Here is a 57,110-nt window from a genome sequence, read left to right as displayed (position 1 = left end):
ATCCGTCGTAGACGTTGCCCGAGCGCCAGTCGAGGTCGAAGCCGCCCGGGACGACGTGGTCCGTCTCCAACGTCAGTGTGGAGACGCCGTCCTTGGCCTCGGCGGACGACACCCCCGTGACCTCGTCGCCGGCCAGCGACGCGGGCGCTGGTGGTGGGCGGAGGAACAGGCCGTCGACTTTCGTCATGCTCAGATCGGTCGTGTAGGCCTCGATCTGGGCCAGGCTCGTGCGCATCTCGACGAGCTTCTGGTCCAGCGGGCCGCGGGCAACGGTCTCCTGTGCCTTGAGCACGACGTCGTAGTAGGCCCGGGCGGGGTCGAAGACCAGCGAGTCCAGCGCGGGAATCTCCTCAGCGCCCGATGCTCCGGGATTGACGAAGACGCGCCATTGGTCGTGCCTGGCGAAGGTCTGGTCACCGCCCAGCTCATCAGGGTTCGCCGTCTCGTCCTGCTGGGCGACGGACAGCTCCGCGTTCGCCCGGACCGTCAGATTCAGGACCTGGCGGTCGAACGGCTGTGTGGCATCGAGCAGGACACCGACGTATCCCGTCGAGCCGAAGACGTGGAAGGAGCCCTGGATCCCTTCGGTGCTCACGGCCTCGCTGTTGAGCGAGGTGTCCGAACCGAGCAGGAACGCCTGGTAGTCGGCCGCGTTGTACGAGATCTGCGCACGCTTGTCGAAATGCATCATCACCAAGGCCTTGTCACGGTTCGTGTTGGTGTAGACCCCGTCGACGTCACCGCCGAGATCTGTCTTCGAGGTGACGAAGCCCTGGGTGTACAGGGCCGTCTGCGACAACGCATCGCGTCCCGTGGTGAAGGACGCGACCCCCGACCCTGCGAGCACGGCCGCGCCGGTGACCGCGAAGATGCCGACGAACACTCCGAAACGTTCGATCGCGTGATGCGCGTCGAGCTTGAACTTCCTGCTCAGGGCCAGCGCCTTGTCCTGGATGCTCATGTCCCCACCTGCCGCTCGTGCGCTCGTTCGTGCTCGGGCGATGCCTCCGAGCCGGGATGAGGGCGGCCGAGATCGGGGTGATGCCTCCTGCACCCATCGGTCGCCTTGGTCACGTCAGGCTTGATGGGCCTTATGTCGGACCACTACCTGTCCTGGCCTGCCCGCCGTAGAGGTCGTCCCGAACCGCGGCACCGTCCGCGACGGTCTGAACGATGATCGTGCCGCCGCCAAGGTCCTCGATGGTCTGCTGGCCACCGGAGCCGACTGTCTCGATGAACTGCCATCCGCCGGTCCCCAGGGCGCCTCCGCACAGGATGAGCAGGGCGACGGTGCCCCAGCTCGACTGTTGACCGGCAGTCTGCGGGCTGGCGATGAGCTTCCTGATCAGGAGCACCCCGCCCCAGACCAAGCCGACGGCCCCCAGGAGCATGAGCACAAGACCACCCCAGAGCTGGATCTGGGCCCTGGCGTTCTCGAGAAAGCTGGTGAGGTCCCAGGCGGCGCTCGGTAGCGGGGCTGGTATGAGAACTGCTGCCTCGTGGATCTTCGTCATCGATCTTCACCTCTCGGATCGCTCGTGACGTGACGCCGAGCCACAAGACAACGAGCACGAACGGATGCTGAGAGGGCGCGAATACCTATCGCTGAGACGGACCGGCACGCACCCTGGCCAGGAGCCTCGAAGACCGGACGGGCCGACGATCCGCCGGCCGGACCCGAGTCTCCTCGCATGCGTGCACGTCTCCGGCAATTAACATACACCATGCGAATGATCTATGACATAGGTGAATGGTTCCTCTGTTGCGTCGGCCATGGGCGGGGGCAAGGTGTCGCAGCCAACATCGGATCTGTGGAATACGCAGTGCTACCTGTGTAACCTGCTGTTCCAGCACTGCTGTGGCAGGGTCGGCTCCGACCCGTACGAGACCACGTGCCAGCTCACCTGACCAGGAGCAACGACCCTAATGAACTCACTGCCCGGAGATCTGTTCGCCCGCGCACTGCGTCAGACCCGCCTGCGCCTCGGCATCAGCCAAGCGGAGCTGGCCAGGCGCATGGGCGAGAGGCTCGGCATGAACGTCGACAACTCGGCCATCACTCGGATCGAGCAGCAGACCCGCGCGGTCCGGCTCGACGAGGCGGTCGCCGCCGCCGCTGCCCTTGGCGTGCCCCTGATCGCGCTCGTGAGTGAAGACGCGACGCAGGAGAACGCGTCCGCGCTCCGCGAGCGCATCGCTGAGCTCGCGGCGGCCGAGCAACGGTGGGACCAGCAGGGTCAAGACGTCGTTCGACTGTCTCGGGAGGTCCAGCTGCTGACCGCCGAGCAGATGCAACTGGACGACCACAGCGCCCGAATCGCCCCGGCTGCTGACGGTGACTACGAGCTCGATCCAGAGCACAAGGCTGCTATCGACGCCCGGGTCAAAGACCCAGGCGCATGACGCTGTTGCGGGCCGCCGGGTTGAACTCTCGGTCGTAGACGTTCACCGTCTCCGCCTTCTGCCACCGGCCGGCCCGCATGATCTCCTCTGTGCTCGCACCGTTGCGCCTTGCCTGCGTGACGTGACCGGCGCGCAGACTGTGGAAGCCGTAGGCCGACGGGTCCATCCCGGCCTCTGCCATGCGTCTGCGCAGCATCGTATGCAGGGCGTCGCCGCTGACGCCGACCTCATGGATCCGCGCGTCCTTCCGGTTGCGGTACGTGGCGCGCAGCAGGGGAGCGGGCAGCGCCAGGTCCGACCCGTCGATGAGCGGGTCACTCCCATGGGCTCCGCACACGTGCGTGTCGAGCTGGTGCCCGTAGAGCTGCCGCATGGCGAGCTGGCGGCGCGTCCGCGGCTCGGCGGGCGCCGAAGTACGCAGCAGCGCGACCCATCGGTGCACCGCACAGGGTGCACAGGTCCTCGGCGTCCGGCCGAACGGCAGGACGACGACGTCGGGAAGTGTGTTGTCCTGGTCCGCCTTGGAGCGACCCACACGAAGGTGGATACCGTCGACCGGGTGGAGCTCAAGACTGCTCAGCCGCAGAGCGGCGGCCTCGCTGCGCCGCAGCGCACCAGCGAAACCGAGCCACAGCGCAGCCGCGTCCCGCGTCGCCGAGACACCCGCGGGGTAGACGTCGTGCGGCATCGCGTCGATGACCCGCGTTACGTCGTCAAGCATCAGTGGCCGCTTGCGGACAGGCCTTGTGGCCCGCAGCTTCGCCAAACCCCTGACGAGATCGCCCACCGCCCGGTGGCCGGTCGGATCGAGGTAGCCGTCGCGTAGGTGCCGGTCCGCCACACCAGCCAGATGTTGACGGATCGTGGACAGCGCAAAGCGGGGGCGACCCCAGTCGTCGACCTGGGTCGACATCCAGGCCACATACCACCGCACGACCTGCGGGTGCACGGGCAGCGGTTCGAAGCCGTAGGCTTCGCAGAAGCCGGCGAATGATCGCCACGCCTTCTCGTAGGCCCGCCGCGTGTTCGCCGACAGGGTGTGGGTCTCGAGATTCCGGGAGACTGCTTCGAGCTCGTGCAGCTCCTCGTCGATGTCGGAGTCGACGACCTCCGGCGGCGCATCGGCGGCCGCGAGATGCGCCCTACGTCCCAGTCCGTTCACCATCGTCACCGCTCTAGTGTCGTTTACGTCCCCGCTGAAACCGGTGGGCAAACGAGGTCGGATTCTTGGAGCTCCACGTGCCGACGGAGTGATGGTGATCGACCTGCCATCTCATCTACGGGGGAGCGATCGTCATACCCTGCAGCGGCCAGGTGCCCAGCCCTGACGTGACCGCCGACGACAAGCGCTCACCGTTGGCTGGGTGGCACGCCATCGATCGGAAGGCCTGGCGCTGCCCGGCGCACGTCCGGTGCTTCACCCGGTCAGGAGTCGAGTTTGACGGGTGGTGATAGCCCGCGGCCTGCGCTGGCCACTACGGTCATCACCATGGCAAAGTGCGAAGCGTGTATGGCGCTCGAGGACAGCAATCGACGAGGTTCCGGACATGCTGACCTCGTCAAAGTCGGCGACCTTCGCGAGATGACGAACGGACCGTCGCGCGCGGATGAGCAGGACTATGAGTGCAGTGCGTGCGGTTCGAGGTGGATGCACGAGACCGGCAACGCAGGCTTCGGCTGGATCGACCAGTAACCCTCATGGCAGCCGTTCCCACGGGCGGATTTGAGTTCGACGAGATCATCTACGTCGTCCTCGGCGGCGTGATCCTGGCCGCTGTCCTCGCGGTGATCAAGTGGATCATCAAACCCCTGGCGGCCGCCTGCCGTACCGGCCTCGCAGGCTCCAAGTCCCAGTTCAAGGCGGACGCGGCAGACGAGGCTGCGGCACGCCTCGTCGTCCTGCGTGAACAAGTGCGAGCAGTCGCAGAGGAGCAGGGCCTGAGGGTGGCTGATCATGCGACCGGCCACAACCCGACGATCGTCACCTATACCGATGGCAGCGTGTCCGCACACTTCTCTGGACGAGCCGCTTACATGCGGGCAGTAACCAATCGGACGGTGGATCCACAGCGATCATCCCCCAGCAAACCTCCGCGGCCTATCGCCGAGTGGGACGAACAAACCCTTCAGGACTGGCTAGACGAGCACACGGCACGATGAGCCGTCCACCGGTAGACGAGGCCTGGCCGCCACAGATCCGTATCGACCTGAAAGGTGCCTGATGAGGTGGAGCCCCACGCACCTGCCTGAGATGCGCCAGGATCTCGTTCGCCAGTTTCGCCAGCCGGGGCACCCGGACGAGACCTCTGACGCCGCCGCCTATTGGCGATCAAACGCGCGGCGTGCTGAGGACGCGTCCCTGTGGTGGGTCAGCGCCGACATGGGCCGCGTCGCCCTGGACGCATCGACAGACATGCCCGAGTGGACCCCTGCCAGCGTCCTGCCGGCCGCGACCGGGCTCATCGCGTTCGCCGACCCCATGCCCGACGTCATCGTCTACGGGCTTCCTCGCTCGCTGTGGCGCACCGATCCAGACGGACAGCCGACCCAGCCGACTGTGCCGCTGTCCGCCGTGTTGTGGACGCTCGACGAAGGCCTGCTGCAACTGGTCAAGGTCGCCCGATCCGAGCACATGAACGAGCGGATACCGGCCACTGGCCTCCCGTCTCGAACGGTCCTGGAGCCGGTAGGCGCGGTGACGGGGATCCCGTCGGCTGATCCTGTGAGCCCTGATGTGTGGCAGCACAGCGGGAACGGCGCCCTGGTCGCGATGCTCGGGGCTGCGTGGACGCTTATGCAGCAATCGACGGTCGCTAGCACGCGCCGGGTACAGCCGGGCAGCAAAGCCGCACGACGCCGGGCGGGCGCGGACCCGGGCGTGACGGTGATTGACCTGCGCCGCATGAAGCACGTCGACACGGCACCTGGCATCAGCGGGCGTACGTACCGTCACCGGTGGATCGTGCGCGGCCACTGGCGCCAACAAGCTCACGGACCTCGCCAGGCACTGCGTCGACCGATCTGGGTTCCGTCCTACACCAAGGGGCCCGCGGGAGCTCCGCTGAAGACGAGCGATTACGTGCACGTCTGGCGTCGATAGCGATTGCGGCAAGCCGGTGCGCCAGACCGGCCATCCAGCATGCCAAAGCGGCCGCCCCTGGGTCACGGCCGAGCACGGATCGGCCCGTTACGTATGGGTGGCGTTGATCTTGCGTGCCAGCGCTTCGAAGTTGTTCAGCGTCGTCTGTGAGAGTTTCTCGACCTTCGTCGGGTCCCGAAGTAACACCTCGGCGGGGCGCCAGTGGTCGAACTTGCCGTCGAGCGCCTCCAGCCGCAGGAGTAGGCGGTCAGGATGATCTGGCAAGTCGCTGACCTTGTGCTTCTTGTTGAACGCGGCGTTGTACAGCACGAGGTAGTCGCCCGCGGTGAACAGATCCTCGATGTCGCTGTGCTTCTGGTCGAGGACCGCACCGACGAAGATGACCCGTCCGCCGTCGATCTTGTTTGCCTTGATCGCGGCCTCGACCTTCCCGCCGCCCTCGGTGCCCGAGTCGAGCAAAACGGTGACGGAGACCTTGCGCCCTAGAAGAGAGACGAACGCTGGAACGTTCGAGGCTCCTCCCGCGGGGAGGACGCGCCAGCGATCGTCGAGTCCGTCGCGCCCTTGGTCGTGGAGGTAGCGACTGATCACGTCGAGGTAGGCGAGATCCGAGGGGCCCTCGACCAGCAGGTTCCGTTCCCCGATGAACAGGTTCTGCGACAGGTCGTAGCCGAGCGCAGCCTGTAGGGGGAACGCGCTGTCCTCCCCGACCTCCAGCGCGTCAGACGAGGTGATCGAACCAACCTCCTCGCCGCGGTCCTCCACGACGCGCACACGCTCGATCTGCTCGACCATGAAGGGGGAGTGCGTCGTGTAGATGACCTGGCCCGATGGGGCGAGGCGGTCGTTGATGAAGCGCAGGAAATCCCGCTGAGCCTTCGCATGGAGAGTGAGCGCAGGCTCGTCGAGCAGGATCACAACGTCGTCATCTCGTTCCTCAAACTCGCTGAACGCGGCGAGGAACGAGAAGAACCACTGATAGCCCGATGAGCGCAGTGAGAAGTTGTTGGTGAAGTCATGCTTGCGATCTTCTACGCGGAAGTTGAGGTAGCGCGCCACGGTCGTCTCACCCTGCGGCAGCGTCACGGTCTCCGCTTCGATCTCGACCTTGATCCTGAGTTCAGGGTTGGTGCTCCAGTACTTAGCCATCTCGCGAGAGAGGTCGCTGGAGACGGCTTCGAGCTCGGCGGTGCGTGACTCGAACTCAGCGTCGGTCACCGAATCGACATCGGTCTCAGCCAGGCGCAAGAGCGCACGGGCAGTCTGCTTGGACGACGCGCCGGGTTCCTCGTCCTCCTGGGTGCGTAGCGCCGCGACGTCGACCCGGCCCTCAAGGTTCTGATAGGCAGCGAAGCGAAAGAACTGTGGCAGCCGCGTGCGGATGATCGTGCGCGCAATCGCTCCGAGGTCGTTCTTGGCGTCGACGAGGGTCTTGATTCTCTCCAGCGCGGCGGCATCTGCCGCGGCCCTCTCGACTTCGGAGTCTTCGTCGTCCGCGGAGTCACTCAGTTCAACGTCGTCGCTCACAGCGGGCGTAGGCACGGGGGTAAGGGCTTCCCTGAGCGCGGCGACAGTGCCATGCGTCTTCAACAGCCCGTCCGCCTCGGGGTGGTCTTGGAGGACGTTCCGCATGAAGCGATCAACGTCGACCGGGACATCGATCCAGAGCTCATCGTCGTACTGCCGGCCAGCTGTCACGGTCTTCGGTGCAGCGACGCCCTCGCCCAGCGCATTGCTCAGCGCTGCCAGGTCGTGCTTGTCCAGTTCGAAGGTCGCCTCGATCGGCGATACCTCTGAGAGATCTTCATTCCTGCCGTCGCGCTTCCAGCGCCACCGCGGGTAGTCGTCACGCTCGACGAACGTGTCGCCGTACACCGGGTTCAGCCGGTAGAGCGCGTCGAGCATCGCCGACTTACCCGACTCGTTCATCCCGACGAGGGTCGTCACGTCGTCCTCGACCTTCACATCAGTCGAGTCGAGCACGTTCCTGTACCGGCGAACCCGGAACGACGTCAGCTTCATCGAGCATCCTCCCCGAATGGTGGGCACTGCGAGGCGAGCGTACTGGGAGCCACCGACACTGCCGGGTAGGTCCCGTCGTAAGCCTGGGGACTTCACCTCATGGGGGGCGCACACGCGGGCTGGGTTCCTGGTAAGGGCTCTTATCACGGCATGAAGATGCGTGCCCGTCGCGTGACAGGCTGGGGAGATGACCAGCACGCTGCCCGATCTCTGGCTCGACTGGTGCGCCGTCACCGGGACGCCGGTCGGCCGCCGCGACCAGGCGACACTGGACCAGTTCTCCCGCCAGGCCAGCCCGTCGCACGCGCTGCTGGGCACGTTGCGGCCCAGGGAGACTGAGGAGCATGTGGCGTCCGCATGGCCGGCGGAACTACGCGCCGACTCCACCTCTCTCGAGCGCCTCGTGCGACACGGCTCCGCCCGCATCGAGAACCCAGCTACCCACTGGGTGACGCGACTGAGACTGCGCCGGCTGCTGTTCGCCGCCACACTGCTCGCCCCGGTGGGCCACGGAGGCCTTGGACTCACCCGGACCGAAGCGCTCGGCCTCACCCCGCGGGGGCTGCAAGACCTTCGGCCGCAGATTCGGCAAACACCAGACGAACCTGCGTGTCCGGCATGCGCCGTGTGGTCCTGGCTCGATGTCCTCGGCACGAACGGCACTTGGACACACCGATCCGTGCGCGCTCTGGCCCATCAGCGCGACGAACCTGCCGGGTCGACACACCGCCATCAGCGCAATGACCCGAGCCCAGGCTGGGCCGACTGGCCCGATCATCCGGGTCTTCTGCCATGCATCGATCAGTGGGGTTACATCAGCCGCCACGCCTCGATGCACCCGTCATCGCTCTCGGCCGTCGTTCGGACCGTGACGACCATGGTCGAAAGTTCGCCCCCGGCCTACGTGCCAGCTACGCCAGTGCGGCGTTCACCCACGCGCTACGTCACCCCGGAAGAGGAGGCCGCGATCCTTGCCCGAGCTGACGAGCTCAACGCACGGATCACCAGGATCCTCAACGAGTACGGATAGAGTCGCACCCATGGGATTCGACTGGGAGAGCATCCTCGACACCAGCGGCACCGGCGTGGCCGAGGCCTACGATGATGTGGTTTCGCAGCACATCGACCGCGACGACTCCTATGCGGGCTACAGCGGGCCGGTCCCGGTTGGTATGGAGCAAGAAGGGGCCGTGGACCGGTAGGCGGAGTGTCGGGGACAGGCGCGTCCACAACGTCGGACGGCGAGCTTCAATACCGAACCGTCTCGTGTGTCAGGTAACGCTGAGAAGCCGTCCGATCTCGATCTTGCCCGCCTCGGGGACGCGCGGCCAGTCTGCGACCATCCTGGCGGCCAGGGCCTGGAGGTCCCGTCTGGCCATCGCGCCCGTCCTTGGTGGGTGGGCTGGCTCCGCCAATAGAGGCAAATCCGATTCACGAATCTTCAGCTCATCCTCGACACGAACGGCGGGAATCTCGCCACCGGCGACGCGCTCACGCATCGCGTTCGGGTGGCCGTAGTTTGCGTCCTGCGGTTCATGAACGCCGTACGGCCGCTCGAGCGATGAAACAACCGACATCGTCGACCTCACAGGTGTCGATGAGCTGTCTCGTTCTTCCCGCGTTTTCCGCGGCGAGCCCCGTTCGAGTCCGTCCCTCGTCCCGCAGGCCACGGTGGGCAAAAGCGGTCTGGCGTCTGCCTGGATCGGTGGCATCCCGGATGCAACCTTGTCCTCCACGATAGCCGGGAGTGGCTGCGATTCCAACAGGCAAGAGCGGTGCAGTTGCGATTAGCACAATGCTAGAGGTCGCCGCTGTGGCGTCGGCCGTGCTAGCCGGTCTGGAGTCGATTGCCTGGCCTGGGAGGCGTGTTCGGTGGTCGGCTGAGGGCGTGCTCTGGTTAGTTGATGAGTTGATGGCTGGCTTGCTTCCCACGGCCCTGGAGGGGCCCGGCTCTGCATGGTGAGGCTCCCGGGCCTCGGCTGGCTCGACCATCATTCGCAGCGAGTGCCTCACTCAGTGTGGCCGCGGCGTTATAGGTTTGTAACCGTCGAAACTCGGTGGAGTTCCGCTTCAACGTCTAGCCGTCTGGACACCGACTGAAACTAAGGATGCCTCCATCTGAAGCCTAGGAAGCGCCAAGTTCAGGGGGATGGGTATGGATTTGGATCTTAAGCGGCTGATATATCTAGGATACTGGAAGATATATCAGCTGTCGAACATTAGAGATTTCAAAAAGATCAGTTTCAAGGTTTCCGCGAACTTCGGTACCTCGATCCCAGGTTATTCTTCTGGTGTGGGGTTTGAGAAGGTCAAGGATCTCCCCTTGCAAGGTGGCGTCAACAAGCTTCAGCTACGGGATCTGGCGAAGAAAAAAATACGCGAGATCAGTAGCACTGCGCACGTATTCGATAGCTCGCTCGAATCATGCGAAGGGAATTGGTGTAGCTGGTCGGGTGTATCAGCGCACGCTATTCGAGGGCACGACGACTATCGGGTATCGACGCAAGTGGTCGCTCCAAAAATTGCACTGTGGGTCTCTCAGTCGCCTAATCAGGACGGGACTTTCACGCTCCTGGTTCTTCACGGGACCGCCGACGGAAATTTGCAAGGGCTGGACCTGGACGGGCTGCCTGAGGATCGATCCGGGTCTGGTACGGACATGATCTTTGAGTACCTTTGGTCGCAGAATAGAGGACTCGCGTTGGAAGATTTCCCGAGTCCTTCCTACAGTCCTGCGCGAGTCGCGGAAGTGTGTGTCTGGATGATCGGGTCAGAGCGGGAGTGGCGCAGAACAAATATCGAATCCCTGTTCCGAGTCCATTACGACGAGTTTGTACCACCTGAGGGCCGCCAGATCTCTCCTTTGGCGGAGTGGAGTGAGGGGCCTCCACCAGTGGTTTCTCGCATTGTCATCGGCAGTCCGATCGTTGTCCAGAGTCCTGAAGTCGATCCGCTGCGAACTTCAGGTCGTATGAAGAGGTTTTGGCTGCGGGTTACCCGCTCAGTGAACCCTTCCAAGTAGCGACCCTGCGGATCAGGCCGAGCTGCCGCGCTTGGCGTGCAGGGGAATCGGTGCCGCGGTGCTGGCGATGACCTTGGCCAGGATCATGTGATCCGCCGTTATCGCCGGGGGCGTGGAGATGCTCGGCAGCACGGACTCCTTCCTGCATGCCCACGTCTGGGCGCGGCAAATGGAGTCCGTTTCCAAGACGTTCCCCACCAGCGGGGAGCAGCACGCCGGCCCGATTCCCCCCAAGGCGCCCCGCCGAACGGAGAACCACCAGGTCAGGCCCACATGACACGCTTCAACGTCTAGCTGAGTTCGGATCGCCTGTCACAACACTACCGTATTCGGTATAGTTGTGACATGGCTGTCGAAGTCAAGTACCGCGACATCGTTCGCGAGATAGCGCTCGATCACTACGGGTATGTGTCCACGCGGGATGCGGTTGAGGCAGGCGTTCCTGCCGTTGAGCTCCCTAAGCTGGCTGCCCGAGGCGGATTAGAGAATGTCGCGTACGGGCTGTACCGCGTGCCCGACGTTCCTCCTACCCGGTATGACCAGTTCGCCGAGGCGCTCCTACGGGCTGGCGAGGGTGCGTACCTGCACGGCGAGTCGGTGCTGGCCTTGTTCGGGCTCGCCGACGTGAACCCTCGACAGATCAAGGTGGCCATTCGTCGGCGCGCGCGCCCGAAGCTGCCGGCATTCATCGAACTGACGCAGGTGAGAGGCGATGTGCGTACGACGTTCTACGAGGGTCTTGAGTCTCAATCCGTTGCGGATGCCCTCCTTGAGTGTCGTGGACGCATCGAAACCGAGCGTCTACTGGATGCCACCAGGCAGGCGCGAGCGGAAGGGCTACTTACGACCGCCGAGTGGCAGAGGCTGAGGAAAGGAATTCGGTCGTGATGTACACCGGCACGCCGTCGAGCGTGCGCTCCTTGGAGCAGCGCATCCGCAACCTCGAAGGTGACGACGGATTGGCTCAGCGTCGCAGGGTCAGCATGGCGCTAGTCGTCGTCGGCCAGATGCTCCCCGAGGGAGTGGTCGAGGGCGGCAGCGCAATGGCGCTGCGTTACGGGCGCGGGACGCGGTTCACCAAAGATCTTGATGCCGCACGAGTTCAGACGCTCGCCAGATTTCGCAGTGACTTCGAGAAGTCTCTGGCGGACGGCTGGGTCGGATTCACCGGCCGACTGGTCGAGAAAGCCGCACCCCGACCGCCGGCCGTACCGACTGCGTACGTCATGCAGCCCTTCGAGGTGAAGCTCGACTATCGAGGCAGGCCATGGTGCACCGTAAAGTTCGAACTTGGGCACAACGAGATCGGCGACGCGGACGAGCCCGAGTTCCAGCTCGCCGACGACTTGGCCAGGCTCTTTACTGAGGTCGGCCTCGAAGCGCCGAAGCCGGTGCCGGTGATGCGCGCAGACCACCAGGTCGCACAGAAGCTCCACGCCGTTTCCAGTGAGGGCAGCGAACGTGCTCGCGATCTCGCCGATCTCCAACTTCTCGACAAGGGTGAGGATCTCGACCTTGGACAGGTTGGCGCGACGTGCGTTCGGCTCTTTGACTACCGGCGGCAACAGGCGTGGCCGCCGCAAATCGTCGCGGGTAACCGTTGGGACACCCTCTACGTCGAAGCAGCAGAAGGCCTGGACGTCTTGCCTTCCGTCGAAGAGGCCGCCGCTTGGGCTAACGACTTCGTGCAACGCATCGCAGCAGCCAGCTGGGTGGTGGCCGAGGACAACGACCAACCGCCAGTCGGCGCTGAGGTCACTCCCTGACTGAATGTCGTGGAGTTCAGGTTCAACGTCTGAGCATCACCCCGGTTTCGGTCTGGTCCTCTGACCAGGCCGGATGCCGGTTGACCTGCGGTAACGCTTATGAGCCCTAGGGGCAGTGGTGGACAGGAATGGCCTCCAGGGGCCACCCATTCCCCCATGGTTCCCCCACGGGATCCGGGGTGTTTCCGCAGGTGAGTGCTCGCGTCTGAGGGTGTGCCAGGTGTGTCGTTCCCCCACAGGGAGCGGGTGGGACACCTGACGGGTGGAGAGGACCACCCATGGCAGCCACACCAGGCAAGCGAGTCTTTGGAGAGCTGGAGAAGCGCAGGAGCGCCACGACCGGCAAGGTGACCGGCTGGCGTGCGCGCTATACCGGCCCGGATCTGGAGCGGCACCCGAAGACGTTCGGCGACAAGATGGCCGCCGAGTCGTGGCTCAACGCCGAGCGCATCCTGATCGACCGAGGCGAGTGGAAGCCGCCGAAGGTGCGCGAGCTGGAGGCGCGCCTGGCTGAGCAGCGGTCCGTGACGCTCCGCGAGTGGGCGTACCGGTCGATCGAGGGCAAGACCCTGCGACCGGGCACCTTGTACCGCTACAAGACCGCGCTGGAGAAGCGGATCCTGCCCGTGCTGGGCGACATCCCCTTGAAGGACCTCACCCGCCTGGACGTAGCCACCTGGTACACGAAGCTGCGCGTCGTGCTGGCCGAGGAAGCACGCGGCAGGACGTGGCACGGCCAGGAGAAGCCCGACGGGCGCGGCGCCGCCTACTCTGCCTACCAGGTCCTCTCATCGATCCTGAACGACGCCGTGGACCACGAGCTGTTGAATGCCTCGCCGGCGAAGGTCAAGGGTGCGCTGCGGTACAAAGCCGTGCACGAACCGATCGTCGTCACGACCGACCAGATGTGGCGGATGACGGAACTGATGCCGGACTACCTCCAGGCCATCGTGCCGCTGGCCGTGACCACGGGTCTGCGCAACGGGGAGCTGCGTGCGCTCAAGCGCAGGCACCTGGACCTTGCCGATCCGTCACGTGCGACGGTCACCGTGCGTGGCACGGCGGCCGATCATCGGGAGCGCGGCAAGTTCACGGAGATCGGTGAGCCGAAGACGGATGCGTCCTACCGAGAGATCGCGATCCCGCCCTTCGTGGTCCCCATGCTCCGGGAGCACCTGAAGAAGTTCTCCGAACCTGGAGCGGACGGGATCGTCTTCCGGGCGGCGCGCGGGGGAGTGATGCACCGCCAGATCATCCAGCGCAAGTGGACTGTCGTCCGAAAGGCCGTCGGGCTAGACGAACTGCACTTCCACGATCTGCGGCACACCGCGCTGACGTGGGCTGCCCGCTCCGGCGCGACACTGGCAGAGCTGATGGCGATCGCCGGGCACAGCAACCCGACCGTCGTGCTGCACTACCAGCACCTCGGGGACGAGGAACGGCGGCACACGATCGCCGAGAAGCTCGGGGCCGCGTTCAAGGACGATCTGGCCGAACGCCGGGCACTGCGGACCCCGCAATCCGACACCAAGAACGGGACGCAGGCTTCGGGCTGACTGTGACGCACGGGGCCCAGGGCGGTTGCGCGCGGAGCATGGTGCACACCTGTGAGGCCAGAGGGTTCGCCGCACACCGGAGGTTCGACATGGCAACGCATCGTTCAGCGCGAGAAAGCAGCACGGTCCCGGCTCCACAGACGCCACGACAGGCTGGTCCGAGCGCAACACGGCTTGTCTCGCTCCGTGACGCCGCTGAAGTGTTCGGCGTTTCCGTCAAGACGATCCGTCGTCGGATTGCCGACGGAACAGTGACCGGCTACCGGATCGGCACGCTGATCCGTGTGGACCTGGACGAGCTCCGGGCGGCGCTGGTGGTGAAGATCCGCTCGGCACACTGATGCGTGCGCGATTGGCGCCGGAGCGTTTGCGCAGGTCGTACGGTCCCGCCAAATTGGCGGGACCGTACTTGTCCGGTTTGTTTCTCGGCAGTCGGTCGGGGGCGAAGGGGCCTAGGGCATCTGCCCAGGTCATATGGTTCTGCCAATTTGGCAGAACCATTGTTGTCCGGTTTGTTCTCCAGGCCCGGAACGGGCCAGTGGCACGTCGATGGTTCGGTAGAACCCCAGGCCACGCGGTGGTGCCAAATTGGCACCACCGCGGATGTCCGGATTAGCCCCCGAGGCCGGCGACCGCCCAGCTGTGACCGCGGCATGCGAGAGCGAACCCGCACGTGGCGCGGTGGTGGCAATTTGCCACCACCGCGCATGTCCGAGTTAGCCCGCACACGTCTGCACGTGCCTGCCCCATCCTTGCGAGTGTTCACGCCAGCTGTACCTCTCGAGGTACTCGTTGACGTCCCCCGTGCGGACATTTCGGGTGTGTTCCTGATGGGGGACATGGCGGCGAGCAGGGTGAACGCATGTCCCCCAACTCCCTGGGCATGACCCCGCAGCTTGGCCAGCGGACTCCAGCCGCCGGCCCCAGCGTGCTGTCTGCGCGCGGATAAACATCCATACGTCGAGGATGATGACGGAGCGCGCGCTCTGCGCACACCAAGTCGCCCGCACACCAAGGTGTGCGCACGTATCAGTGCAGGTCAGCTGCGCGCACCAACTCGCAGCGGCTACTGGTGCGGCACGGGTGCGTCGTGACCGCGTCCGTGGTGCGCTGCTGACGGGGGGCGGGCGGTGTCGGTGAGGTGGACCGGCACCCCGCGTCCCCACTAGCGCGAGACACGTCACGCAGCACGGTCAACACACACGAGCCACACACGGCTGACGGGCACGACGCACAGCAGCGCAGTTGACACGATGTTGCGACTGCGCAGCCGGAGCAGCCGAGTGGTTGACGGACAGCGGGTCCCGCGGACCGCCCAAGATCGGGTCACGCCTCTCGCAGATCGGGGGAGCAGGCTAGGCCGGAGTAGGCGTTGAGTCATCCCTCTCGGGGTGTCCGACTCTTCACGACCCGCAACAACTAGAGCAGGTACCTGGGGGTGGTTGGCTGTTGCCTGTGCAGCGGAGCCGCATTTCCCGAACGGAGTCACACCAGCCGAGCGACGTAGTCGGTCGCGGTCAAGGCGAGCGAGACGAAAGATAGCGTAGTAGCGGCAAAAGACCTATTAAGCCAGTTCGCCCTCCGGACCATCAGGGGCGCCATTATGGCCGCCTGGGTCAAGCGCGCCCTTATCTCCCACTCAGCGGTGGCTGTGCTTGCCCGACCGACAAATACATCTGCAGGCATGGCCGCGATGTGTCCGTAGTACCATAGTCGCTCCGATGGCCAGGGGCTAGCACTAGGCGCAACGCGGGGCCCCTTCCTATGCAACGACATCAGCGAGATAGTTGCGAAAATCAGAGACATGAGAATTGCGACGACGCTCGAAACCAGCAACAGCCAGGTGAGCGTTGAAAACACCTCCGCTACGCGCCTCAGATCGCCTGGTTCCGAGAGGACCCTGGATCCTACTACGCCGACTATGAGTCCATCCAAAGTAAGAACAACTTGAGCGCGCGTATAGAGATCCCGATTGGATTCGAGGATTTCGGCGTGGAGGTTCCGTGCATAATCGAGTGCCTCTAGACTGTTCGCCGTACTAACTGAAGGCCTAATCGAAGTACTTGACGGCGTTCTTAAAGATCCATTCATCAACCTGCGCATCCAGGACATTTAACCCAACACTCCCCTCGTCGATAACCTGCGTGGCGGCTCCGTATAGGAGCGCTCGCGTTCCTTGGACCATGTGCGCGGGCAGCGAACAACTCCGTCCATCGAAGTTGACGGGGAACCCTGCATTGACGAACTTAATCTCACGTGAAGCGCCGACGAGAAACCTTATACTCGCGTGAATGCCCTCCTGCATCGTGGCGTCGCGATCAATTATCTGCAAGTCTCCGGCTTCATAGTGATCGGCGAGTTCGACGAATCCCTCACGGTCCAACTCTAGAGCCGCCGAGGATCCGCTCGCTAAGATTGCGCCGTCCGCGAGCACGTGCCTATCCTCCACCCGCAGAGCAGTGCGCCCCGTGCACCCCATTACGAGATCGAATTCATGCCCCGAGCTCAAGCTGTCGAGAACCGTCCAGCTTCCCCGAGCGTCTGAATGAGCACGCTGGCGTGCCATATCCCACTTCTCAACGACGAAGATCTCGGCATTCGGAAGAGCATGTCGAAGGCTCTTGGCAGTTGCCTCCCCGATCACTCCATACCCAAGAACGGCCACGCGCTTCTTCGAAAGCGCGTACCGACTCACGGCAGCCGCAACTGCCACACCGATGCAGGGGCCTTCCACGTGCATCTTGGTACGTGTTCGGGCCACACTTACCGCCGGGATGCCGAGTCGAACCAGATCCGATTGTCGCGCGGCGAGATACCGGTGTCCTCGCGTGGTCTGTTCTACAAGGGCTATCCGTCGATTCCCCAGCGGTGGTATGGCTCCAATGCGCTCAAGCGCCAGAAGGCATCGAAAGAAGTATGCACCGTCATCGATCACTAGCAGTGGTCGTGTTCCCTGCTTTTGCCATATCCGCGACAACATGACGCTGACTCTGAGCAACTGTGCCTCAGAATAGTGCGCTAATGGGTCCGTAAACAACGGCAATAGATGGTCATCTGGCCATCGTTGGCGAAAATATTTCTGTGCCTCGCTGCTCGTGGAGTACGGAATGTCAATGTGCCATGACGTTTCGGCGCTCATCCCGTCGTGGCTCAGGGCATCGACCAAAGGAACAAAAGTCCCAAGGTGGTGCTGAATCAGCAGTACCTCCCAATCAGCGAAGTTGCCGCGACGCTTCGTGGCACGGAAATCGTCTAACAATGGGAGTCGCGCCGGACTTTCTATGGGGCGCTCCCAGTCCCAGGAGGTGGCACCGTTGACAACCTGTTCGTTTGCATAAACGGGTTTTCCCTCGCAGATGGGATTCTCGGACGACTCGGACGTTCCCAGTCAAACGAAAACTGCCGGTGTCGATCTTTTCAGTGCCGAAAGGCGACGTCCATTGGTCCGAATGGAGCACTTACACGCTGGGCTTTGTCGGACTCCCCGGCGGGTCGAGAAGGAATCTTTGCAAGCCCGCCCGTTGTTCGTTCGTCATCGCGATCGAGCCTGAGCGTGTTTGCCCCGCATCGATCCCCGTCTTCAGTACAAGAACTTCATCGCGCCAGGCCCCTCCAACTGCGCGAAACACCCAGCTTTCCAGCTCACGAAGCATGAGGAGGCGCTGTTGAGGATTCCTCTCACGGATGATGGCTTCGGACCGCTGCACTTGTAGAGGTTCTGAAACGGAAAGCTGCCGTAAGGCATCCCGAAGGCCGGACCAACGTTTCCCGACCACAGCAGTCCACGCGAACAAGATGGCCGAAATGGCCTGGCCCGTGATCAAATGAAGGCCAAGCGGCGAACTGGCGGACTCTACGTCGCCTATCGTTCTTGAGACCGAGTAGCGGAGGGCGTCGATCTCGGATGCCTCAGGCGAGCGTTCCCTCCGGTACGCGAGGGAGATTGCACCCACTATCTGATCCAGCTCAGCGGAGGTGGTGTCCAGCACCTGGATCTGCGCGAACATTCCGTCCCACGGCCGCTCCTCGTTCGCCAGAAGTCTTTGCAACACCGCCTCTAGTGCTGACAGTGGAAGGATATTGAGATCCACGCGTTCACTGTGGAATCGTCGTGGCGAGTAGAGGGTTCGCGTGACGACGACTAAGTCCCAATCTCCTGCGATCCTTTCGAGTGTGTCACTTGCGCGACCGCCGTACAATAACAGGCCAACATAGTCGGGAAATATGGCGGCAAGGTCTTGCCTCAGTTGGTCTACTTGCATGGAAGTGTCCCTTCGTACTGCTGGCGTTGCCGGTGTCAACGCGCAATCAGGGCCTGTCTAGCACCAGCGGGCCGCTAAGCCCATCAAAGTCCGCAAACGTCACCCCCGGGCGGCTCTTGACGGGACCGCTGCGCGGATAGTCGACAGGTCGCGGCATGGCCGAATGGACGACGGTCCACTCTGCCGTAGCGCCGTCTGCGCCGAGTAACCGCATCCCTACTGGTGTGCGCGGTATATCAGCAGGTCAGAGTGCGCACACCAATTAGCGCGATCTGGTGCCCTGGCGCTACGAGCGCAACTTGAGCTCTGGCCTGGTAGATCGGCCATGGCCTAGAGGCCCGACGCACGGGGACGGCTTGGGTCAGGGCTGGGCTTGGTCCGGTTCGGGCACCAGGCGCCGGAACTGGAGCTCGTACAGGTGCGCTCCCTTGATCAGTACCGATGCTTCGACCGGCCGGTCGTCGTCGGAGAGCACGACTCGCAGCTGGCGGATCACCGGCGCACGCACGGGCAGGTCGAGCATCTCGACCTCTTCTCGTGTCGGAGGCCTTGCTGAGACGCGATCGACGAAGGCCCGGGGAGGTAGACCAAGGTTCGCGAAGACCTTGGGCGCACCGCCGGCGATCTTGCCCGGTCCGGATAGCGGTGTGCCCTCGGCGATGCTTGCCGGGTAGTACGAGGCCGACAGCTCAAGGGGCTGCCCGTCGTGGAGCAGGATCCTGCGGCGCCGCACCGTCTGTTCTCCATCGGCAAGTCCCAGCGCGCTGGCGACGTCGGCGGGCGGGCTGACGGTCTCGACGTCGAGCAGCTCGTAGGAGAACGAGCCGTCCGGTGGGAGGTAGGCGCCGGTGTCGATGACCAGTGGCGGCTGGTTGCGGACGTAGACGCCCTTGCCGACACGGCTGTTGAGGAACCCTTCGTCCTTCAGGGACCTCAGTGCGCGCTGGATGGTCGCGTTCGCCGCGTCGAACCGCGCCATGAGCTGGGCGGTCGACGGTAGCTGCGCCCCGGGCGCCAGATCACCGCTGAGGATCTGCTCGCGCAGCTCAGCGGCGACCTGCTCGTGGCGAGGCCGCTGATCAGTTCCGCGGGGCATGGCCTGCTCCCGCACATGTCCGACGGGTCACGGGGTGATCTCGTAGCGCAGTCTGCGGGCATCGGCCGGCGAGAGCATCACGCTGGCCTCAACCGGTCGGTCGTCGTCGGAGAAGATCACTCGGGAAAGCTCGACCACGGCTGCCGGGAGCTCCAGGCCGAACTCCTCGGCCTCCACCGGGGTCGCGAGCCGCGCAGTGACGTCCTCGACGACGCGTCGAGGCGGGTAGCCCAGAGACGCCAGGTGCGCGACGGCACCGCCGGGAATCTTGCTCATCTCCGCAAGGCGAGTGTCGCGGGCGATCATGGCCGGGTAGTACGAGTCGACCAGCTCGACCGGTCGATCGTCCAGAAGCATCACGCGGGAGCGGAGCACTACCTGCTCGCCGGGCTGAAGCCGCATGGCGCTGGCGACCGCCTCGGGGGCGGGCCGCGTGTCCACAGTTACGAGCCGCTGAGTGCCCTTGCCGCCATGAGCCTCGGCCTCTGCAGCCCAGGCATCGCCTGGCTCGCCGGTTACGTACGGCAGAGACACGCTCGTCCACTGCCCGTCGCTGCTCATCCTCGATCGCTCCTCTGCTCCATTTCACACCTGCTCCAGCCTGCGCAAAGAGCCGACGCGCGCACTCACTCTACGTCGCAGGACCACCGTTCCCCTGCCTCCCGTCCTAACTGATTCCTTGGCACCGTACTGAAAAGGCAGTAAGGTGCGAGAAGTTGCTCGGACCCGACAGTCGGCTCCCGAGCCATGAGCCGAGGGCGCAGCCTGCCGCCCCTGTATCGGACAGAGGAGAACGCGATGAGAGTTCGGTCGAGCCTCGATGACGGGGCACTCACTGCCATGGATCAGCTGATGTTCGCGATGGCTGTCGCTACCGATGCTGTGCGGGCGGTGGGCTCGGACCGGATCGAGATCGTCACGCTGACTCGCGGTCGGATCTGTTTCCAGCCCGTGGACATCAGTCGAGGAGAGCAGATCGCGCGCACCCTGGGATGCAACTCCCCGTTGGACCACCGCATGTTCGTTCCCGGGCACACTCTGTGGACCGGTGAGCGCGACGGTCTCGAGGTCCAGGTCCGGTCGGCCCTCCGCCAGATGGTGGTCCGATGAACACGGCGGCGACGACCTGCATGCGCATGCTCGTTGCCCTCGATATCGACGGCACCCTGATCGACAGTGACCGACGCATTCCGTCCGGCACGGTCGAAGCACTGGACCTGGTCCGCGCCGCTGGGCATGAAGTCATCCTGGCCACCGGCCGATCGCTGGCCGGGCTGCTGCCGATCGCGACCCGGCTGGGACTGACGACCGGATGGGCGGTGTGCTCCAACGGCGCCCTGACCATTCACCTGGACCGGACCGCGCCGTCGGGCTACGACGTGGTCGAGGCCCGCTCGTTCGATCCCGGACCCGTGATCCGCCGCGCCCTGGACGTCGCCCCCAGCGTCCGAGTGGCGATCGAGGAGATCGGGTGGGGCTGGCGCACCAGCAGCCCGTTCGAACCTGGTGAACTCAACGGGCAGCAGAAGACTGTCCTGCTGGCCGACCTGATGGCAGAGCCCGCGACCCGAATCGCGCTCACCGCCCCGGGCATCCGCCGATACGCCGACACCTTGCGCGCAACTGGAGTCACTGCGACACCGCAGGGCGCGGACTGGCTCGACGTCACCGCGCAGGGCGTGAACAAAGCAGTCGCTCTCGATGTCGTCCGCACCCACCTCGGCATCCCCACCGGTCGCACCGTGGCGGTCGGGGATGGCGTCAACGACCTGGACATGCTCGCCTGGGCGACACGCTCAGTCGCCATGGGCCAGGCACCTGCGATCGTGCGCAGCGCCGCGGACCAGACCACCGACACCATCGACCAGGCAGGAGCCCTGCCCGTGCTGCGCTCCCTCCTCCCGGGCGTAGACAGCGCTCATTCGCCGTTGGCCGCGCAACTCGCTACCGCCGAACGGACCGCACCTGGTCCGGTGGTCCTGAGGGTGTGGCACGGCATCGGACCAGACCTGGCGCGGTGCGAGGCCTGGACCCTCCAGAACGGCCGTTGGGTCAGGCACGCACCAATTCCGTCCGGCGTCGGCACCACGATGCGCGCGATCGAGTCGGCGGCCCTGGAGGCCGGACTGCCCTACCCGCGCGGGGACGAAGGCCGCCGTCGCGCGCAGTGGCGCAGCGTCACCGGGGACGGCCCGGCAGGGTTCGAACTATCCCTGAGTGACCTGTAGGCGCTTCCCCCAGATCTCGCGGCCGGGCGCACCCCTGTCCTGACGTTACGAGGCCGCTTTCCCCGCCCGGGGGAGGCGGCCTCTTCGCATGCCTTGGGGATGTTGCGCGCCAACCCGGAGGGATCCCCCTGCCTCGCCCCGGTACCCGGCAGCACGGGCACACGGCCGACGAACACGCGACGACGCACACGCGCGCGACGACACAGGCGCGCGACGGACACAGCGACGCGACGGACGCGGCTGCGTGGCAAGGGCGGGCGAGCAGAGGTCAGCGGGTCCCGCGGACCGCCCGACGAAGGCCACACACCTAATGCACAAGCTGTGAGCGGTTCCGTCCGTACGAAACTTGGGAGTGGGCGTATGAGCGTCGACAACAGTTCTGCCGGGCTGGGGAACAACAGGTCTCCTATGCCCACCGAGCGCGAGCCGGCTGGGCGTGCGGGTGTCTCCGGTGTGTGTCCTCGGTGTGGGAGACCAATCTCGGCCAGGGCGACGGGAAGGCCAGCGAGGTGGTGCTCGCAGCGGTGCCGACGCGCCGCATATGAAGAACGCCGGGCGGCGACGGCAGGGGCCGTTGCTGTCGAGGTCGTGGAGACCGTCACGACGACTGAACACGGCCTCGACGAGTGCGTTAGGCGGGTGCAGGTTTCTCCCGTCGCGGTACGCAGGGTACTGACTCACCTCACCAAACTGCTGGCGGAGGATGGCCTGCGTGATCCGAAGTGGGCATCGACAGTGGACTTCGCGGTTGTCCTGGCGCGTGCAGTCGGGGCCGGCTGTCGAACCTCCGCTCGCTTTCCTCCACGGGAAAACGCAAGGCCAGGTTGGTAGAGAGCCTTAGCGCGATCTGGCGCCTCAGCACGGTGCGCAACACCCGAGTGACCCGCCGCATGGCACCGATCCGTGCAACTGTCCCGACGCCGCGTCCTCCGAGCAAGGTCTCCGCCTATGAGGTGCGGCAGGTCGGCAACTGTCAGTGGCTCATGGCAGCATCCGCTTTGTAGGGAACTCGGACCCCCGACCGTCGATCAACGCCCTGCTAAAGCACGGGACCGCGGGACCGTGCGGGTGGCCGTCCGACGCGCATTGCGGTGGTGCCGGAGGCGGCTGTCTGCCCAGACAATCTCGCAGGGGGATCTCTTTGGCGCGAGTCATGTCGTGTTCGACCTCAGGGCTATCGGCGATGCCCGCCGTCGTGGTTCTGTCACTATGCGGATGTACGACACGCGGTTTTGTTCGCCTACGCACTTACTGACTACGGGGGTATCATGGCGCCATGAGCGAACGCGACGATGTCATCGAGGCACTGGGTGGAGCTGGGATCCTTGATGCGATCCGCTGGGCATACGACTCCGCGACGTTGCGGGTGCTCGATGACTATTCAGAGGACGCCGGCCATGACGCGGTCTGGCTCGGCGTGACGCGGTTCACGCTCTTCCGGGATCGCCTCGATCGTGTGTTCTCGTGCGGCAGGTACGCCGTCCGTGCAGGCGTTGATGCGACGGCTAGCCTCGATGTCGTTCGAACAGCGCTGTCGGCGCGTGAGGTCGCGACCATGCCGTCGATCCCGCCGCATGCGGTCGTGCGAAACGATCTCACCGGCAGCCCGGGGTGGGCGACTGCGGATCTGCGGTGGCTCGTCGCGTCGGTTCCCCCTGGCAAGGGCGTCAACAACTTCTCGTGGACGCAGGCGAGCCCGACCAAGCAGCGGGTCGCCCAGCAGCCGTCCACTGACCCGGATCTGCAGACGCTGTTCGACCACCTCGCTCCCGAGGAGCAGGCCGGTATCGAGGCTCTGACGGACGCGCACTTGCTGGATTTGCCCACGCTGGTGGTCGCGCACTCACTCAACGCGTTGACGGGTGTGCGAGAGCTTGTGCTCGGTCACCCCCGCCTGAATCCTCGTGGTGGTGAAGCTTGGCAGTGGTCGCACGACTTGCTCCAGTCTCCGCCGCCCGATGGTGGCCGTATCCGCCCGTCGACCCCGATGCCGTCGGCACCTGACGGTGTACCAGACGCGCCCGTGAAGCTGCGGCGGCCGGCCGCGGCTGCCGGTGAGACCGGAGCAGGACAGTGAGCGATATGCGCCGTGTCGTCGAGGCCTCAACATTTTTCGACGGTTCACGGTTGAAGATCGCTCGGCAACTGGCAGGTCTCCGCAAGAGCCAGCTCGCCGAACTCATCGAGAAGAGCCCAACCGCGGTTGCAGCCTGGGAGTCTGGTGCCAAGCGGCCCACCCCGACAAACGTTGCACAGTTGGCGCTGGGACTGTCAGTGGACCCGGGTTTCTTCTCTGCCCGTCCCGTCGACCTGTCCTCATCGACGTCACTGCCGCACTTCAGATCCCTGCGCTCCACGAGTCAGCTGGCTCGAGACCAGGCATCTGCCTACGGTCTGCTGGCGGTCGACATCGCGGCAGCGTTCGAACGGCACGTCGAGTTTCCCGATGCCAACATTCCTGCATTCCCCGTGGACCTGGCGGCCAACGGCGACGGCGCACCCGAAGCAGCAGCGCGTGCTCTCCGCGACTCGTGGGCACTCGAATCCGGCCCTCTCGGCCACCTGGTGCGCTTGCTCGAAAACCACGGCGTGCTCGTCGTGTTCAGCGCGCCACAGACATCCGCAGTCGATGCCTACTCTTTCGACTGCCCTCTGCGACCTGTTGTCGTTCTCAACCCGGTCAAGCGCGACTACTACCGGCAACGATTCGACGTCGCGCACGAACTTGGACATCTAGTAATGCACGCTGACGCGGAGCCCGGCGGGCGTACGGTCGAGGAGCAAGCGAACCGCTTCGCGGCCGAGCTGCTCATGCCCGCCGACGAGATCTCCGAACTACTGCCGACCAGCATGGGGCGTCACGCATGGACGACATTCGGCCAGCTCAAAGAGCAGTGGGGAGTGAGCATCCAGGCGCTCCTGTATCGGGCGCGCCACCTCGGGCGGCTTGGTGACGTCTCGTACAGGAACGCCATGATCAGCCTGTCAGGTAAGGGGTGGCGGAGAGATGAGCCCGGCCTCGTCACCGTGATCGAGCAACCCTCGCTCCTCCCGCACGCTCTCGATGTTCTTCAAGGGGCGGGGATCTCGGCCGACGAACTCATCGATCAGAGCCGAGTTCCCGCGGAGTTATTCGAGATCGTGACCGCTAGGACGCCGAGCGAAGTCGCAGTTCCCAACACCACATTTGACGATCATGGACCGGCCCCGCGCAATGTGGTCTCGCTACTTCCCCGTGTCTCTGCCCGGAAGGTTTCCGAGCAGCAGAAACACCACCCAGAGTTAGAACCGCACTCCAAAGGAGCAGAACGATGAACCAGCCGAATAAGCGTGTCGTGCAGCGTCGCGACGACGGGGACTGGGAAGTTCGACGTCCTGGCGCCGCGAGGGCCAGCGCGATCGCACCGACGCAGGCCGAGGGTGTCAAGCGTGCGCGTGAAATCCTCGGCAACGACGGAGGTGGGGAACTTCAGACTCGCGGCCGTGACGGCGCGATCCGCAATCAAGACACCATCCCCAAGGGCAACGATCCTCGACGGTCGAAGGGCTGAGTCGTCGTGGCGAGCGAAGAGCTGCCCCTGCTGTGATTCGGGCCGACTCACAACGCCTTTATTGCGCCCGAGCGCTCGCAATTAACCGATCGCTTCAACGAACTCGTTGACGAGCCGTTGCCTGACTGACGATCTCGACGCGACGGGGCTAAACCGACATGCCGCTGGTAGTCATGGCCTGAGGTGCGCTGTAAGACTTGACTTGGGTATTAGTGGAGCGCCCGAGAATGCAAAAAACCAGCCATTCCGGATTCACCCAAGGATTTGAGGCGATCTCGTGTCGAATGAAGTCCGCTACGGCAGGGGCGATTCCACGCCGCACACGGTTCGGCAACACGACTTGGAGGAGTTCAAGGCCAGATTCCGCGATAGGACCAACTCCGGAGAAGACCTGCTCAGGTATCTTGAGCGCTCGGAATGCGGGGTATGGCGCTGCGAACAGGATGAGGTAGACCTAAGGAGATGGTGGCTCAACGTCACTCTCCCGACGAACGTCGCCGAGATGTTCGATGCCCACCTAGAGATCCAGTTGGTTTACGCGGAGTACCAGCAGGTGGAGCCCCGGTTGCTTGAACTGATTCAGCGTCGGATCGGCAGTGCCGCCCGAGTCGACCACGGCCTATTTATGATCGCCAGTCTCGATAAGAAGGTTGACCGTCTGCTTCGCCGCCGACGTGGCGAGTTCGCGGGCATTGACCTTCACCTTGGTGACCTGGGAACTGGAGCCCCGGACATCCGGCACCGGATGACTGACGTGCTCACTTCCGTCGATCACTACGACATGACCAGGCCGGTTCACGATCCTGCTGGCTTCTTCGGTCGCACCCAAGAGTTCCAACAGATCATCTCAGCTATCGAACGTGGCCAGTCGGTCGGTGTTTTCGGACTGCGCAAGACTGGCAAGACGTCTCTGCTCAACTACGTGGCTGGACGGCGCCGGGCCGCCCAGCGGCCTGTAGTTTGGGTGGACATCAGTGGGCTCGCCAGCGCCGATGATTTCCGCGTGCGGCTCCTCGAAGGAGCTTGGCAGTCCGTCGCCAGCCTCAATCCTCCTGATGGCATGCCCCGACTGCGATCACTGAATCGCGTCGGCGAGCTCAAAGTCGACATCGACGCCTTACGCCTCCACTGGCTGCGCGATCTTGAAGTGCTCTCTCGACACGCCGACGGTCGATTCGAGGTCTTCATCGACGAGATTGACCAGATCCACCCGGATCGCTCGCACCTTGGTGCCGTGGAAGCGAACAAAATGCTCGTCGCTGTTACCCAACTGAGAGGCATGGTCCAGAGCGTTGAATCGGTTTCCGGGATGGTGTTGATCTGCGCCGGTGTTGACCCCGCACTTTTCGAACGTCCGCTTCTCGGATCGGGATCTGACAACCTGCTATACAAGCTCGTACGCCTCATGTATCTCGCCCCACTCACGCGCGACGAGATGCAAGAAATGGTTCGCGACCTGGGCCGAAGGATGGGTGTTCGTGTGCGTGACCACAAGGTCATCGACTTCCTGTTCGACGAGTATGGCGGGCATGCCCTGCTGACCCGCAAGGCATGTTCCCTGGCCGCTCAGCGCCGGAGCAAGGACGAAATCCCGTGGCATATGACATTGGAAGCTGTGGAAGCGGCCGCGCAAGAGCGCGGTGACGGCACCCCCTTCCAACAGGCAGGCGAAATCCTTACTTCGTTCAGCGAGTGGTTCCCCGATGAGGCTGGCCTGTTGCGCGAGTTGTGGTCGCCAGATCCCGAGGAGCGCGAGTTCGGCAGTCTGCTCTACGATGAAGACAACAGCCGCCTAGCGCACGCCGCTCCGTACGGCATCGTTGTCGATCGCACCACGACTCCGCGCATCCGAGCGGTCGAGCGGTCTGTGCGCACCGGTGTCTGACTGGCTTCCGAGCGAGCGCGCCTGGCTCGACGGACTAATCGAGCGGGTGCTCACAGGCGACATCGTCCTCATACGCGCCATCCCGCGCTGGGGCCTCACCACAGCAGCCGAAACCCTGGCCGCCGAACTCGGCGAGTCGGCCGTGTTCGTCGAGGGGCGCTCGATCACCGAGGCCAGCCAGAAGGCCATTCGAGAGAAGCTCGATACCGACGTCGCGTCTGCCATCGAGACGAACGGCTATGCCCAGCTCATTTTCGACGACTACGGTCGTGCTATACGACGGTCGCAGAGTGGCACCCTGCACTCGATGCTTTACCGGCTCCTAGTCGACAGCGCGACGGCGCGAGATACAGGAGCCCTGCTTATCGCAAGGCCGAGCGACATGTTGGATCTCAATTTCGCAGGAAGTCCTCTCATTAGCCGCGCGCAGACCGTCGTGCTCCCTGCGCTCGCCGAGGCAGACGCAAGCGAACTCGGCTTCCAACTCGCCGAACTCCAAGACCTTGCGGGCGAATCCACATGGCTGGCAAGACGCCTCATGAGCGCCGGACCGCGGCAGGGCCGCGTCGGCGTGGTGGAACACCTCAACTTTGATCGCCGTCGAATCGTTGAGTCACTGCCGCCTGGCGCCGTAGAAGTGCTCGCCGGTGCCGGCACTGGCCTGCCGGTCGACTCGATCAGCAGAGAAGCTCTCATGTGCCTCGGCGCCTTCGACGCAGATGATGCCTTCGAACCCGCCACGCTCGTCAGCGAGTCGAAGTTTCTGGACGAGGTTCGACTTCAGAATCCCGGATGGCCCGGCTCGCTCGCCGAATCCGTCCATCGGTTCGCCGATCTCCTGGTAGGAGCCGAGAACGCTTTCTGGGTTGATCGATATCTTCTCGCCGAGCCGTCACGGGTTCGCGAGTTCCTTGATCTCCTCCAGCCGTCGACGACTGCCCGACTTAGGCTCCTCGTGAGCGACGACCGTGAACGCGCCAACTTTCCGGGCAGCATCTCGTCAGTTCTCGATGGCGTGCAAAACGTTGAAGTGCGGTTCATGCATCGTCTCGACCGCAAGCCTCTCCACGACCGACATCTCGTTCTTCCGGCGCTGCGCTCCGGCTACGTCCTGCCGACAGCTCGAGTCATTCTCGGGATCGACGATCCAGGAACAGCTCTGGCCGTTCCCATGCCGGCTGTCGACTACACCGCCTATTGGAGGCGCGCTACACCTGTCTTTCCGGCCGCAAACTACCAGGGGGCTGTGTAGCTGCTGGCATAACTCGCGTCGCGGCGCGAGAGCGGGGTATCACGATCGTCGGTGGATCAGCGGCGACCACGTCCTCATTGAGACTCGCGTCGACGTGTCGCAGCGTGTGTGCGAGCACACGGTGCGCGTATCCAAGTTGCGCGTGCCGTGGCGGCAACCGAACGTCGAAGTTCTAGGCATGACGTGCTCGTAGATCAACGCCGTCGTTCTGGACCTCGCAACGTGGATTCTGAGCCGCTCGATATCACGAATCGGCGGACCCCGTAGGGGTTGCTTCCACCTCGTCAGCGTCCTCTTCTGGTCTGCCCGCGAGCTCTCGCAAGAGGCCATCTGTGGTGCGGCGCCACCATATTCCCGCCGCGTCCCGGAACGTTATTTCGACCGGGGCGTCACTTGAGAATTCCACTGGTTCTGCTTCGAACCCCAAGTCACGCGGCCTTTCGGTCGGCACCAGCATGATTGGGCTCGTGTGGTAAGGCTTCATGCCCGCGAAGCCCGCCGGAAGGATGGCGCGGAACTCGTAGATGGGGGCTGTCGATCCGTTGTGAACCACGTAGGACCCCATCATGTCGTCCCGAGGGTCGCCGGTTCGAAGGAACGTACCAATCCACGCGTTGACCAGGGAGGCTTGCGCCTGCCGATTCTCCCTGCGTCTCTCCTCGCGGTCCTCCCGGCCGTGCTTCTGCTCTCGCCACGCAACCCATACGGCGACTCCGACGGCGGCGAGCGTGCCGATGGCGGTCACCCAGTCGACGACGCTTGGCGGGGAGACGACGTCCACAGGGATCGACCAGTCGCGCACCATGGCCGTAAGCGTAGCGACGGAAGGGTGGCGGGGTGGCGACGATTCCGAGGGACGGCTCGGGAGGTCGCCTCGGGGTGCATGCGAGTGAGCCCTCCTCGCGGTTGTGTGAGGATGCAGAGCCCGGTCTACGACGTTCACCCGATTGCCTAAGGGCTCGCATAGGCTGGCGTGGGTAGCCTCCCGGGGTGAGTAAACTCCGCCGAAACCTCCGAATCATCGCTGCGGTCGCGGGGGTGGTGGCCGCCTCACTTGCGGCCCGTGCTGGGCTGCGTCGCCTTACTGAGGGCCGTTCGGCGGCTCAAACAGAAGCGGTGCAACCCCCGCATCCGGACACGGAGGTGGATCGGTCGTCCGAAGCGAAGAGTGATCGTGGGCGATCCAGGCGCCGATTCAGCAGGTCCGCCATCTGGCTCGTGCTGTTCCTTGTCTCAGTCGTCGCTGGTTTCGTCGTCTGGCCGGGCTATGCGGCCGTGCCGAATGCTCCACAGGTCGCTGGTGGAGTGTTGATCATGCACGACCACGTCGAGACAGACGGCGGCAGCAGGTATGTCGGGCTCCGCGCAACTGTGGAGGCACAGCAGTGGGAGACAGGCGTACCGGACGTCAGCATGCTGCAGCTCGACGTCAAGTTCGAGGCGCCGATCGCCGACCACCGCTGGTACGTGGTCGCTTCTGGCGATTACGGCGTTGTGCAGGGCCTCCCTCTCTCGCTCTACTGCCATCTTGCCGCTGGCCAGCCTTCGGCAGGCGGTGGAGTTGCGTGTCCCGGAGGCGACCTTAGTCAGGAAATGGAGTTCGAGTTTGGCCGCGAGCTCGGATTTCATGGGGGCTCGAACACGATTACGTCTTCGATCGTCGACCTTGATGGGTACGACCGCCGTGATGTCACCGTTGTGAGTGGGCTCGTACCCGATCCTGATCCCGACACCGGCGAGGTAGCGGTGACTATCCAATTGCCGATTGCCACCCCTGCGAAAGCAACTGTCTCAGGCAAGGAATTCGTGCGCTACGGGGCAATCGGATTCTCCGATTGGGAATGGGGGGCCTCGGTTCCCCTAGCGCAAGGATGCACGCTCGAACCTCCAGTCAAGACTGCTGATGTTGTCCTTATGTCCACGTGCGTCCCACTTGAGCGGGTCATCGTCACATCGACAGCCTTCGACACAGGCCTTGATGTCGGGGCCCGCGCGGTCGAGTATTCTTCACCGGACGTGGTTTCGGACGATCGGGTGACGTGGATCGTCGACGGCTCTTTTCCGGGAGGGCAGGCCCTTCTCAACGACCCGTTCGCTGAGGGCCAGGAGACTCAAAGGTCATTTGTGGCTGGCTTGCTTATCAGCCTGGGGGTCTCGTTCCTCGTTCTTCTCATCGAGGAGTGGCTTGGGTCGCCCCGGCGAAAGGGCGCCAGCTTGGGCGGTGAGTAGCCGCTGCAATCGTGCCGCCTTCGGGCACTACTATCAGGCGCGGACCGCGCAGCGGCAGATGCGTCGGCTTGTCGACGCCGGGCTGATGGCCGACCCGGGCGGCCGCTTGTCCCCCGAACCTTGCAGTAGTCCTAATTCATGCACCTGTCGTCGCCCCGGACGACTGACCCGGACGCCGTGGTATTCGACGGGTAGCCTGTGGCGTGCACGGGCATGCAGCCCTGTTCTTGAAATCGCGACAGACTCGTCGAGGTCCCGAAACGTTCCCTAAGCGGGGAGCGACACGCCGGCCCGATTCCCCCTCAGTTCCCCCAAGGCGCCAAGCCAACCGGTGAACTAGGAGGTCAGGACCACATGACACGCTTCAACGTCTGAGCATCGCCCGGGTCCCGGCCAGTCAAGGAGCCGGTCAACGAGCGCGGTGACTGTGCGCGGGTACTTGCGTTCGGCCGCCAGTCTTCGACCTGCCTCGCTCATTTGCTCGGTGCTGTGGGTGTCGGCGGTGAGGGCTCGGTGGATCGCGTTTGCGAGAGAGGCCGGGTTCCCCAGGGCTGCGGTGTACATCGCTGGCCGACCTGTACCGGCCGTCCGGCGGCACCTATGCTCCCGAGGCATGACCGTCTCGCCTTCACCGGACACCGCGGCCTGCCCGACGACGTCGAACGGCTCATCGACGACGTGCTGCGCACCGAACTCGAACGCTTCGACGCGACCGAACTGGTCGGGTACAGCTCGCTCGCTGACGGGGCAGACACCCTGTTCGCACGTGCGGTCCTCGATCTCGGCGGACGGCTGGTCGCGATCATTCCGGCCGCGGACTACCGCGAGGCGCTGCCTGTTGCGCACCGGAGCGTGCTCGACGATCTGGTTACGCAGGCGGTTGAGGTCGTCACTCTCGACTTTCCCGAGTCCACCAGCGAGTCCCACATGGCCGCCGCCCGCTGGTTCCTGGACCACGCCGACGAACTGATCGCCGTCTGGGACGGGCAGCCGGCCCGCGGGTAAGGAGGGACGGGCGACATCGTCGCCCTGGCCCGAGAGCGTCAGATCCCCGTGAGCGTGTTCTGGCCGGAAGGTGCATACCGCGACTGATCGGCGCCACCGCGCCGCGTCGAAATGACGTGACCGTGCCTGTCGTGGCGCCGTAGGGTCGCCGTCCGTGACCGCGACCGGAGACCCCAGAACAGGCATCTCCCGACAGGGCCTCGACTCTCGGTTCTGGCGGGTGCTCGCGGCGCAGTCCCTGTCAAGCGTCGGCACCGGACTGCACCTGGTCGCGCTACCGCTGCTGGCCACCACCTATACGCATGACCCTCGGGTCATTGCCGCGCTGGCCACCGTCGCGGGCGTGCCCGCCCTCGTGCTCGCGCTGCCAGTCGGCAACCTCGTCGACCGCACCCACCGCGGCCGGCTCATGGTCTACAGCGACCTGGCCTGCGTTCTGGTCGTGGCGGCCCTCACCGCAGCGGTCCTGGTCGACGTCGCCGGGCTCTGGCTGCTGTTCACCGTCGCGGCCCTGCTGGGAGTCGCCGAGCTCGTCTTCAGCACGGGCCTCTACGCCCTGATCCCCACGATCGTGCCCCGCGGCCATCTCTTGCGGGCCAACAGCCACCTCGCCGTCGGGCGGGAGATCGGCGCCGGAGGGATCGGCCCTGCCCTGGCGGGTGTCGCGTTCAGTGCAGCACCCGCGCTGCCGTTCGCGATCAACGCTGTGTCGTTCGCCGCCTCGGCAGCCGCGATCGGATCGTTCGCCATCGGGCACGGCACCCGCCCGAACACTCCCGCCCCCGATACCGACCCACCGGCGACCGCCAAGACACGGCTGAGCGCCTACGTGGGCGACCTGACGGCCGGGGTGCGCTTCGCGGCCCGTCACCGCACGATCCGCACCACTCTTCTCCTGTCCGCCGGGGCAGGACTGTTCGGCTGGATGCCCGAGGGCATCCTCGTCCTCTTCGCCAAGCAGGAGCTCGGCGCCACCGACGTCCAGTTCGGTCTCCTCATGGCCGTCACCGCGGCAGGCACGGTCCTGGGCGGGCTCGTCGTCCCCCGCCTGGCCCACCGCACGAGCATGACCAGGCTCGTCGTCTCGACCTACCTGATCTACGGCGCCCTGCTCATCCCGGTCGCGCTCACGGACTCGATCTTGCTCGTCATGGCACTGTTCTTCGTTCAGGGCCTGCCGCTCATCGCGAGCGGCGCCGCAGTCCAGTCCGCACAACAGGCCCTGGTCCCCGACCACCTCCTCGGGCGCACGGCCGTACTCCGTCACCTGATCAACGCGCTCACCATGCCAGCCGGCCTCACGGCCGGCGGCTTCCTCGGCACCTGGCTCAGCCTCGACGCCGTCTGGATCATCGCAGGAACCGGCTTCCTCATCGTCGTCGCCCTCTGCGGACCCGGTCTGCGCAATCTCGAACCCCGTGACGCACACCAGTCCTGACCGGCACCGCGGACACAAGCAGGGCATTCGTTACATCCGAACACGAGGCGTCACCAGTAAAGAGTCCCGAATCGTGACTGCGGGCAGAGGTTCCAATCGTTCTCGACAGGTTGACTCGTCAGGGCCTTGATGCCGTGGCGTCGAGTACGAGCTCAATCGGACGGCGTGACCGGGGACCGCACGCCGAACCACTGCTCGGCGCCGTATGCTTCCAGCCGCTCCACCTCGGTGAACCCCAGCCTCACAGCGAGGCGCATCGAGCGGTCGTTGGCGGTCTGGGTGGCGAGTACCACCGGCTCGCCCGGAAGCGCACCGGCGAACCAGTCGAGTGCCGCTGCGCACGCTTCGGCGGCGTACCCGTAGCCCCATGCCTCCGGCAGGAACAGGTACCCGAGCTCGACCTTTCCGACAGCCGGACGAACCTCATACTCCGCGTCGCGGCGGTCGAGCTGGACCAACCCGATCATCGCTCCGTCGAGATCGACCACGAACTGGCCGGGGCGCCCCCTCGGCACCGCAGGAAGCGTGCGCTCGAGCTCGTCACGCGGTTGAGCGCCACCGATGTAGGCACCCACCTCTGGTGAGGCGTTCAGCTCGATGGCCACCGCGCGGTCTTGGACCTCGGGTTCACGGAGCAGGAGTCGCTCTGTCCTGATCGGGTCGGGTGGCCAAGCGACGGGTCCCAGGTCTGCCATCTGCGCAGGCTACCGATCGCACCGGTTGAACTGCGGTAACGCTTCTGAGCCCTCGGGACAGCGGTGCGCCACGCCGCACGGGCCTGGACGCTGCTGAGGGCCGAGGTGCGCCTCGACGAGCGCGCCCCGGCCCCCAGCTGCGGACCTTCCTGATCAGTGCTGGGTGTTCACCGCCTCGAGCGCCTTCTTGTACTCCTTGAGGTCGACCCACGTCGCGCCCGCGTCGAGGCGCGCGGCCTCGATGGCGAGCAGCAGGTCGCCGACCGTGCCGCCCCCGACGAGCGGGTCCTCCAGGGCGACCGAGCCCGCCGCGACGTTGAGCCACAGGCTGAGCAGCTGCCGGTCGAAGACGTCGACCGGCTCGTCGTGGTTGCGCGCCCACAGCACCTGCAAGGCGTCGTCCATCGTGGTCAGGTCGACCACCTCGTCGAACACATCGCTCTGCGCGCGCGTGTGCGACAGGAAGCACAGGAGCTCGTCGGTCGTGTAGTCCGGGTTGCTGACCTGCCGGTACTCCGACGTCCAGTACGCGGCGCTGCGAGTCACGGGCTCCGGCGTCGGCTGCCCGCCCGGCGTGCCGTAGACCTCGAGCTCATAGAGGGAGAAGCCCCACTGCGTCGCGCGCTCGGTCGCGTAGAGACGCACGTGCTGGCCCGTGCCTGAGAGGTCGATGTTGTCGAAGAGGCCATCACCGTCGGTGACGGTGTGCACCGTGGTCCAGGTCTCGCCGTCCGGCGAGGTCTGGATCTCGTACCCCGACGCGTACGCGGTCTCCCAGTCGATCACGATTCGGCTGAGGTCGTAGCTCGCGCCGAGGTCCACCGCGATCCATTCCGGCTCGCTCCACTGGCTGCCCCACCGGGTGCCGGCGTTGCCGTCCACCGCCATGTCGCCGGTGCGAGACGGATCGTCGATGCTGGACGTCGTCACGGGTCGACCCAGGGCCAGCGACTCGCCGTCCTCGTCGGTGCACTCGTCGTTGCCCCCGTCGTCGGACAAGTAGCAGCGCAGGTACTGGTAGGACTCCGCAGAGGACTCGAACGAAGGCGCGTAGTCCCACTCGTAGGTGTAGTACTCCACGTACGGCTCGGCTGCGGCGATGATCGCCGGAAGGTCGATGTCACCGTTGCCGAGGGCGACCTGCCTCGGGTCGCCCTCGGCGTTGACGTTCACGGCGTCCTTGACGTGGAGGAGCTCGATGCGGTCCCCGTACTCCTCGATCCACGCCGGGACGTCGATGCCGGCGTCCGCGGCCCAGCCGACGTCGAGCTGGAACGTGACGTAGCGCGGGTCGGTGTTCGCCTCGATGACCTGCCAGGCGCTGACCATCTCCCCGGTCTCCGGGTGGGGGTACCGCGTGGTGAACTCGCTCTGGTGGTTGTGCAGCACGATCTTGTTCGCGCCGTTCTCGTGCGCGTACTGGCCGAGCTGGTTGACGTATGCCGCGGTCGCGAGCGCTTCCTCATAGGTGCCGTAGTTGCCCGCCATCCCGCCGGTCCCGATGTAGTCCTGGCCCAGTGCGACGGCGTAGTCGACCGTGTCGGGCCAGGTGTCCCAGTCCGTGCTGCCGTGGCTCGAGGACACCTCGAGGCCGTGCCTGTCGAGGATTGCCTTGTACTCGTCGACCGGCATCGAGTAGGGCTGGCTGAACGGCTCGATGTTGGTGAAGCCGGCGTTGGCCACCTCACCGAGCACGCGGTCGATCGTCTCGGGGGCCGGTGTCCCGAACCCGAGCTCACCGACGTGGGTGAACAGCTGGATGGAGATCTTGGAGTCGGGCAGCCCGTCCTCCTCTCCACATGCTGCGGCCGCTGTGGTGGTCGGGGTGGGGGCTGCGGGGGTGGAAGGAGCGGCGACGGCCGGGGATCCGGCGAACGTGCCCGCGAGGAGTGCGCTGCCTGCCAACGCCGTGGTCAGGCGGCGCGCACGAGGCGAATGTAGCGAGATGTGCATGGGTGCTCCGATTGACGACTCTGTCGATTTATAGCGACGACCGTTGCGACTTCTGCCGCTACGCATGCAAAAGTAGAATGGTCGTCGACCGATACCGTGTCAAGGGCGGAGCGAAGCCCGACGGCCTGGTGTCTTGAGGCGGGACCAGTGTTCAGCCGGCATGGGAATATTCGTCTGGCTCGACTGATCGCTGCGGCGTCGATACGAGAGTCGTCGCTCCCCACAGGTGGTCCGAGAAAGGAAGTTCGTGTGCTGGTGAGCTGGACAGCAGTGCTGGGCGTGGCCCTGGTCGAGCTGGGGATGGCGCTGACGCCCGGCCCGAACATGGTTCATCTGGCGTCGCGCTCGATCGGACAGGGGACCCGCGCCGGCCTGACCGCTCTGGCGGGAACGGCCGTGGGGTTTCTGGTCTATCTCGTGGCCGCCGCGCTGGGCTTCGCAGCGCTGTTCATCGCAGTGCCCGCACTCTTCGTGGTGGTCAAGGTCGCCGGAGCGATCTATCTCGGTTATCTCGCGTGGGAGATGCTGCGACCCGGTGGTCGATCCGTGTTCGATCCGGCAGAGGTGGCACCGGTTCGCCCCGCGCGGTTGTTCGGAATGGGTCTGGTGACCAACCTCCTCAACCCCAAGATCGCCCTGCTGTACGCCGCCTTGCTCCCACAGTTCATCGATCCTTCCCGTCCGGTGTGGTCCCAGTTCCTGGTGCTCGGCGGCGTACAGATCGTCATCGGGGTCATGGTGAACGGGCTTGTCGTCCTGGGCGCGGCACGGCTTGCGGGCCTGCTGCGAGGACGTTCGCGGTTGCTGCGGGTGCAACGCTGGGTGTCAGGGACCGTGTTGGCCGGCTTCGCAGTCAAGCTCGCCTTCGAACGGCAACCCGCGACCTAGCCTCGAAGGTCGGCACCGATAGCGGCGGGCGCGACACCGATGATGCCGCGCCCGCCGTGTAGAGACCGTTAGTCCCGCGGCGCTACACGGATGCGGTTCCCGTCGGGATCAGCTGCCACGAAGGTGCGGCCGAACCCCAAGTCCTGAGGCTCTTGCAGGATCGTGATGCCCTTGGACTGCCACAGTGTGAAGAGCGCGTCGAGCGCGTCGGGCCCTTCATCGTTGACCATGCAGATCTCGCTGGTGCGCGGGACGTCGGGCGAAAGCCCCTCGAACTGGCCCGACCACAAGGCGAGGTCCGCGCCGGGGCCAAGGTCGAAGGTTATGTATCCGGGAGTCTCGAAGGACGGACTTGAGTCGAGCAGGTCGCTGTAGAAGCGGGCCGCTGCGGGAGCGTCGTTCACGTAGACGATGGACACGACGGACGCAGTCATGTGGTTCTCTTCCGATCGGGCGGTTGAGTGCGTCCACCATCATGGAGGGAATATGCGCCGCGTTACGGCGTAATTTCTGAGATCTTGGAACCGTGACCCCGGACCGTTTCTTCTCCCTGATGCTGCTCCTCGAATCCAGGGATGCAACGACCACGCACGATCTTGCTTCTGCGCTCGGCGTGTCCCTGCGAACCGTCACGCGTGACCTGAACTGGCTCCGTGAGGCCGGGCTGCCGGTGGCCGCCCAGCGGGGCCGTCACGGAGGGGTGACCATGCTGCCCGGGTCCGGGTTTGACGTCACGCGGCTCACGCCCAGCGAACGCGATCACCTCTCGATCACAGGACTGGATGAGAAGCAACGCGAGGAGTTGAACATGTCGGTAGACAGCCGACGTGCGCTCTCCAAGATCACCGGCACACCAGCACGTCGAACGGCCGAACATCTACCCCTCACCGACGTCGTGCACGTGGACAGCCGTCCCTGGCTCCGGTCGCCGGCTGATGGCCCATCTCCCGCCTCACTGATCGGCCCATTACGACGAGGCCGCCGGCTACGGATCGGCTACTACAGCGCAAGCAAGGCACGCACTCACGACCTGGTAGTGGACCCCTACGGTCTGCTGGCCAAGGCCGGCGTCTGGTATCTCGTCGCAGACTGCGCCCGCGCACCCCGGATGTACCGACTCGAGCGAATCACGGCGTGGAGTGAGGTCGACCACCCACGGCAGACGCGCGCGGACCAGACCCTGGCCAGGGTTGCTGCCGCGCTCGTCGAGCAGTGGGACCGCGACCATGCCGTCGAAGTCAGCGCCACCATCGATCAGGAGCAGCTCGAGCGAGCGCAAAGGGTCCTCGGTCAGCGACTCATCGTCCAGGGCGGACCAGCACAATTCGCCACCGGCTACGCCGCCACGATCCGGTTCCGGCATCTGGAGGACGTGCGAGTGCTTCTGCCATTCGGGAGCAGCATCGCCGTGCATGGCCCCGCCGAAGCCAGGGCGCGCCTTTACGACTTGGCCGTCGAACTTTCCCAGTCCTACGCGCCGTTGCCAGCGTCATGACCCTGCCTCGACGCCGGCGATGGGCTGCATCCGCGCTGTGGCGACCGGCGCCCCGGTTGTCGTACTAGGGCGTGTTTCGGAAGTGGTCAGCGCTGTGAGATCCAGTTCAGGACGTCGGTGGCGATGGTGGTGGGGTCGGGATCTGACTCGAACTCGGCGATCGGCCAGGACGCTGAACAGCGGCCGGCCGATCGGGTCGTTCGGGTCGTGGACCTATCCGCCGACATTGAGCTTGCCCTCGGCTTCGGTGAGTTCCTCGACAGGGTCGCGGGCGGCGCCCTCGGCGCGACCGGTGCTGGGTGCCGGCGCATCGAAGATGCCTGCTATACCTAGGGCGTGGCAGATGCCCAAACGCCTGTGATCGCCGGGACGGTCGGATCGCTGCTCGGCAAGACTGCGGCGGCCTGGCGTGCACCTGAGTTCGGGCTGTCGGCTGCGGACCGACTCGTCGTCACGTTCAGCGATGGCAGCGCCGCGTTTGTCAAAGGGGCGACGACCGAAGAGACTGCGGGCTGGCTGCGTAACGAGCACCGGATCCTCGATCACCTGCGCGGCATCAGCCTCTCCCCCGAGGTTCTCGGCTGGCAGGACGACGGCACCGGACAGCCGTTGCTGGTGACGGAGGACCTGTCCGCCGCCTACTGGCCTGCGGCCGGCGCCGAGAATCCGGGCGGCGGCACGTCGACGGTCTGGCGACCCGGCGACTTCGACGTTCTCCGCGGCACGCTCGACCGTTTGCGCCGAGCGCCGCTCCCTGCCGAGCTGCCGCGGACTACCAGCTGGCCGGGACCACAGTGGCCGCGTGTTATCGAGCTGGCCGACCGGCTTGTCGATGTCGGTGTCGTCATCCGCGGCTGGCTCGAGGCGAATGCCGAGGCCCTAACCGCTGTCGATGCGGAGGCGGACACTGCTCTCGAGCTCGGTGCATACCTGGTGCACGGCGACGTCCGCAGCGACAACGTGTGCATCCTCGGCAACGCCGGCGAACGCGAAGGTCGCCTCGTGGACTGGTCGCACGCCGGCGCCGGCCACGAGTTGCACGACCTCGTGCAGCTGCTCCCCACGCTTCACCTGGAGGGTGGTCCGCCGCCGTGGCAGGTGTGCACCGAACCCGCACCCCTCATTGCGAGGCTTGCAGGGCCGTCGCTGCAGCGCGCCTGTGTGAGTGAGCAGCCAGATTGGCTCCGTCGCGTGTTCATCGACCTCGCGTCGATCAACCTGAAGTGGCTGGCAGTGGCCCTCGGGCTGCCACTGCCCGTGCCGGATCAAGACACGCCCGGTTGAGCAAGGCGCTCCAGGGGTCTCCGGCAGTACACAGAACCAGCGCTGAACCGACCAGTTCCGAAACGGGCCCTAGGCAGCCCGGGTGTGCGGATAGACCGGATCACGATCCTGAAAGCTCAGGATGCTCTGGTTCTGGATCACGCCGTCGTGAATCTCGATCGCGCGGGAGATGGTGTGATCCTTCGCCCACGCGGTCGGTCCTTCCATGACCGTGCGCAGGAACGGCAGGAGCGCCTCGCTGATCTCCCAGGTTGCCGAGTTCCACAGGTACGACGGGCTGTGGTCGACGGCGTAGTAGTCCACGCCTCGGCCGACCGTGAACATCGGCTCGTCGAACGTGGTGGGCCGCGCCCATTCGAAGCCCATCCCCAGGTCACACGAGACGTCGATGATCAGGCTTCCCGAGGAGAAAGGCTCCAGGTCCTCGGTCCTCAGGTAGGTCAACGGTGCGGCGACGTCCTGGAGCGTGCAGTTGACGACGATGTCGTGCGACGCCAGGAACTCGGGGAGCAGGACGTCGCCGGCCTGGGTGAGGACCTTGCTGAGGTGGGTCGGGCCGTCGTCGGTGTGGAGCTGGGAGATGTGTGCGGTGTGGATCGGCGAACCGACCGCCGTGACACCGCGCTGCGTGAGGACCTGGATGTCGTGGATTCCGTGCGCCTTGAGCGCGGTCACGGCACCCCGCGCCGTCGCGCCGAAGCCGATGACGACCGCGCTGAGTCGTGGCCCGTAGTCACCCGTCGAGCCGACCAGGCTCAGTGCGTGCAGCACGGAGCAGTAGCCGGCGAGCTCGTTGTTCTTGTGGAACACGTGCAGGCTGAAATCACCCCGGCGGGTCCAGTGGTTCATCGCCTCGAAGGCGATCAGCGTGAGCCGGCTGTCGATCGCGGTCTGCGTCATTCCGGCGTCCTGCACGCAGTGCGGCCACCCCCACAGGACGCGACCCTCGGGAATCGCTGCGACGTCCGCGGCTTGCGGCTTGGGCAGAAGCAGCACATCAGCGGAATCGAGCACCTCGGAGCGCTCCGCGACCCTACCCACGCGCGACTCGACGTAGCCAGGTTCCAGCTGAAAGTCAGCGCCGTAGCCACGCTCGACGGTCATCCGGGCACGCAGGTCCGGGTCGATCCGGTCCAGGTGATGGGGATGTATCGGCAGTCGCCGCTCGTTCTCCATCGAGGATCCTGCGAGCAGCCCGAGGGTGAGCAGATCGTCGCTCGGCGAGGAGCTGTTCGACGACTCGGTGGAAACAGCAAGGGAAGGGCGAACGGCGTCGGAAATTTGGATTCCCATCATTGGGGAACCAGGGTCAGCTCCTGCCTCGACTGTACGCCGATCTCCCGTGAGCCATTACCGAGCGCCCGGCTTCGACCCTTCATCGGGTCGTTGAGGCTCAGCGCTTGGTGACCGCCATCCACTCCCAGATGCTCGCACCGTCGTGGTGCGGGTCGTTGCGGGCGACGTAGATCCACGACCAGTGCCCGGGGAAGACGTTCCCGTCCCAGGTGACGTTGTCGTACAGGCTCATGATCGAGCCGTCGATCCGCTCGTGGGCGTAGACGGTGTTGTCCTCGGGGTCCAGGGTGTTGTCGTCGGCGGAGGCCACGAGCCACGTCGGCGTGGTCATCGCCGCGAGCTCGTCGTCCGAGATGAAGTAAGTGCCGGAGCCGTCGCGGGGACCGATGCCACAACAGATCGGTACGGAGCTCGCGAACGTCTCGGGGTGCTCGGCGACCATCTTCAGCGACATGTATCCGCCGTTGGAGCAGCCGACGACGTGGACCCGGCTCGCGTCGATCCGGTGCGCCCTGGCGACCTCCTCGATCGCCTCCAGGATGAGCGGCGCGAAGCCGTCGCCGTCCTGCATCCAGGCGGAGGTCGCCTGCGGCGCGAGCACGTAGGCGCCACCGAAGATGTCCTGTGCCTCCGGCGTGGCGAAGCCAAGCGCGCCCCGGTTGGCCCGCAGCGGCGCCTCGTTGTCGTAGTAGTCGTACCCGTCGGTCAGCAGGCCGCCCTCACCGCCGCCGTGCAGCCAGACGACGAGCGCCGCACCGCGTCGACCGGTCCGGCGCGCAGGGGAGTACAGCCGGTAGTTCAGGCCCGACGCCGTAGCGTGGTACTCAAACGCGTCGACCTCCGGATCGGACAGCCTGCCCTGCCGGAAGGAGTCGAGAACGATCGGGCCGCCCTCACGCGCGCTACGCAAGGGCTCGACCTGAGTGATCGTGTAGTCGAGGTCCAGCAGGACGTTGCGGCCGTACCCGCCCATGTACTGCAGGGTGCCGCCGCCGTTGACCCCCCATCCGTGCTCGAGCTCCAGCGTGATCTCGCTGCGGCGGGTCCACTCTGCCGCGGTGACCACACGACCCTGGTCGTAGGCAACCTCGCCGGTGAGCGGGTTGGTGGCGGTGACGTGCACGGCGAACGTCGAGGGGGTCAGCGACGACCGCACCGCGTGGTTCAGCGTGGGGGAGGAGATGGCGAGCGAGGTCACCTGCTCGCCGCCGTCGAGAACCTCGGCGATCGGCTTCACCAGCGCGTCGTGGGGTTCGCGACCGGCGGCAACGCTCGCGGCCGGTGCGCCGAGCAAGGCCGAGGCGCCTGCTGTGGCGCCGGAGACGAGCAGGGTGCGGCGGGTGATCGGGGTGCGCATGGCTGAACTCCTTTGTTCGGGGCCAAGGGGTCGGCCTGCGCCACGCAAGCGCGTCACCAACCACCCCGGAGGCTAGTGATCGGTGTTGATGCACGTCAACGGGTGCTGCGCAGACGATGGCGACACTGCTAGCCTCTCCGAGGCCGTGCAAGAGAACGAGGAGGTGGTACCCGTGAACGCAGTATCGACATGGGTGCTCCCCTCCGGGGTCATGGTCGGGCGATAGGTCGTCCGGGGAGCGCCGTCCAGCACTCCCGAAAGGCACGACCATGCACTTCACTTCTGAGCAGCGCCTCGACGACGGCGTCCTCGAGCGCGAGTTCACCCTCGGCGAGATCCCCGGCACCCTGTGGACGCCCGAGTCCGCGTCCGCACCGGTCCCGCTGATCCTGATGGGCCACCCCGGCGGACTGGACATGATGTACCCCCGGCTGGTGGCCCGCGCCCGGCACTCCGTGGCGGAGGGTTTCGCCGCGGCCACCATCGAGCTCCCCGGGAGCGGCGACCGGCCCCGTTTTGCCGACGCCGAGCAGGCCCGCGCCGACCTGCGCCGGGCGGTGACGGCCGGAGAGCCGGTCGACGAGATCGTCGACCGGCTGGTCCTCCCGCTGGTCGAGAAGGCGGTCCCGGAGTGGCGGACCACCCTGGACGCACTCCTTGCACTGCCCGAGATCGGCGGCCCGGTCGGGTTCTCGGGCGGGGTGATCGCCATCGGCGTCCGGCTGGCGGCGGTTGAGCCGCGCATCGTCGCCGCCGGTCTCTTCGCCGGGAGCTTCGTGCCCCGCGTCATGTTCGACGAGGCTCGTCAGGTGACGATTCCGCTGCACGTCCTGCTGCAGTGGGACGACGAGAACAACGACCGGCAGATGGCGCTGGACCTGTTCGACGCCTTCGGCTCCAAGGAGAAGACGCTGCAGGCCAACCTGGGCGGGCACACCGGCGTCCCCCGGTTCGCGGGGGAGGACGCGGCCAGGTTCTTCGCCCGGCACCTGAAGTAGGACCGGCCGACCGCAGGCGCCAAGACGCCGTCGGCCGGCATGAAGCTCATCGAGGAGGGCCGCGGCCCTCCTCGATGAGCGGTGGCCGGCAGATGCACTGATCACGCCGCGCGTGCGGAGCCCCGCGACCGCACCGGGCAGGTGGTCTACGACTCCGGGCCGAGGTCGAGATGGCGGCGCAGCGCGGCAGTGATCTCATCGACCTGCGCCAGCTGCTCCGGAGAGAGCGCGTCCACGAAGAGCTCGTGCACGGCGCGCAGGTGTGGCACGGAGCCGTGCCGGAACTTCTCCGCACCGGAGTCGGTCAGCAAGACCTCGACGCCGTGGACGTCGTCGGCGCACGGGACCCGGCGAACGAGCCCGCGCTTCTCCATCCGGCCCAGGTGGTGCGACAGGCGGCTGCGCTGCCAACCGATCAGCTCGGCCAGCTCCGAGGAGCGCAACGTCCTCTGGTTCGCCTCGCTGAGCGCGAGCAGCACCTGATAGTCACCGGCGGACAAGGACGACTCGCTCTGGAGCCGCCCCGCCAGCCGGGTGCGCAGCGCGTCGGCGGTCTCGATGTAGTTCCGCCAGATGCGCAGCTCCTCCCGCGTGAGCTTCACGCGGGGTTGCTTCTGGGCCATGGCGCCTCCCGGGATTGACACGTCAACTCTAATTGTTGGGAGGATTGACATGTCAATCCGGATCCCACAAGGAGCAACCCATGACCGACAGCACGGCCATCCAGTTCGGCATCGACAGCTTCGGTGACCTGCCTCGCGACGACGAGGGCAAGGTCGTCTCCCACGGCCAGGCGATCCGCGCGGTCGTCGACGAGGCGGTACTCGCCGACCAGACCGGTGTGGACGTCATCGCCCTGGGCGAGCACCACCGCCCCGAGTTCGCGATCTCCACGCCCGAGACAGTGCTGGCGGGCATCGCGACCAGGACCGAGCGCATCCACCTCGCGTCCGGTGTGACCGTCCTCAGCTCCGACGACCCGGTGCGCGTCTTCCAGCGCTTCGCCACGGTCGACGCCCTGTCGAACGGGCGTGCCGAGGTGATCCTCGGCCGGGGGTCGTTCACCGAGTCGTTCCCGCTGTTCGGGTACGACCTGACCGACTACGAGATCCTCTTCGAGGAGAAGATCGACCTGTTCCACAAGCTCCTGGACGAGGGGCCGGTCACCTGGGAAGGCACCACGCGCGCGGCGCTCAAGGACGCCGACGTGTTCCCGAAGACCGATTCCGGGCGGCTGACCACCTGGGTCGGCGTCGGCGGTTCGCCGCAGTCGGTGATCCGCACCGCGCAGTACGGGTTCCGGCTCATGCTGGCCATCATCGGCGGGGCTCCCGACCGGTTCGCCCCGTACGTCGACCTGTACCGGCGCGCCACCGAGCAGTTCGAGACCACCGCCTACCCGGTCGGGATGCACTCTCCCGGCTTCATCGCGGAGACCGACGAGGAGGCCAAGCGCCTCTTCTACCCCGGCTACAAGGAGACGCGTGACCGCATCGGTGCCCTGCGCGGGTGGCCGCCCCTGCGCCGTGAGGAGTTCGACGCCGACGTCGAGCAGGGCTCGCTGTACGTCGGCTCGCCCGAGACCGTCGCGCGGAGGATGGCCCACGCCATCCGCGCGCTCGACGTCGGACGCTTCGACCTGATCTACTCAGCCGCCGGCGCCGTCTCCGCCAGCGCACGCCTGCGCGCCGTCGAGCTGTACGGCACCAAGGTCATCCCGATGGTGCGCGAGCTGCTCGCGGAGAACCCCAGCACGCTGGAGGTGGCCCGGTGAGCGAGCGCCCGACCGCAAGCACCATCGGCATCCTCGGGGCCGGCAAGGTCGGCACCGTCCTGGCCCGGCTCGCCCTGGCCGCCGGTTACCGGGTACTCATCGCGGGGTCGGGGGACCCGGCGAAGATCGCGCTCACGGTCGACGTCCTGACGCCTGGCGCCACCGCCGTCCGGCCCGCTGATGCCGCCCGCGACGCGGACGCCGTGATCCTCGCCCTGCCGCTCGGCAAGTACCGCACCATCCCCACCGAAGAGCTGCGCGGCAAGCTCGTGATCGACACCATGAACCACTGGTGGGAGGTCGACGGTCCCCGCGAGCGGCTCCTCGAGCCAGGCGCTTCGTCCAGCGAGCTCGTGCAGGAGTTCCTCGACGGAGCGCGCGTCGTCAAGGCCCTCAACCACATGGGCTATCACGATCTCGACGACGAGGCCCGACCTGCCGGGCCGGAGCGGAAGGCGATAGCGGTCGCCGGGGACGCCGAGGCGGACGTCGCGGATGTCGCGGCGATCGTCGACGGCCTCGGGTTCGACCCGGTGCTCATCGGGCCGCTCGCCGAGGGCGTCCGCCTGGAACCGGGCAACGACGCGTTCGGCGCCAACGTCGACGCCGCCGAGCTCCGGCGTCTGATCCACGGGGCCGCGCTGAAGCAATAGGTCCCGACATGGTGTCAGCGCCGTGTCAGGGCCGTGTTCGCGGACCGGGCCAATCTCTTCCACATGGAAAACACACAGCGGCCTACGGCCACAGAAGCCACCCGTCCGAACGGAATCGTCGAGCGACTGCTCGCCGACAAGCACTCACTCCCCCTGTCCATCGCGCTGCACCTCGTACCGGGCGCCCTGATCGTCGCCGTCTACGCGCTGATCGCGGCGCCCTTCATCCGGGCGATCGACGCCCCGATCTTCGCCGCATGGGCGATCGCCCTCGCGGTGGTGCTCTTCCCGATCCAGTTCGGCCTCCTGTGGCTGGGCCGCAAGCGCACCGGCCGCTACTCGCTGCGCGGTGTGCTGCACTACCTGGACAAGCCGTTCTCGCGCGGGAAGATCACCGCGATCGGCATCGGCCTCATGGTGTACATGACGGTCGTGTCGTTCTCGCTCGTCCCGCTGGACACCCTCGTCTACGACGCGGCCTTCACCTGGATCCAGTACGAGGGCGCCGGCCCGTCGGCCACCACCTACCTCGACGGTTACTCGCAGCAGTCGCTGATCATCACCCTGCTGATCTGCCTGCCGTTCACCGGCTTCACCCTGCCGCTGATCGAGGAGTACTACTTCCGCGGGTTCCTGCTGCCCCGCCTGCCTCAGCTGGGCAAGTGGGCGCCGCTGTTCAACACGGTCCTGTTCTCGGTGTACCACTTCTGGGCGCCCTGGACGGTCCTGTCGAAGATCGTCTTCCTGCTCCCGGGAGTGTGGTTCGTCTGGTGGAAGCACGACATCCGGGCATCGATCTGGATGCACCCCGGATCGGCACTGCTCGCGACCACCGGCGGCCTCATCGCCGTCTCGATGGGCCTCATGTAGCAACAGCCCGATGAAGATGGGGCGCCGTCCGCAAAGGACGGCGCCCCACTTCTGTCTCCGCTGTTCGCGGTCCCCGCTACTCGCCGTCCTCCCAGTCCTCGATGGCCTGCTCGATCGGGTCGTTGAAGTCGGCCACCTCCGCGTACACGCCCGGGTTGCCTGCCTCAGCGCAGCCATGACCCCAGCTGACGATGCCGACCAGGATCTGGCCGCCGTCCTCGTCGGGCGCCATGAGCGGGCCGCCCGAGTCGCCGTCGCACGAGTCGACCCCGCCGTTCGCGAGGTCGCCCGCACACAGCATGGTCTCGCTGTCGGTCTCGCCCGGGTAGGCGTCGGCGCAGGCCTCGTCGTCGACGAAGGGCACCTCCACCCACTCCGCGACGGTCGGGTAGCTGGCGCCGGTATTGCCCCAGCCGGCGGTCTCGAGGACCTCGAACTCGGCGGGGTCCTGGTCGAGCGTGATCGGTTCGACGTCGACCGGCTCGTCGAGCAGCAGCAGCGCCCAGTCGTTGGCGGACTCGATCGGGTCGTTGAAGTCCTCGGAGACGTGCACGTCCGCCACCGCGGTCTCGACGAGCTCGTCGGACTCCAGGTCCACCGAGCCGGAGAAGACCACGAGGTCCTCGGGATCGGAGACGTCCGCGACGCAGTGCGCGGCGGTGATGACGACGGTCTCGGTGATGACCGAGCCGCCACAGAACTGCCGCTCCCACGGGGTGCCGTCGCCGGCGGAGCCGAGCCCCACGAGCCAGGGGTACTGCCCCTCCACGGCAGGCTGGCCGCCGATGATCTGGGGTCGGACGTCGCCGTCGCCGGTCGCCGCCTCAGCGCTGGCGGCGAAGCCGGTCCAGAGGAGCGCCGCCGCGGCGACGCCCGCACCGAGGCGGACCATGCGCTTTCGCTTCATGTCCACTGTGATCCTTTCGGGGTGGATGTGAGGAGCAGGCCGTATAGCCGTCCCGCCCGAAAGTAGCCAGATCGTCCTGGGACCCCTCCCGACCGCAGCCGCGCGAGCTCCTGACGTGGCGCGGCACCGCACCGGTGGCCGTGCAGGGCGGGGTCCCAGCCGCGTCAGGGCCGCGTCAGGAGCGTGACAGGCCGGGCGGCCACGGTGGGCACATGACAAATTCAGCGCTGACAGTCTCCGGACTGCGAAAGGCATACAAGGACAAGGTCGTGCTCGACGGCATCGACCTGGACGTCCCCGCGGGCACGATCTTCTCCCTGCTCGGTCCGAACGGGGCGGGCAAGACGACGACGGTCAACGTGCTGACCACCCTGATCAAGGCCGACGGCGGCACGGCACGCGTCGCCGGGCACGACGTCGCGACCGACGCCAAGGCGGTGCGCGCCGCGATCGGCGTCACCGGTCAGTTCGCGGCGGTGGACGAGCTGCTGACGGGGCGGGAGAACCTGCAGCTGATGGTGGACCTGAGCCCGGTGCCCGCCACGGACGGCAAGCGGATCGTCGACGACCTGCTCGAACGGTTCGAGCTCGTGGAGTCGGCCGGGAAGCCCGCGTCGACCTACTCCGGCGGCATGCGCCGGAAGCTCGACCTGGCGATGACGCTCGTCGGCAGCCCGCAGATCATCTTCCTGGACGAGCCGACGACGGGCCTGGACCCGCGCAGCCGCCGCACGATGTGGACGATCATCCGCGACCTGGTGGCCGACGGCGTGACCGTCTTCCTCACCACCCAGTACCTCGAGGAAGCCGACCAGCTCGCCGACCGGATCGCCGTCCTGGACCAGGGCCGCATCGTCGCCCAGGGCACGGCCGACGAGCTCAAGCGCCAGATCCCCGGCACTCACGTGCGGCTCCGCTTCGCCACCGCGGACCAGCTCGACGCCGCGGCGCGGGTCCTGGCCGACGCCACGCGCGACGACGACGGCCTGAGCCTGCGGGTGCCCGGCGACGGCGGCACCAGGTCGCTGCGCCTCCTGCTGGACCGGCTCGACGAGTACGCCCTCGCCGCGGAGGAGCTGTCCGTGCACACCCCCGACCTCGACGACGTGTTCCTGGCCCTGACGGGCCGCCAGACTGAGACGGAGGTCGCCCGATGAGCGCGACGCCCCACGCCCTGGTGATGCTGCGCCGCAACTTCCGGCACATCGCACGCAACCCGACCGCCGTCTTCAACGCGGTGCTGATGCCGATCATCATCCTGCTGATGTTCGTCTACATGTTCGGCGACGCCTTCGACGTGGGCGTCGACTACATCGACTACGCGACCCCCGGTCTTGTCCTGCTGGCCGTCTGCTACGGCCTGGGGTCCACGGCCACCGCGGTGAACTCCGACATGACCAAGGGGATCATCAACCGGTTCAAGGTCATGGACGTCTCGCGCAGCGCCGTGCTGACGGGCCACGTCGTGGCCAGCCTGCTCACCAACGTCGTCGCCGTCGCGGCCCTGATCGGGGTGGCGTTCCTGCTCGGGTTCAGTCCGGCGGCGAGCCCCCTGGACTGGCTCGGCGTGGCCGGGATGGTCGTGCTGCTCGGGTTCGCGACCGGCTGGCTGACCGTCGCGCTCGGGCTGGCGGCGAAGTCGCCCGAGACCGCCGGCCTGGCGTCGGTGCCGCTGGTCATGCTGCCGTTCTTCAGCAGCGCGATCGTGCCGGCGGACACGATGGGCCCCGGCCTGGCGCAGTTCGCCGAGTACCAGCCGTTCACGCCGATCATCGAGACGGTCCGGGGCCTGCTTGCCGGCACGCCGTCGCTCGGTACCGCCCTGGTCGCCGTCGGCTGGTGCGTCGCCATCGCCCTGGTGGGCTACCTGTGGGCGGGGGCGACGTTCACGAAGCGAGCGTGACCGCGGCGACCGGCTCCCAGCCCGCCTCCCGCCCTGCCCGAGCCGCCTCGGTGAACCCCGCGTCACCGAGGCGGCTCCGCGCCGCCTGCTCGACCCGCGCTATGTCCGGCGCGGCGCGGTAGTCGCGTCGTTCGTGCACCCCGGAGCTGGCCCCGAGCAGGCGCGCGGCCTGCTCGTGCTCCCCGAGCCGCCGTGCCAGGTCCGCGACGCCGACCAGCGCGATCGCGATCATCGGTGCGTGCCCCGTCTCGGCCGCGGCCCGGCAGGCCGCGGCGTGGTGCGTGCGCGCCTCGTCGAGGTCGGGGGAGAGGTACCCGAGCTGGTCGTGCACGACCGCCCGCATGTGTGCCCCGTCCGCGTCGTCGCCCCACAGGGCCGTCGCGGCGGCCAGGTGCTCGCGAGCCCCGGCGGCGTCGCTGCGCCAGCGCGCGAGCTCCGCCCGGGCGAGCGCGAGCGAGCCCAGCGTGCCCGGCCACGTGGCCCGCCGCGCGTGGCGCTCGGCCTCGGCCATCGCGGCCGCGCTCGCGTCGGCGTCGCCCAGGAACCAGTGCAGGTGGGCCAGCCGGGACCACACCTGGATGACGTCGTCGACGGCGCCGATCTCGGTGACGACCTCGACCGCCTGCTCGTAGTGCGCGCACGCGGCGGCGAGCTCGCCGCGTGCGGCGAGCTGGTCGGCCAGCTCGGACAGGGCGAACGAGATCCCGAACCGCTCGCCGAGCGCCCGGAACTCGGCGAGCGCCAGGGTGAGGTCCGCCTCCCCCTCGTGCTCGTCCCGGCCGAGGATCAGCTTCAGCTTGCCGAGCTGCAGACGGGCCAGTGCGTGGACCCAGGGGTCCTCCTCGTCCAGCACGGCCTCCCAGGCGGCCACGCCCTCATCGGGTGCCACCAGGAGGCGCTCCAGCGGGACTACGAGCGGCAGCGCGGCGTGCGGGTGCTCGCTGCTCAGGCCGAACCGGTACGCCTTGTGGATCCACTCGGCGGCCGTGTGCTCGTCGCCCATCCCGGTGCTCAGGAACATCGAGAGCAGCGCGTACACCCAGGCCTGGACGTCGTCGGACACCTCGCCGGGGAGCCGGGTGGCGGCGAGGATCAGGTCCATGCCCTCGGCCTTGTGGCCGCTCAGCCACCAGTACCAGCCGGAGCCCGCCGCGAGCCGCATCGCCTCTGCTGCCTCGCCTGCGGCCAGGGCGCCACGCATCGCGGCTGTGAGGTTGTCGTGCTCGACGGCCAGCGTCGCGAGCCAGGTCAGCTGCTCGGCACGGCGCAGGTGCGGCTCGGCCGTCTCGGCCAGCTCGGTGAAGTGGGCCAGGTGGGCCTGCCGGGCCAGGTCCGTCTCCCCGGCCTCCGCAAGGCGCCCGGTGGCGTACTCCTTGATCGTGCCGAGCATCCGGTAGCGCGGGGCGTCGGCGGTGCCGTCCGCGACGAGCAGCGACTTCTCGGTCAGGGCGGTGAGCAGGTCGAGCACGTCGTCCTGCCCGACGTCGGACGCCTGGCCGGAGCACACGCGCTCGGCGGCCTCCAGGCTCGCCCCGCCCCGGAACACCGACAGCCGGCGCAGGACGGCGCGCTCGGCGTCCGTCAGCAGCTCCCAGCTCCAGTCGACCATCGCGCGCAGCGTGCGGTGGCGGGGCAGGGCGGTGCGGCTGCCGCCGGTCAGCAGGCGGAACCGGTCGTCGAGCCGGCCGGCGAGCTGGTCCACGGACATGGTGCGCAGCCGGGCCGCGGCGAGCTCGATGGCCAGGGGCATCCCGTCCAGCGCCCGGCAGACGCGCGCCATGGTCGCCCGCGTGCGGGCGTCGTCGGCGAGGTCGGTGCGGACCGCGCCCGCCCGGTCGCGCAGCAGCCGGACGGCGGGCGCGGACCCGATCTCGTCGTGGTCCGCCGTCGCGCCCGGCACTGCCAGCGGCAGGACCTGCCAGAGCGCCTCGCCGGGGATGCCGATCGCCTCCCGGCTCGTGGTCAGGATCCGCAGCCGCCGGCACTCCCCGAGCACCCGCTCGGCGAACAGCGCGACGGACTCGACGACGTGCTCGCAGTTGTCCAGGATCAGCAGCGCCTCGCGGTCGCGGACGGCGGCGACGACGCGGTCGGTCGCGTCCAGGTTCGGCGCCTCGCCGAGCAGGGCGTCCCGGAGCTCGAGCCCCGTGAGCGCGGCCTGCGCCACGTCGCCGCCCGCCGTCACGGGGGCCAGCTCGACCAGCCACGCACCGTCGGGCAGGTCGCCGGCGAGCAGGCTCGCGGCCTCGGTGGCAAGCCGGGTCTTGCCCGCGCCGCCCGGCCCCACCAGCGTGGTCAGCCGGTGGGCCGCGACGAGGTCGCGCACCGCCGCGAGGTCCGCCTCCCGGCCGACGAAGCTGGTCAGCGCGGTCCGCACGTTGGTCCGGCGGGTGGTCTCCCGCGGGGCAAGCTCGCCCCGCAGCAGGGCGACGTGCAGCGCGGACAGCTCCGGCGAGGGATCGACGCCGAGCGCGTCGGCCAGCGCCTCCCTCGTGCGCTGGTACACGAGCAGCGCCTCGGCGTCGCGTCCGGTCGCGGCGAGCGCACGCATCAGCGCGGCGACCAGCCGTTCTCGTACGGGGTGCGCGGCCACCAGGTCGGTCAGCTCCGGGACCAGGTCGCCACCGTGGCCGAGGCCGATCTCCGCGTCGAACCGGTCCTCCATGGCTGTCAGACGCAGCCGCTCGAGCCGGGTGACCGCTGCTTGGAACGCCCCGCCGTCCTCCAGCTCGACATCCTGCATGGCCGCGCCGCGCCACAGTGCGAGTGCCTCGCGCAGCAGCCGGACCCGCCCGGAGACCTCTTCGTCGCGCGCCCTGGCTACGAGACGTTCGAACCGCACGGCGTCGACGACATCGGGCTCCACCAGCAACCGGTAGCCGCCCGTGTGCCCCTCGATCGACCCGTCCGGCAGTGCCTTCCGCAACCGGGAGACCAAGCGCTGCAAAGCGTTCGCCGCGTCGGAGGGCGGGTGTTCGCCCCAGATCCAGTCGACGAGCGTCGCCTTCGGGACCATACGGCCGGGGTTGAGCGCGAGGGCGATCAACAGCGCGCGCAGCCGCGTGCCCGGCACATCGGCGACGACGCCGTCGTCCAGGTGGACCTCGAACGGCCCCATCATCCTGATCTGCACCGGCCGATCTTGGCACATCGCTGCTGGTGGCGGTTGCGGGCCGCGAGCCGGCCACCCCGATCGCCGAGAGGTCGTTCCGGACGGAGGCCGGGGGTGGGACCGAGAGGTCCGGCGCCGGCCGTCGGGCAGTCACCGGGTGAAAATCGAGGTGGTGTTAACGTGACTGGGTTTTGTCCGCACCGCAACATACGTAAAGGAGTCCTGGCGCCCCGGTGTGACAGCTCGGTGGACCCGAGCAGGAGGGGGGCCGTTGTGATGAGTACTTCAGAATCTACAAAAACCCTGTTGGGCCAGGTTCAGCGCGCCGCGCACCGGGTCGAGCGAGCCGGGCTGGGTACCAAGGGCCAGCGCACCGGTACCGACCGGATCGTCTTCGGCGTCGCCGGCCTGATCGCAGTCGCGTTCATAGTGTGGGGCTTCGCGAGCCCCGAGACCCTCGGTTCGGTATCGGACCTGGCCCTCAGCGGCGTCCTCCAGAACTTCGGCTGGCTGTTCGTCATCGCCGCCACCGTGTTCACGGTCTTCGTGCTCGTCGTCGCGATGGGCCGCTTCGGCAAGATCACCCTCGGCCAGGACGGCGAGAAGCCGCAGTACAAGACCTCCTCCTGGATCGCGATGATGTTCGCGACCGGCATGGGCATCGGCCTCATGTTCTACGGCGTCGGCGAGCCCCTGTACTTCTACATGGCCCCGCCGCCCGGAACGGTCGAGGGCTCCACCCCTGAGGCCGCGGCCACCGCCATGGGCACCACCCTGTTCCACTGGACCCTGTACCCGTGGGCCATGTACGCGATAGTGGGCCTGGGCATGGCCTACGGCACCTACCGCCTCGGCCGCGCACAGCTGTTCAGCTCGATGTTCACCTCGCTGTTCGGCCGCAAGGCGGTCAACGGTGTCGGCGGCCGGGTCATCAACATCCTGGCGATCCTCGCGACCCTGTTCGGCTCCGCCTGCTCGCTGGGCCTCGGCGCCCTGCAGATCGGTGGCGGCCTGCAGCACTCCGGCTTCCTGGGCTCCGTCGGCACCGTCGGGCTCGTGGTCATCATCGCTGTCCTGACCGCGCTGTTCGTCATCTCTGCCGTCTCCGGCATCGAGCGCGGCATCCAGTGGCTGTCCAACGCCAACATGTGGCTCGCCCTGGCGCTCGCGATCATCGTCTTCGTCGGCGGCCCCACGCTGTTCGTCCTGAACGTGCTGCCCGCGTCGCTGGGCGCCTTCGTCGGTGACCTCCCCGAGATGGCATCGCGTACCGCGGCCTCCGGTGACCAGTCCATGTCCGACTGGATGGGTACCTGGACGATCTTCTACTGGGCCTGGTGGGTGTCCTGGACGCCGTTCGTCGGCCCGTTCATCGCCCGCATCTCGCGCGGCCGTACCGTGCGCCAGTTCGTCGTCGGCGTGCTGCTGGTGCCCTCCATCGTGTCCACGCTGTGGTTCGCGATCTTCGGCGGCGGCGCCATCGGCCTGCAGGAGCGCGCCGAGCAGGCGCAGGACAGCGGCGCGGCCCTTGCCGCCATCGGCGAGCGCGGGGCGGACATCAACTTCGACCTCATCCTGTTCCAGACCCTCGGCGCCCTGAACGTGCCCGGCTGGGTCGGGCTCGTCCTGATGGGGCTGGCCGTCGTGCTCGTGGCGATCTTCTTCGTCACCGGCGCGGACTCCGCCTCCATCATCATGGGCGGGCTGTCCGAGAACGGCGCCGAGGAACCCAGCAGGAAGTCGGTGATCTTCTGGGGCGTGAGCACGGGTGCCGTGGCGGCGGCCATGCTGCTGGCCGGCGGCGACGATCCCGCCAGCGCCCTGAACGGGCTCAAGAACATCACCATCGTCTCGGCGCTGCCGTTCGTCGTGGTGATGCTCGTGCTGTGCGTGGCGCTGTGGAAGGACCTCTCGCGCGACCCGCTGGTCCTCAAGCGGGAGCTGGCGGTCCAGGTGCTGCACGAGACCGTCGACAGCGGCGTGGAGAAGCACGACGGCGAGCCGTTCGAGCTCACCACGTCGGCCACTCCCGAGGACGGCGCCCCGGCCGATCCGGAGAACGGCGTGCCGGCATCGTCGGCAACCGCACTGAGACCAAACGCCAAGCACTGACGGCTCCGCCGCCCCATACCCAGCGAGGTCGGCAGCTTGCCTCGAGATCGGCTCAGCACTGGACCGACCTCGAGGCAGGCTGCCGACCTCGCTGGGCTCCTCACCAAATAACTTTGCCCTGCCTCATACCGATCCTGGAACGTGTGCCCCATGACCGACCCCTCTCGCCTGCTTCAGGCCTACGACGAGCAGCTCCGCACCGACGCCGAGACCCCGAGCGCGATCTCCGTGACCCGCCTCGGGCCGCTGCGCCTGGTGACCTTCCTGGGCGGGCGTGGCTTCGTCTCGTACCGCGACCTGGACGGGGCCGACGAGGCTCGCGTGCAGGAGCTCGTCGACGAGGCCGTCGCCCACTTCCGGGCCGACGGCGGCATCACGAAGGTCGAGTGGAAGACCCGCGGCCACGACCACGCCCCGGGCCTGCACGAGGCCCTGCTGAAGCACGGGTTCGAGCCGGAGGAGCCGGAGTCGATAATGATCGGCGAGGCGGCCGCCCTCGCGGTCGACGTCCCGCTGCCCGACGGCGTCACGCTGCGCCGCGTCACCGAGGAGCCGGACGTACGGGCCATGTCCGCGATGGCGGACGAGGTGTTCGGCAGCCCGGAGTCCGACGAGACGGCGAACGCGCTCCTGCGTCGCCTGGGGCTCGACGACGGCATGGAGCTCTGGGTCGCGGAGTCCGACGGCCAGATCGTCACCGCTGGCCGGCTGGAGCCGGTGGCGGACACGGACTTCGCGGGAATCTGGGGCGGCTGCACCCGGCCCGAGTGGCGTGGCCGCGGCATCTACCGGGCCCTTACCGCGGCCCGCGCGCGCTCGGCCCTGGCGGTTGACAAGACCCTGATCCACAGCGACTCGACCGAGTACTCGCGCCCCATCCTGGAGCGCTACGGCTTCGTCAAGGTGTCCACGACGACGCCCTACGTCTGGCAGCGCTGACGCCGGATCCGGCGCAGGGGCCGACGGCGCCCGGGCCGAACCTCAGCCCGCCCGCCGTCGGCCCATGATGTTCGCCGGCTCGGTGATCCCGGCGTAGCGGAACCCGGGCACCAGGTCCACGAACCCGAGGCGGCGATAGAGCACCTTGGCCCGGTCGGCGGGGTCGGCGGTGGTGGACAGCAGGGTGTGCCGGTGCGGGGTCCGGCCGAGCAGCTCCCGCATCAGCGCGGTCCCGAGGCCCTGGCCCTGGTGCCCTGGCAGGATCTCCAGCTCGTTGAGCTCGAACGTGTCGACCGTCCAGTCCGCGTGCCCGGCGTTCACGAGCGCCGGCCCGACCTGCTGCGGCCACCAGTGGTCGCTCTGGTAGTCGAACCCGTACACGAACCCCACGAGGGTCTCGCCGTCGAACGCGCCGAACGTCAGCGCGCCGTCGTACAGCGGCAGGTAGGCGAGCCGGGTGTCCCGGAAGTGGTCGCGGCGCTCGTCGGAGTAGCCGAAGGCCCGCTGGTAGATCCCGGCGATCTCGTCCGCGCGCCGCAGCACCTCGGAGGTCTCCAGCGCGCGGATCGTCATGGAGGCACGCTAGCGCCGTCAGGCGGTGGCGTCGCGAGGGGCCACCGTCGCCAGGTAGGCCGTGACCTCGGCGTCGGACCAGCCGTGCGCCTCGCGCAGGCCCGCCCCGATCATGGCCACGTACGCGGCGGACGGCGCCGAGTGGGCCACGTCCGCGTGCCCGTGCGGCGCGGTGAAGGTGAGCATCGGCAGCCCGTCCAGCCGTCCGACGGCGACCAGCGTCTCGTAGCGGCCCGGCCCCGCCGTGTGCCGGCCGGCTATGCCCGCGAGGAGGGCGGCCTCCAGCGGGCCGCCGGGCGCCGGGGAACGATGCATCTCCTGTGCGGCGAGGTCGGCGAGCTGGGCAGCGGTGATGAGGTACGCGCGGGCCGGCGTCGGGCCGGTGGCGTCATGGTCGTAGAAGGCGATGCCGCCGCCCCACACGGTTGACTCACCCGCGAACCAGAGGCGCCCGGGCAGGTGGACCGCCCGGTCCTCGCGGGGGAGGGTGCGGTCCCGCGCGCCCGGGTACTGCCGCCGCGCGCCCGGCGGGCGCCCGCCCGCGAGATAGCAGGTCAGGCGGGCCCGGGCCATGTTGGACCCGTAGCTCACGTACCAGACCTCCGTCGTGGACGGGGTCGGCGGGGGCGTCGGCGGGGAAGCCAGCGGGAGATCTCCTCGGGAAGGTCGTGCCGGGCAAACGACCTACACGTTACGTGATCGTGGCGGAACGCGGCCGTGACGGGACGCGGGAAGAGCCGCGCGTGTTCGACGACGCGGAGTTGGACAAGCGTCCTAGACTCGTTGGCGCAGGGGTTCTTACGAGGCGGAGTGTGTGTCGTGGTTCAAGGCAAGGTCATCAGGTTCGATGAGGTTCGCGGCTACGGGTTCGTTGCGCCGGACTCGGGTGGCGACGACGTGTTCATCCACGTCAACGACCTCGAGTTCGACAAGCGCAACCTCGCTGTCGGCGCGGTGGTGGACTTCGCGGTGGAGGACGGCGACCGGGGTCTGAAGGCCTCGACGGTCACCCTGGTGACGCCGGCCCCGGCGTCGGCTCTCGCCCCGGCGATGGCTTCGGCCGCCGTCGGCTCGGGGTCTGCCGCGCCCGCTCCCGCCTTCCTCCCGCCCCTGTCCGACGTCGGGTCGCGGCCAGACGGTGACGGGCCCTCCGAGCGGGAGCTCGCCGTCGAGGTGACAGAGGTCCTCCTTGCGGCCGTGCCGACCCTCACCGCCGAGCAGGTCCTGGCGACCCGAGGTGCCTTTGTCGCGGTGGCGCGCTCGCACGGTTGGGTGTGAACTTCACCCCGGGTGTTACCGCTCTGTTTCCGCCTCTGATGCGCGGCGACGGCGCCGCTACCGAGCGATATCAGGTCGGTAACGATCAGATCCGCCCAACGTCGAAGTAGGGCAAACCCTCCCATCACGTGAGTAGCGTGAGCGGAAACCATGACGGTGACGGACGTCTCACCCCACGCGCTGCGGCGTGGTGGCGGTGGTTCGACGC

The 57,110-nt window shown here is 66.8% G+C and carries 53 protein-coding genes (1 of these 53 only partly in view); 33 read left to right on the top strand and 20 right to left on the bottom strand.

All coding sequences use genetic code 11. The annotated features are described in order from the left end of the window. Positions 1–961, bottom strand: the 5' portion of a protein-coding gene (locus C8K30_RS04940) for a hypothetical protein (protein WP_108491701.1). Its footprint begins 344 nt before the window's first position; the window shows 961 of its 1,305 coding nt (coding positions 1–961); its start codon is at positions 959–961; the stop codon falls past the left edge of the window. A 130-nt stretch (positions 962–1,091) separates the two neighbouring features. Then, complete coding sequence (locus C8K30_RS04935) at positions 1,092–1,514, bottom strand: hypothetical protein (protein WP_199230333.1); 423 nt, start codon at positions 1,512–1,514, stop codon at positions 1,092–1,094. A 412-nt stretch (positions 1,515–1,926) separates the two neighbouring features. Between C8K30_RS04935 and C8K30_RS04930 the strand changes: the two genes are divergently transcribed. Beyond that, the gene (locus C8K30_RS04930) at positions 1,927–2,403 is read left to right on the top strand and encodes a helix-turn-helix domain-containing protein (RefSeq protein ID WP_108491700.1); all 477 of its coding nucleotides are present in this window, start codon (positions 1,927–1,929) and stop codon (positions 2,401–2,403) included. On the opposite strand, the gene C8K30_RS04925 is transcribed toward C8K30_RS04930, so the two are convergent. Continuing rightward, entirely contained in the window at positions 2,384–3,616 is a 1,233-nt protein-coding gene (locus C8K30_RS04925) for a hypothetical protein (protein ID WP_146197337.1), read from the bottom strand. The genes C8K30_RS04930 and C8K30_RS04925 overlap by 20 nt on opposite strands. Positions 3,617–4,101: 485 nt before the next feature. Between C8K30_RS04925 and C8K30_RS30215 the strand changes: the two genes are divergently transcribed. Beyond that, entirely contained in the window at positions 4,102–4,563 is a 462-nt protein-coding gene (locus tag C8K30_RS30215) for a hypothetical protein (RefSeq protein ID WP_146197336.1), read from the top strand. Between the two features lie 91 nt (positions 4,564–4,654). After that, positions 4,655–5,503: a hypothetical protein gene (locus tag C8K30_RS04915; protein WP_146197335.1), complete on the top strand. Its 849-nt coding sequence runs from the start codon at positions 4,655–4,657 to the stop codon at positions 5,501–5,503. Between the two features lie 87 nt (positions 5,504–5,590). Here the strand turns inward: C8K30_RS04915 and C8K30_RS04910 are convergent, their stop codons facing one another. After that, positions 5,591–7,525, bottom strand: coding sequence for an AAA family ATPase (locus C8K30_RS04910; protein WP_158280935.1), 1,935 nt, complete (start codon positions 7,523–7,525; stop codon positions 5,591–5,593). Between the two features lie 187 nt (positions 7,526–7,712). Here C8K30_RS04910 and C8K30_RS30635 point away from each other — a divergent pair, with 187 nt between their 5' ends. Further along, on the top strand, positions 7,713–8,555 hold the full coding sequence (locus tag C8K30_RS30635) for a hypothetical protein (protein ID WP_158280934.1): 843 nt from the start codon (positions 7,713–7,715) through the stop codon (positions 8,553–8,555). A gap of 10 nt (positions 8,556–8,565) precedes the next feature. Next, the gene (locus C8K30_RS30630) at positions 8,566–8,727 is read left to right on the top strand and encodes a hypothetical protein (RefSeq protein WP_158280933.1); all 162 of its coding nucleotides are present in this window, start codon (positions 8,566–8,568) and stop codon (positions 8,725–8,727) included. Between the two features lie 69 nt (positions 8,728–8,796). On the opposite strand, the gene C8K30_RS30210 is transcribed toward C8K30_RS30630, so the two are convergent. Then, positions 8,797–9,102, bottom strand: a complete 306-nt coding sequence (locus tag C8K30_RS30210; RefSeq protein ID WP_146197333.1) for a hypothetical protein — start codon at positions 9,100–9,102, stop codon at positions 8,797–8,799. A 578-nt stretch (positions 9,103–9,680) separates the two neighbouring features. Here C8K30_RS30210 and C8K30_RS30205 point away from each other — a divergent pair. The 5 genes from C8K30_RS30205 to C8K30_RS04890 all read left to right on the top strand — a co-directional run bounded on the left by C8K30_RS30205 (position 9,681) and on the right by C8K30_RS04890 (position 14,210). Further along, the gene (locus tag C8K30_RS30205; RefSeq protein WP_146197332.1) at positions 9,681–10,547 is read left to right on the top strand and encodes a hypothetical protein; all 867 of its coding nucleotides are present in this window, start codon (positions 9,681–9,683) and stop codon (positions 10,545–10,547) included. A gap of 345 nt (positions 10,548–10,892) precedes the next feature. Beyond that, a complete protein-coding gene (locus tag C8K30_RS04905) occupies positions 10,893–11,435 on the top strand; it encodes a type IV toxin-antitoxin system AbiEi family antitoxin domain-containing protein (RefSeq protein WP_108491695.1) in 543 nt (180 codons plus the stop codon). Next, on the top strand, positions 11,435–12,313 hold the full coding sequence (locus C8K30_RS04900; RefSeq protein WP_108491930.1) for a nucleotidyl transferase AbiEii/AbiGii toxin family protein: 879 nt from the start codon (positions 11,435–11,437) through the stop codon (positions 12,311–12,313). The genes C8K30_RS04905 and C8K30_RS04900 overlap by 1 nt, the downstream gene beginning before the upstream one ends. A 278-nt stretch (positions 12,314–12,591) precedes the next feature. Beyond that, positions 12,592–13,869 carry a tyrosine recombinase XerC gene (xerC, locus tag C8K30_RS04895; RefSeq protein ID WP_108491694.1) on the top strand — a complete coding sequence of 426 codons (1,278 nt, stop codon included), beginning with the start codon at positions 12,592–12,594 and terminating at the stop codon, positions 13,867–13,869. Between the two features lie 89 nt (positions 13,870–13,958). Continuing rightward, a complete protein-coding gene (locus C8K30_RS04890) occupies positions 13,959–14,210 on the top strand; it encodes a helix-turn-helix domain-containing protein (protein WP_108491929.1) in 252 nt (83 codons plus the stop codon). Between the two features lie 1,709 nt (positions 14,211–15,919). Here the strand turns inward: C8K30_RS04890 and C8K30_RS04885 are convergent. After that, complete coding sequence (locus C8K30_RS04885) at positions 15,920–16,303, bottom strand: hypothetical protein (RefSeq protein ID WP_146197331.1); 384 nt, start codon at positions 16,301–16,303, stop codon at positions 15,920–15,922. Between the two features lie 111 nt (positions 16,304–16,414). Here C8K30_RS04885 and C8K30_RS30200 point away from each other — a divergent pair, with 111 nt between their 5' ends. After that, positions 16,415–16,807, top strand: coding sequence for a hypothetical protein (locus tag C8K30_RS30200; protein ID WP_146197330.1), 393 nt, complete (start codon positions 16,415–16,417; stop codon positions 16,805–16,807). Between the two features lie 520 nt (positions 16,808–17,327). On the opposite strand, the gene C8K30_RS04880 is transcribed toward C8K30_RS30200, so the two are convergent. From C8K30_RS04880 to C8K30_RS04870, 3 genes are all read right to left on the bottom strand, one after another. Next, a complete protein-coding gene (locus C8K30_RS04880; protein WP_146197329.1) occupies positions 17,328–17,960 on the bottom strand; it encodes a hypothetical protein in 633 nt (210 codons plus the stop codon). A 532-nt stretch (positions 17,961–18,492) separates the two neighbouring features. Continuing rightward, positions 18,493–19,227 carry a GntR family transcriptional regulator gene (locus tag C8K30_RS04875; RefSeq protein ID WP_108491928.1) on the bottom strand — a complete coding sequence of 245 codons (735 nt, stop codon included), beginning with the start codon at positions 19,225–19,227 and terminating at the stop codon, positions 18,493–18,495. 27 nt (positions 19,228–19,254) lie between these two features. Continuing rightward, positions 19,255–19,788: a GntR family transcriptional regulator gene (locus tag C8K30_RS04870; protein WP_108491691.1), complete on the bottom strand. Its 534-nt coding sequence runs from the start codon at positions 19,786–19,788 to the stop codon at positions 19,255–19,257. 237 nt (positions 19,789–20,025) lie between these two features. On the opposite strand from C8K30_RS04870, the gene C8K30_RS04865 reads away from it, so the two are divergent. From C8K30_RS04865 to C8K30_RS04835, 7 genes are all read left to right on the top strand, one after another. Beyond that, the gene (locus tag C8K30_RS04865) at positions 20,026–20,337 is read left to right on the top strand and encodes a hypothetical protein (RefSeq protein WP_108491690.1); all 312 of its coding nucleotides are present in this window, start codon (positions 20,026–20,028) and stop codon (positions 20,335–20,337) included. Further along, a complete protein-coding gene (locus C8K30_RS04860; RefSeq protein ID WP_108491689.1) occupies positions 20,334–21,455 on the top strand; it encodes an HAD family hydrolase in 1,122 nt (373 codons plus the stop codon). Before C8K30_RS04865 ends, C8K30_RS04860 begins: the two co-directional genes overlap by 4 nt. Before the next feature lie 1,276 nt (positions 21,456–22,731). Continuing rightward, complete coding sequence (locus tag C8K30_RS04855) at positions 22,732–23,532, top strand: hypothetical protein (protein ID WP_108491688.1); 801 nt, start codon at positions 22,732–22,734, stop codon at positions 23,530–23,532. Positions 23,533–23,537: 5 nt separating this feature from the next. Beyond that, a complete protein-coding gene (locus C8K30_RS04850) occupies positions 23,538–24,770 on the top strand; it encodes an XRE family transcriptional regulator (RefSeq protein ID WP_108491687.1) in 1,233 nt (410 codons plus the stop codon). Next, entirely contained in the window at positions 24,767–25,006 is a 240-nt protein-coding gene (locus tag C8K30_RS04845; protein WP_108491686.1) for a DUF2188 domain-containing protein, read from the top strand. The genes C8K30_RS04850 and C8K30_RS04845 overlap by 4 nt, the downstream gene beginning before the upstream one ends. A 277-nt stretch (positions 25,007–25,283) precedes the next feature. Beyond that, positions 25,284–26,891, top strand: a complete 1,608-nt coding sequence (locus C8K30_RS04840; protein WP_108491685.1) for an AAA family ATPase — start codon at positions 25,284–25,286, stop codon at positions 26,889–26,891. Then, a complete protein-coding gene (locus C8K30_RS04835; RefSeq protein WP_108491684.1) occupies positions 26,884–28,143 on the top strand; it encodes a hypothetical protein in 1,260 nt (419 codons plus the stop codon). Before C8K30_RS04840 ends, C8K30_RS04835 begins: the two co-directional genes overlap by 8 nt. Positions 28,144–28,387: 244 nt before the next feature. On the opposite strand, the gene C8K30_RS04830 is transcribed toward C8K30_RS04835, so the two are convergent. Continuing rightward, positions 28,388–28,948, bottom strand: a complete 561-nt coding sequence (locus tag C8K30_RS04830; RefSeq protein WP_108491683.1) for a hypothetical protein — start codon at positions 28,946–28,948, stop codon at positions 28,388–28,390. 413 nt (positions 28,949–29,361) lie between these two features. On the opposite strand from C8K30_RS04830, the gene C8K30_RS04825 reads away from it, so the two are divergent. From C8K30_RS04825 to C8K30_RS04815, 3 genes are all read left to right on the top strand, one after another. Beyond that, positions 29,362–30,372, top strand: a complete 1,011-nt coding sequence (locus C8K30_RS04825; protein WP_233256971.1) for a hypothetical protein — start codon at positions 29,362–29,364, stop codon at positions 30,370–30,372. A 600-nt stretch (positions 30,373–30,972) separates the two neighbouring features. Continuing rightward, on the top strand, positions 30,973–31,377 hold the full coding sequence (locus C8K30_RS04820) for a hypothetical protein (protein ID WP_199230331.1): 405 nt from the start codon (positions 30,973–30,975) through the stop codon (positions 31,375–31,377). A 154-nt stretch (positions 31,378–31,531) separates the two neighbouring features. After that, positions 31,532–32,815, top strand: a complete 1,284-nt coding sequence (locus tag C8K30_RS04815) for an MFS transporter (protein WP_108491681.1) — start codon at positions 31,532–31,534, stop codon at positions 32,813–32,815. Positions 32,816–32,967: 152 nt separating this feature from the next. Here C8K30_RS04815 and C8K30_RS04810 read toward each other — a convergent pair whose 3' ends face one another. After that, positions 32,968–33,510, bottom strand: a complete 543-nt coding sequence (locus tag C8K30_RS04810; protein WP_108491680.1) for a GNAT family N-acetyltransferase — start codon at positions 33,508–33,510, stop codon at positions 32,968–32,970. A 153-nt stretch (positions 33,511–33,663) separates the two neighbouring features. Further along, complete coding sequence (locus C8K30_RS04805) at positions 33,664–35,463, bottom strand: discoidin domain-containing protein (RefSeq protein WP_158280932.1); 1,800 nt, start codon at positions 35,461–35,463, stop codon at positions 33,664–33,666. 249 nt (positions 35,464–35,712) lie between these two features. Here C8K30_RS04805 and C8K30_RS04800 point away from each other — a divergent pair, with 249 nt between their 5' ends. After that, positions 35,713–36,351 carry a LysE family translocator gene (locus tag C8K30_RS04800; protein ID WP_233256970.1) on the top strand — a complete coding sequence of 213 codons (639 nt, stop codon included), beginning with the start codon at positions 35,713–35,715 and terminating at the stop codon, positions 36,349–36,351. Positions 36,352–36,419: 68 nt separating this feature from the next. Here the strand turns inward: C8K30_RS04800 and C8K30_RS04795 are convergent, their stop codons facing one another. After that, a complete protein-coding gene (locus C8K30_RS04795; protein WP_108491678.1) occupies positions 36,420–36,785 on the bottom strand; it encodes a VOC family protein in 366 nt (121 codons plus the stop codon). Between the two features lie 92 nt (positions 36,786–36,877). On the opposite strand from C8K30_RS04795, the gene C8K30_RS04790 reads away from it, so the two are divergent. Together C8K30_RS04790 and C8K30_RS04780 are read left to right on the top strand one after the other, a co-directional pair. Next, positions 36,878–37,846, top strand: a complete 969-nt coding sequence (locus tag C8K30_RS04790; RefSeq protein WP_108491677.1) for a YafY family protein — start codon at positions 36,878–36,880, stop codon at positions 37,844–37,846. Positions 37,847–38,182: 336 nt separating this feature from the next. Beyond that, on the top strand, positions 38,183–39,130 hold the full coding sequence (locus tag C8K30_RS04780; protein ID WP_108491675.1) for an aminoglycoside phosphotransferase family protein: 948 nt from the start codon (positions 38,183–38,185) through the stop codon (positions 39,128–39,130). Positions 39,131–39,199: 69 nt separating this feature from the next. On the opposite strand, the gene C8K30_RS04775 is transcribed toward C8K30_RS04780, so the two are convergent. Further along, positions 39,200–40,306 (bottom strand): N(5)-(carboxyethyl)ornithine synthase, encoded by a 1,107-nt coding sequence (locus C8K30_RS04775; RefSeq protein WP_233256969.1) that lies wholly within the window; start codon positions 40,304–40,306, stop codon positions 39,200–39,202. A 217-nt stretch (positions 40,307–40,523) separates the two neighbouring features. After that, positions 40,524–41,783, bottom strand: coding sequence for a prolyl oligopeptidase family serine peptidase (locus tag C8K30_RS04770; RefSeq protein ID WP_108491673.1), 1,260 nt, complete (start codon positions 41,781–41,783; stop codon positions 40,524–40,526). A 269-nt stretch (positions 41,784–42,052) separates the two neighbouring features. Between C8K30_RS04770 and C8K30_RS04765 the strand changes: the two genes are divergently transcribed. Further along, a complete protein-coding gene (locus C8K30_RS04765; RefSeq protein ID WP_108491672.1) occupies positions 42,053–42,781 on the top strand; it encodes a dienelactone hydrolase family protein in 729 nt (242 codons plus the stop codon). Positions 42,782–42,927: 146 nt separating this feature from the next. Here the strand turns inward: C8K30_RS04765 and C8K30_RS04760 are convergent, their stop codons facing one another. Then, the gene (locus C8K30_RS04760) at positions 42,928–43,404 is read right to left on the bottom strand and encodes a MarR family winged helix-turn-helix transcriptional regulator (protein WP_108491671.1); all 477 of its coding nucleotides are present in this window, start codon (positions 43,402–43,404) and stop codon (positions 42,928–42,930) included. Positions 43,405–43,484: 80 nt separating this feature from the next. Between C8K30_RS04760 and C8K30_RS04755 the strand changes: the two genes are divergently transcribed. From C8K30_RS04755 to C8K30_RS04745, 3 genes are all read left to right on the top strand, one after another. Beyond that, on the top strand, positions 43,485–44,555 hold the full coding sequence (locus C8K30_RS04755) for an LLM class flavin-dependent oxidoreductase (RefSeq protein ID WP_108491670.1): 1,071 nt from the start codon (positions 43,485–43,487) through the stop codon (positions 44,553–44,555). Beyond that, positions 44,552–45,208 carry an NADPH-dependent F420 reductase gene (locus C8K30_RS04750; protein WP_108491669.1) on the top strand — a complete coding sequence of 219 codons (657 nt, stop codon included), beginning with the start codon at positions 44,552–44,554 and terminating at the stop codon, positions 45,206–45,208. Before C8K30_RS04755 ends, C8K30_RS04750 begins: the two co-directional genes overlap by 4 nt. A 63-nt stretch (positions 45,209–45,271) precedes the next feature. After that, on the top strand, positions 45,272–46,078 hold the full coding sequence (locus tag C8K30_RS04745) for a CPBP family intramembrane glutamic endopeptidase (protein ID WP_108491926.1): 807 nt from the start codon (positions 45,272–45,274) through the stop codon (positions 46,076–46,078). Positions 46,079–46,154: 76 nt separating this feature from the next. On the opposite strand, the gene C8K30_RS04740 is transcribed toward C8K30_RS04745, so the two are convergent. Then, complete coding sequence (locus C8K30_RS04740) at positions 46,155–46,985, bottom strand: serine protease (RefSeq protein WP_158280931.1); 831 nt, start codon at positions 46,983–46,985, stop codon at positions 46,155–46,157. Positions 46,986–47,197: 212 nt separating this feature from the next. Here C8K30_RS04740 and C8K30_RS04735 point away from each other — a divergent pair, with 212 nt between their 5' ends. After that, positions 47,198–48,142: an ATP-binding cassette domain-containing protein gene (locus C8K30_RS04735; RefSeq protein WP_108491668.1), complete on the top strand. Its 945-nt coding sequence runs from the start codon at positions 47,198–47,200 to the stop codon at positions 48,140–48,142. After that, positions 48,139–48,888, top strand: a complete 750-nt coding sequence (locus tag C8K30_RS04730; RefSeq protein ID WP_108491667.1) for an ABC transporter permease — start codon at positions 48,139–48,141, stop codon at positions 48,886–48,888. The genes C8K30_RS04735 and C8K30_RS04730 overlap by 4 nt, the downstream gene beginning before the upstream one ends. Here C8K30_RS04730 and C8K30_RS04725 read toward each other — a convergent pair. Beyond that, positions 48,872–52,021 (bottom strand): BTAD domain-containing putative transcriptional regulator, encoded by a 3,150-nt coding sequence (locus tag C8K30_RS04725; protein ID WP_108491666.1) that lies wholly within the window; start codon positions 52,019–52,021, stop codon positions 48,872–48,874. The genes C8K30_RS04730 and C8K30_RS04725 overlap by 17 nt on opposite strands. A 285-nt stretch (positions 52,022–52,306) precedes the next feature. On the opposite strand from C8K30_RS04725, the gene C8K30_RS04720 reads away from it, so the two are divergent. Continuing rightward, a complete protein-coding gene (locus C8K30_RS04720) occupies positions 52,307–54,112 on the top strand; it encodes a BCCT family transporter (protein WP_369939282.1) in 1,806 nt (601 codons plus the stop codon). Between the two features lie 150 nt (positions 54,113–54,262). After that, on the top strand, positions 54,263–55,051 hold the full coding sequence (locus tag C8K30_RS04715; protein WP_108491664.1) for a GNAT family N-acetyltransferase: 789 nt from the start codon (positions 54,263–54,265) through the stop codon (positions 55,049–55,051). A 42-nt stretch (positions 55,052–55,093) separates the two neighbouring features. On the opposite strand, the gene C8K30_RS04710 is transcribed toward C8K30_RS04715, so the two are convergent. Both C8K30_RS04710 and C8K30_RS04705 read right to left on the bottom strand, forming a co-directional pair. Beyond that, positions 55,094–55,624, bottom strand: a complete 531-nt coding sequence (locus tag C8K30_RS04710) for a GNAT family N-acetyltransferase (RefSeq protein ID WP_108491663.1) — start codon at positions 55,622–55,624, stop codon at positions 55,094–55,096. 18 nt (positions 55,625–55,642) lie between these two features. Further along, positions 55,643–56,215 carry a histone deacetylase gene (locus C8K30_RS04705; protein WP_233256968.1) on the bottom strand — a complete coding sequence of 191 codons (573 nt, stop codon included), beginning with the start codon at positions 56,213–56,215 and terminating at the stop codon, positions 55,643–55,645. A gap of 228 nt (positions 56,216–56,443) precedes the next feature. Here C8K30_RS04705 and C8K30_RS04700 point away from each other — a divergent pair, with 228 nt between their 5' ends. Further along, positions 56,444–56,902 carry a cold-shock protein gene (locus C8K30_RS04700; RefSeq protein WP_108491661.1) on the top strand — a complete coding sequence of 153 codons (459 nt, stop codon included), beginning with the start codon at positions 56,444–56,446 and terminating at the stop codon, positions 56,900–56,902. Positions 56,903–57,110: the final 208 nt, after the last annotated feature.

Source organism: Promicromonospora sp. AC04 (genome assembly GCF_003058225.1).
In the GTDB taxonomy this organism is placed as follows: domain Bacteria; phylum Actinomycetota; class Actinomycetes; order Actinomycetales; family Cellulomonadaceae; genus Promicromonospora.
This window is presented reverse-complemented; position numbering and strand designations above follow the sequence as displayed.

Coding starts and splice junctions, on each gene's coding strand:
- C8K30_RS04935 (WP_199230333.1), bottom strand. CDS start 1,514: ATGACGAAGATCCACGAGGCAGCAGTTCTCATACCAGCCCCGCTACCG.
- C8K30_RS04930 (WP_108491700.1), top strand. CDS start 1,927: ATGAACTCACTGCCCGGAGATCTGTTCGCCCGCGCACTGCGTCAGACC.
- C8K30_RS30215 (WP_146197336.1), top strand. CDS start 4,102: ATGGCAGCCGTTCCCACGGGCGGATTTGAGTTCGACGAGATCATCTAC.
- C8K30_RS04915 (WP_146197335.1), top strand. CDS start 4,655: ATGCGCCAGGATCTCGTTCGCCAGTTTCGCCAGCCGGGGCACCCGGAC.
- C8K30_RS04910 (WP_158280935.1), bottom strand. CDS start 7,525: ATGAAGCTGACGTCGTTCCGGGTTCGCCGGTACAGGAACGTGCTCGAC.
- C8K30_RS30635 (WP_158280934.1), top strand. CDS start 7,713: ATGACCAGCACGCTGCCCGATCTCTGGCTCGACTGGTGCGCCGTCACC.
- C8K30_RS30630 (WP_158280933.1), top strand. CDS start 8,566: ATGGGATTCGACTGGGAGAGCATCCTCGACACCAGCGGCACCGGCGTG.
- C8K30_RS30210 (WP_146197333.1), bottom strand. CDS start 9,102: ATGTCGGTTGTTTCATCGCTCGAGCGGCCGTACGGCGTTCATGAACCG.
- C8K30_RS30205 (WP_146197332.1), top strand. CDS start 9,681: ATGGATTTGGATCTTAAGCGGCTGATATATCTAGGATACTGGAAGATA.
- C8K30_RS04905 (WP_108491695.1), top strand. CDS start 10,893: ATGGCTGTCGAAGTCAAGTACCGCGACATCGTTCGCGAGATAGCGCTC.
- C8K30_RS04900 (WP_108491930.1), top strand. CDS start 11,435: ATGTACACCGGCACGCCGTCGAGCGTGCGCTCCTTGGAGCAGCGCATC.
- xerC (WP_108491694.1), top strand. CDS start 12,592: ATGGCAGCCACACCAGGCAAGCGAGTCTTTGGAGAGCTGGAGAAGCGC.
- C8K30_RS04890 (WP_108491929.1), top strand. CDS start 13,959: ATGGCAACGCATCGTTCAGCGCGAGAAAGCAGCACGGTCCCGGCTCCA.
- C8K30_RS30200 (WP_146197330.1), top strand. CDS start 16,415: ATGAGCACGCTGGCGTGCCATATCCCACTTCTCAACGACGAAGATCTC.
- C8K30_RS04875 (WP_108491928.1), bottom strand. CDS start 19,227: ATGCCCCGCGGAACTGATCAGCGGCCTCGCCACGAGCAGGTCGCCGCT.
- C8K30_RS04870 (WP_108491691.1), bottom strand. CDS start 19,788: ATGAGCAGCGACGGGCAGTGGACGAGCGTGTCTCTGCCGTACGTAACC.
- C8K30_RS04865 (WP_108491690.1), top strand. CDS start 20,026: ATGAGAGTTCGGTCGAGCCTCGATGACGGGGCACTCACTGCCATGGAT.
- C8K30_RS04860 (WP_108491689.1), top strand. CDS start 20,334: ATGAACACGGCGGCGACGACCTGCATGCGCATGCTCGTTGCCCTCGAT.
- C8K30_RS04855 (WP_108491688.1), top strand. CDS start 22,732: ATGAGCGAACGCGACGATGTCATCGAGGCACTGGGTGGAGCTGGGATC.
- C8K30_RS04850 (WP_108491687.1), top strand. CDS start 23,538: ATGCGCCGTGTCGTCGAGGCCTCAACATTTTTCGACGGTTCACGGTTG.
- C8K30_RS04845 (WP_108491686.1), top strand. CDS start 24,767: ATGAACCAGCCGAATAAGCGTGTCGTGCAGCGTCGCGACGACGGGGAC.
- C8K30_RS04830 (WP_108491683.1), bottom strand. CDS start 28,948: ATGGTGCGCGACTGGTCGATCCCTGTGGACGTCGTCTCCCCGCCAAGC.
- C8K30_RS04820 (WP_199230331.1), top strand. CDS start 30,973: ATGCTCCCGAGGCATGACCGTCTCGCCTTCACCGGACACCGCGGCCTG.
- C8K30_RS04810 (WP_108491680.1), bottom strand. CDS start 33,510: ATGGCAGACCTGGGACCCGTCGCTTGGCCACCCGACCCGATCAGGACA.
- C8K30_RS04805 (WP_158280932.1), bottom strand. CDS start 35,463: ATGCACATCTCGCTACATTCGCCTCGTGCGCGCCGCCTGACCACGGCG.
- C8K30_RS04795 (WP_108491678.1), bottom strand. CDS start 36,785: ATGACTGCGTCCGTCGTGTCCATCGTCTACGTGAACGACGCTCCCGCA.
- C8K30_RS04775 (WP_233256969.1), bottom strand. CDS start 40,306: ATGGAGAACGAGCGGCGACTGCCGATACATCCCCATCACCTGGACCGG.
- C8K30_RS04770 (WP_108491673.1), bottom strand. CDS start 41,783: ATGCGCACCCCGATCACCCGCCGCACCCTGCTCGTCTCCGGCGCCACA.
- C8K30_RS04765 (WP_108491672.1), top strand. CDS start 42,053: ATGCACTTCACTTCTGAGCAGCGCCTCGACGACGGCGTCCTCGAGCGC.
- C8K30_RS04760 (WP_108491671.1), bottom strand. CDS start 43,404: ATGGCCCAGAAGCAACCCCGCGTGAAGCTCACGCGGGAGGAGCTGCGC.
- C8K30_RS04755 (WP_108491670.1), top strand. CDS start 43,485: ATGACCGACAGCACGGCCATCCAGTTCGGCATCGACAGCTTCGGTGAC.
- C8K30_RS04745 (WP_108491926.1), top strand. CDS start 45,272: ATGGAAAACACACAGCGGCCTACGGCCACAGAAGCCACCCGTCCGAAC.
- C8K30_RS04740 (WP_158280931.1), bottom strand. CDS start 46,985: ATGAAGCGAAAGCGCATGGTCCGCCTCGGTGCGGGCGTCGCCGCGGCG.
- C8K30_RS04735 (WP_108491668.1), top strand. CDS start 47,198: ATGACAAATTCAGCGCTGACAGTCTCCGGACTGCGAAAGGCATACAAG.
- C8K30_RS04730 (WP_108491667.1), top strand. CDS start 48,139: ATGAGCGCGACGCCCCACGCCCTGGTGATGCTGCGCCGCAACTTCCGG.
- C8K30_RS04715 (WP_108491664.1), top strand. CDS start 54,263: ATGACCGACCCCTCTCGCCTGCTTCAGGCCTACGACGAGCAGCTCCGC.
- C8K30_RS04710 (WP_108491663.1), bottom strand. CDS start 55,624: ATGACGATCCGCGCGCTGGAGACCTCCGAGGTGCTGCGGCGCGCGGAC.